The sequence below is a fragment of the Amylibacter sp. IMCC11727 genome (assembly GCF_029854195.1).
Lineage (GTDB): Bacteria > Pseudomonadota > Alphaproteobacteria > Rhodobacterales > Rhodobacteraceae > Amylibacter.
Genome location: NZ_CP122960.1, coordinates 1,314,490 through 1,370,960 on the forward strand (window position 1 = coordinate 1,314,490; position 56,471 = coordinate 1,370,960).

Annotated in this window: 59 protein-coding genes and 1 tRNA gene (1 of these 60 running past the window's edge); 35 read left to right on the top strand and 25 right to left on the bottom strand. The window is 54.3% G+C overall.

Annotated elements, in window-relative coordinates:
• Window positions 1-341, top strand: partial view of a PaaI family thioesterase gene (locus tag QBD29_RS06760; protein WP_280100534.1) — the 3' portion only. It extends 142 nt beyond the left edge of the window; only the last 341 of its 483 coding nucleotides appear in the window; its start codon lies beyond the left edge, outside the window; the stop codon is at window positions 339-341.
• A gap of 53 nt (window positions 342-394) precedes the next feature.
• Here QBD29_RS06760 and QBD29_RS06765 read toward each other — a convergent pair whose 3' ends face one another.
• From QBD29_RS06765 to QBD29_RS06795, 7 genes are all read right to left on the bottom strand, one after another.
• Entirely contained in the window at window positions 395-1,129 is a 735-nt protein-coding gene (locus QBD29_RS06765) for a PhnD/SsuA/transferrin family substrate-binding protein (protein ID WP_280100535.1), read from the bottom strand.
• On the bottom strand, window positions 1,126-2,037 hold the full coding sequence (locus tag QBD29_RS06770; protein ID WP_280100536.1) for a fatty acid desaturase: 912 nt from the start codon (window positions 2,035-2,037) through the stop codon (window positions 1,126-1,128). The genes QBD29_RS06765 and QBD29_RS06770 overlap by 4 nt, the downstream gene beginning before the upstream one ends.
• A 122-nt stretch (window positions 2,038-2,159) precedes the next feature.
• Complete coding sequence (locus tag QBD29_RS06775) at window positions 2,160-2,723, bottom strand: DUF3726 domain-containing protein (protein WP_280100537.1); 564 nt, start codon at window positions 2,721-2,723, stop codon at window positions 2,160-2,162.
• Window positions 2,720-4,402 carry a hypothetical protein gene (locus tag QBD29_RS06780; RefSeq protein WP_280100538.1) on the bottom strand — a complete coding sequence of 561 codons (1,683 nt, stop codon included), beginning with the start codon at window positions 4,400-4,402 and terminating at the stop codon, window positions 2,720-2,722. Before QBD29_RS06780 ends, QBD29_RS06775 begins: the two co-directional genes overlap by 4 nt.
• An 8-nt stretch (window positions 4,403-4,410) precedes the next feature.
• Complete coding sequence (locus tag QBD29_RS06785) at window positions 4,411-5,391, bottom strand: membrane dipeptidase (protein WP_280100539.1); 981 nt, start codon at window positions 5,389-5,391, stop codon at window positions 4,411-4,413.
• Window positions 5,392-5,450: 59 nt separating this feature from the next.
• A complete protein-coding gene (locus tag QBD29_RS06790) occupies window positions 5,451-6,041 on the bottom strand; it encodes an HD domain-containing protein (RefSeq protein WP_280100540.1) in 591 nt (196 codons plus the stop codon).
• Complete coding sequence (locus QBD29_RS06795) at window positions 6,038-7,180, bottom strand: gamma-butyrobetaine dioxygenase (RefSeq protein ID WP_280100541.1); 1,143 nt, start codon at window positions 7,178-7,180, stop codon at window positions 6,038-6,040. The genes QBD29_RS06790 and QBD29_RS06795 overlap by 4 nt, the downstream gene beginning before the upstream one ends.
• Before the next feature lie 283 nt (window positions 7,181-7,463).
• Here QBD29_RS06795 and QBD29_RS06800 point away from each other — a divergent pair, with 283 nt between their 5' ends.
• The 3 genes from QBD29_RS06800 to QBD29_RS06810 all read left to right on the top strand — a co-directional run bounded on the left by QBD29_RS06800 (window position 7,464) and on the right by QBD29_RS06810 (window position 11,352).
• Window positions 7,464-9,668 carry an NADP-dependent isocitrate dehydrogenase gene (locus QBD29_RS06800; protein ID WP_280100542.1) on the top strand — a complete coding sequence of 735 codons (2,205 nt, stop codon included), beginning with the start codon at window positions 7,464-7,466 and terminating at the stop codon, window positions 9,666-9,668.
• Window positions 9,669-9,812: 144 nt separating this feature from the next.
• Window positions 9,813-11,081, top strand: a complete 1,269-nt coding sequence (locus QBD29_RS06805; protein ID WP_280100543.1) for an alpha/beta hydrolase — start codon at window positions 9,813-9,815, stop codon at window positions 11,079-11,081.
• Between the two features lie 82 nt (window positions 11,082-11,163).
• A complete protein-coding gene (locus QBD29_RS06810) occupies window positions 11,164-11,352 on the top strand; it encodes a hypothetical protein (protein ID WP_280100544.1) in 189 nt (62 codons plus the stop codon).
• Between the two features lie 18 nt (window positions 11,353-11,370).
• Here the strand turns inward: QBD29_RS06810 and QBD29_RS06815 are convergent, their stop codons facing one another.
• Window positions 11,371-13,782, bottom strand: coding sequence for an FAD-dependent oxidoreductase (locus QBD29_RS06815; protein ID WP_280100545.1), 2,412 nt, complete (start codon window positions 13,780-13,782; stop codon window positions 11,371-11,373).
• A 160-nt stretch (window positions 13,783-13,942) separates the two neighbouring features.
• Here QBD29_RS06815 and upp point away from each other — a divergent pair, with 160 nt between their 5' ends.
• A complete protein-coding gene (gene upp, locus QBD29_RS06820) occupies window positions 13,943-14,572 on the top strand; it encodes a uracil phosphoribosyltransferase (protein ID WP_280100546.1) in 630 nt (209 codons plus the stop codon).
• Window positions 14,573-14,631: 59 nt separating this feature from the next.
• Window positions 14,632-15,486 (top strand): carbon-nitrogen hydrolase family protein, encoded by an 855-nt coding sequence (locus QBD29_RS06825; RefSeq protein WP_280100547.1) that lies wholly within the window; start codon window positions 14,632-14,634, stop codon window positions 15,484-15,486.
• An 89-nt stretch (window positions 15,487-15,575) separates the two neighbouring features.
• Here QBD29_RS06825 and mdh read toward each other — a convergent pair whose 3' ends face one another.
• Both mdh and QBD29_RS06835 read right to left on the bottom strand, forming a co-directional pair.
• Window positions 15,576-16,538, bottom strand: a complete 963-nt coding sequence (gene mdh, locus QBD29_RS06830) for a malate dehydrogenase (RefSeq protein ID WP_280100548.1) — start codon at window positions 16,536-16,538, stop codon at window positions 15,576-15,578.
• 328 nt (window positions 16,539-16,866) lie between these two features.
• Window positions 16,867-17,181: a hypothetical protein gene (locus QBD29_RS06835; protein WP_280100549.1), complete on the bottom strand. Its 315-nt coding sequence runs from the start codon at window positions 17,179-17,181 to the stop codon at window positions 16,867-16,869.
• A gap of 332 nt (window positions 17,182-17,513) precedes the next feature.
• Between QBD29_RS06835 and QBD29_RS06840 the strand changes: the two genes are divergently transcribed.
• The 14 genes from QBD29_RS06840 to QBD29_RS06905 all read left to right on the top strand — a co-directional run bounded on the left by QBD29_RS06840 (window position 17,514) and on the right by QBD29_RS06905 (window position 27,100).
• Window positions 17,514-18,389: a CoA ester lyase gene (locus tag QBD29_RS06840; RefSeq protein WP_280100550.1), complete on the top strand. Its 876-nt coding sequence runs from the start codon at window positions 17,514-17,516 to the stop codon at window positions 18,387-18,389.
• 9 nt (window positions 18,390-18,398) lie between these two features.
• Window positions 18,399-18,971: an NnrU family protein gene (locus tag QBD29_RS06845; protein WP_280100551.1), complete on the top strand. Its 573-nt coding sequence runs from the start codon at window positions 18,399-18,401 to the stop codon at window positions 18,969-18,971.
• Window positions 18,968-19,171 (top strand): DUF1737 domain-containing protein, encoded by a 204-nt coding sequence (locus tag QBD29_RS06850; protein ID WP_280100552.1) that lies wholly within the window; start codon window positions 18,968-18,970, stop codon window positions 19,169-19,171. Before QBD29_RS06845 ends, QBD29_RS06850 begins: the two co-directional genes overlap by 4 nt.
• Window positions 19,171-20,205: a MaoC family dehydratase gene (locus tag QBD29_RS06855; protein WP_280100553.1), complete on the top strand. Its 1,035-nt coding sequence runs from the start codon at window positions 19,171-19,173 to the stop codon at window positions 20,203-20,205. Before QBD29_RS06850 ends, QBD29_RS06855 begins: the two co-directional genes overlap by 1 nt.
• Before the next feature lie 131 nt (window positions 20,206-20,336).
• Window positions 20,337-21,446: a cupin domain-containing protein gene (locus QBD29_RS06860; protein ID WP_280100554.1), complete on the top strand. Its 1,110-nt coding sequence runs from the start codon at window positions 20,337-20,339 to the stop codon at window positions 21,444-21,446.
• Window positions 21,447-21,616: 170 nt separating this feature from the next.
• Window positions 21,617-22,003 carry a succinate dehydrogenase, cytochrome b556 subunit gene (gene sdhC, locus QBD29_RS06865; protein ID WP_280100555.1) on the top strand — a complete coding sequence of 129 codons (387 nt, stop codon included), beginning with the start codon at window positions 21,617-21,619 and terminating at the stop codon, window positions 22,001-22,003.
• A gap of 13 nt (window positions 22,004-22,016) precedes the next feature.
• Complete coding sequence (gene sdhD, locus QBD29_RS06870) at window positions 22,017-22,397, top strand: succinate dehydrogenase, hydrophobic membrane anchor protein (protein WP_280100556.1); 381 nt, start codon at window positions 22,017-22,019, stop codon at window positions 22,395-22,397.
• 15 nt (window positions 22,398-22,412) lie between these two features.
• Window positions 22,413-24,218 (top strand): succinate dehydrogenase flavoprotein subunit, encoded by a 1,806-nt coding sequence (gene sdhA, locus QBD29_RS06875; protein WP_280100557.1) that lies wholly within the window; start codon window positions 22,413-22,415, stop codon window positions 24,216-24,218.
• A gap of 62 nt (window positions 24,219-24,280) precedes the next feature.
• Window positions 24,281-24,577 (top strand): hypothetical protein, encoded by a 297-nt coding sequence (locus tag QBD29_RS06880; protein ID WP_280100558.1) that lies wholly within the window; start codon window positions 24,281-24,283, stop codon window positions 24,575-24,577.
• 11 nt (window positions 24,578-24,588) lie between these two features.
• Entirely contained in the window at window positions 24,589-24,882 is a 294-nt protein-coding gene (locus tag QBD29_RS06885; protein WP_280100559.1) for a hypothetical protein, read from the top strand.
• The gene (locus tag QBD29_RS06890) at window positions 24,882-25,175 is read left to right on the top strand and encodes a hypothetical protein (RefSeq protein WP_280100560.1); all 294 of its coding nucleotides are present in this window, start codon (window positions 24,882-24,884) and stop codon (window positions 25,173-25,175) included. Before QBD29_RS06885 ends, QBD29_RS06890 begins: the two co-directional genes overlap by 1 nt.
• 8 nt (window positions 25,176-25,183) lie before the next feature.
• Window positions 25,184-25,984: a hypothetical protein gene (locus tag QBD29_RS06895; RefSeq protein ID WP_280100561.1), complete on the top strand. Its 801-nt coding sequence runs from the start codon at window positions 25,184-25,186 to the stop codon at window positions 25,982-25,984.
• The gene (locus QBD29_RS06900) at window positions 25,981-26,307 is read left to right on the top strand and encodes a succinate dehydrogenase (RefSeq protein ID WP_280100562.1); all 327 of its coding nucleotides are present in this window, start codon (window positions 25,981-25,983) and stop codon (window positions 26,305-26,307) included. Before QBD29_RS06895 ends, QBD29_RS06900 begins: the two co-directional genes overlap by 4 nt.
• Window positions 26,308-26,320: 13 nt before the next feature.
• Complete coding sequence (locus QBD29_RS06905; protein ID WP_280100563.1) at window positions 26,321-27,100, top strand: succinate dehydrogenase iron-sulfur subunit; 780 nt, start codon at window positions 26,321-26,323, stop codon at window positions 27,098-27,100.
• A 51-nt stretch (window positions 27,101-27,151) separates the two neighbouring features.
• On the opposite strand, the gene QBD29_RS06910 is transcribed toward QBD29_RS06905, so the two are convergent.
• Together QBD29_RS06910 and QBD29_RS06915 are read right to left on the bottom strand one after the other, a co-directional pair.
• Window positions 27,152-27,928, bottom strand: a complete 777-nt coding sequence (locus QBD29_RS06910) for a hypothetical protein (protein WP_280100564.1) — start codon at window positions 27,926-27,928, stop codon at window positions 27,152-27,154.
• The gene (locus tag QBD29_RS06915; protein ID WP_280100565.1) at window positions 27,925-28,446 is read right to left on the bottom strand and encodes an RNA polymerase sigma factor; all 522 of its coding nucleotides are present in this window, start codon (window positions 28,444-28,446) and stop codon (window positions 27,925-27,927) included. Before QBD29_RS06915 ends, QBD29_RS06910 begins: the two co-directional genes overlap by 4 nt.
• Window positions 28,447-28,674: 228 nt before the next feature.
• On the opposite strand from QBD29_RS06915, the gene QBD29_RS06920 reads away from it, so the two are divergent.
• Window positions 28,675-30,318: an FAD-binding dehydrogenase gene (locus QBD29_RS06920; RefSeq protein WP_280100566.1), complete on the top strand. Its 1,644-nt coding sequence runs from the start codon at window positions 28,675-28,677 to the stop codon at window positions 30,316-30,318.
• A 61-nt stretch (window positions 30,319-30,379) separates the two neighbouring features.
• Here QBD29_RS06920 and QBD29_RS06925 read toward each other — a convergent pair whose 3' ends face one another.
• The gene (locus QBD29_RS06925; RefSeq protein WP_280100567.1) at window positions 30,380-30,832 is read right to left on the bottom strand and encodes an MmcB family DNA repair protein; all 453 of its coding nucleotides are present in this window, start codon (window positions 30,830-30,832) and stop codon (window positions 30,380-30,382) included.
• 346 nt (window positions 30,833-31,178) lie between these two features.
• On the opposite strand from QBD29_RS06925, the gene QBD29_RS06930 reads away from it, so the two are divergent.
• The 4 genes from QBD29_RS06930 to QBD29_RS06945 are packed head-to-tail and all read left to right on the top strand — an operon-like array spanning window position 31,179 to window position 35,349.
• A complete protein-coding gene (locus QBD29_RS06930) occupies window positions 31,179-31,742 on the top strand; it encodes a 5-formyltetrahydrofolate cyclo-ligase (protein WP_280100568.1) in 564 nt (187 codons plus the stop codon).
• 42 nt (window positions 31,743-31,784) lie between these two features.
• Window positions 31,785-32,603: a TIGR00282 family metallophosphoesterase gene (locus QBD29_RS06935; RefSeq protein ID WP_280100569.1), complete on the top strand. Its 819-nt coding sequence runs from the start codon at window positions 31,785-31,787 to the stop codon at window positions 32,601-32,603.
• Entirely contained in the window at window positions 32,603-33,520 is a 918-nt protein-coding gene (locus tag QBD29_RS06940; RefSeq protein WP_280100570.1) for a DMT family transporter, read from the top strand. Before QBD29_RS06935 ends, QBD29_RS06940 begins: the two co-directional genes overlap by 1 nt.
• 50 nt (window positions 33,521-33,570) lie before the next feature.
• Window positions 33,571-35,349 carry an SLC13 family permease gene (locus tag QBD29_RS06945; RefSeq protein ID WP_280100571.1) on the top strand — a complete coding sequence of 593 codons (1,779 nt, stop codon included), beginning with the start codon at window positions 33,571-33,573 and terminating at the stop codon, window positions 35,347-35,349.
• A 64-nt stretch (window positions 35,350-35,413) separates the two neighbouring features.
• Here QBD29_RS06945 and QBD29_RS06950 read toward each other — a convergent pair whose 3' ends face one another.
• Window positions 35,414-37,192 carry an SLC13 family permease gene (locus tag QBD29_RS06950; RefSeq protein ID WP_280100572.1) on the bottom strand — a complete coding sequence of 593 codons (1,779 nt, stop codon included), beginning with the start codon at window positions 37,190-37,192 and terminating at the stop codon, window positions 35,414-35,416.
• Window positions 37,193-37,306: 114 nt separating this feature from the next.
• Window positions 37,307-37,903: a LysE family translocator gene (locus tag QBD29_RS06955; protein WP_280100573.1), complete on the bottom strand. Its 597-nt coding sequence runs from the start codon at window positions 37,901-37,903 to the stop codon at window positions 37,307-37,309.
• 71 nt (window positions 37,904-37,974) lie between these two features.
• On the opposite strand from QBD29_RS06955, the gene QBD29_RS06960 reads away from it, so the two are divergent.
• Both QBD29_RS06960 and QBD29_RS06965 read left to right on the top strand, forming a co-directional pair.
• A complete protein-coding gene (locus QBD29_RS06960; protein WP_280100574.1) occupies window positions 37,975-38,427 on the top strand; it encodes an Lrp/AsnC family transcriptional regulator in 453 nt (150 codons plus the stop codon).
• A gap of 67 nt (window positions 38,428-38,494) precedes the next feature.
• Window positions 38,495-39,235 carry a YebC/PmpR family DNA-binding transcriptional regulator gene (locus QBD29_RS06965; RefSeq protein WP_280100575.1) on the top strand — a complete coding sequence of 247 codons (741 nt, stop codon included), beginning with the start codon at window positions 38,495-38,497 and terminating at the stop codon, window positions 39,233-39,235.
• Window positions 39,236-39,380: 145 nt separating this feature from the next.
• On the opposite strand, the gene QBD29_RS06970 is transcribed toward QBD29_RS06965, so the two are convergent.
• The 5 genes from QBD29_RS06970 to QBD29_RS06990 form a co-directional block, all read right to left on the bottom strand.
• On the bottom strand, window positions 39,381-39,653 hold the full coding sequence (locus tag QBD29_RS06970; protein WP_280100576.1) for a YiaA/YiaB family inner membrane protein: 273 nt from the start codon (window positions 39,651-39,653) through the stop codon (window positions 39,381-39,383).
• Between the two features lie 45 nt (window positions 39,654-39,698).
• Complete coding sequence (locus QBD29_RS06975; protein WP_280100577.1) at window positions 39,699-40,367, bottom strand: PspA/IM30 family protein; 669 nt, start codon at window positions 40,365-40,367, stop codon at window positions 39,699-39,701.
• A gap of 108 nt (window positions 40,368-40,475) precedes the next feature.
• A complete protein-coding gene (locus QBD29_RS06980) occupies window positions 40,476-41,072 on the bottom strand; it encodes a TetR/AcrR family transcriptional regulator (protein WP_280100578.1) in 597 nt (198 codons plus the stop codon).
• Window positions 41,073-41,141: 69 nt separating this feature from the next.
• Window positions 41,142-41,567 (bottom strand): DUF6691 family protein, encoded by a 426-nt coding sequence (locus QBD29_RS06985; protein WP_280100579.1) that lies wholly within the window; start codon window positions 41,565-41,567, stop codon window positions 41,142-41,144.
• On the bottom strand, window positions 41,567-41,989 hold the full coding sequence (locus QBD29_RS06990; protein WP_280100580.1) for a YeeE/YedE family protein: 423 nt from the start codon (window positions 41,987-41,989) through the stop codon (window positions 41,567-41,569). Before QBD29_RS06990 ends, QBD29_RS06985 begins: the two co-directional genes overlap by 1 nt.
• Before the next feature lie 276 nt (window positions 41,990-42,265).
• Here QBD29_RS06990 and QBD29_RS06995 point away from each other — a divergent pair, with 276 nt between their 5' ends.
• The 8 genes from QBD29_RS06995 (at window position 42,266) to QBD29_RS07030 (ending at window position 53,204) form a co-directional block, all read left to right on the top strand.
• Window positions 42,266-43,837: a Re/Si-specific NAD(P)(+) transhydrogenase subunit alpha gene (locus tag QBD29_RS06995; protein WP_280100581.1), complete on the top strand. Its 1,572-nt coding sequence runs from the start codon at window positions 42,266-42,268 to the stop codon at window positions 43,835-43,837.
• 13 nt (window positions 43,838-43,850) lie between these two features.
• Window positions 43,851-45,275 (top strand): NAD(P)(+) transhydrogenase (Re/Si-specific) subunit beta, encoded by a 1,425-nt coding sequence (locus tag QBD29_RS07000; RefSeq protein ID WP_280100582.1) that lies wholly within the window; start codon window positions 43,851-43,853, stop codon window positions 45,273-45,275.
• Between the two features lie 111 nt (window positions 45,276-45,386).
• The gene (locus QBD29_RS07005) at window positions 45,387-46,613 is read left to right on the top strand and encodes an FAD-binding oxidoreductase (protein WP_280100583.1); all 1,227 of its coding nucleotides are present in this window, start codon (window positions 45,387-45,389) and stop codon (window positions 46,611-46,613) included.
• A gap of 350 nt (window positions 46,614-46,963) precedes the next feature.
• Window positions 46,964-47,554, top strand: coding sequence for a transcriptional regulator BetI (gene betI / locus QBD29_RS07010; RefSeq protein WP_280100584.1), 591 nt, complete (start codon window positions 46,964-46,966; stop codon window positions 47,552-47,554).
• Entirely contained in the window at window positions 47,551-49,059 is a 1,509-nt protein-coding gene (gene betC / locus QBD29_RS07015; protein ID WP_280100585.1) for a choline-sulfatase, read from the top strand. Before betI ends, betC begins: the two co-directional genes overlap by 4 nt.
• Before the next feature lie 11 nt (window positions 49,060-49,070).
• A complete protein-coding gene (betA, locus tag QBD29_RS07020) occupies window positions 49,071-50,732 on the top strand; it encodes a choline dehydrogenase (RefSeq protein WP_280100586.1) in 1,662 nt (553 codons plus the stop codon).
• Between the two features lie 64 nt (window positions 50,733-50,796).
• Window positions 50,797-53,001 (top strand): hypothetical protein, encoded by a 2,205-nt coding sequence (locus QBD29_RS07025; RefSeq protein ID WP_280100587.1) that lies wholly within the window; start codon window positions 50,797-50,799, stop codon window positions 52,999-53,001.
• A gap of 113 nt (window positions 53,002-53,114) precedes the next feature.
• Window positions 53,115-53,204 (top strand) — tRNA-Ser (locus tag QBD29_RS07030).
• Between the two features lie 114 nt (window positions 53,205-53,318).
• Here QBD29_RS07030 and QBD29_RS07035 read toward each other — a convergent pair.
• The 5 genes from QBD29_RS07035 to QBD29_RS07055 all read right to left on the bottom strand — a co-directional run bounded on the left by QBD29_RS07035 (window position 53,319) and on the right by QBD29_RS07055 (window position 55,845).
• A complete protein-coding gene (locus tag QBD29_RS07035; RefSeq protein ID WP_280100588.1) occupies window positions 53,319-53,570 on the bottom strand; it encodes a hypothetical protein in 252 nt (83 codons plus the stop codon).
• 128 nt (window positions 53,571-53,698) lie between these two features.
• Window positions 53,699-53,938, bottom strand: coding sequence for a hypothetical protein (locus QBD29_RS07040; RefSeq protein ID WP_280100589.1), 240 nt, complete (start codon window positions 53,936-53,938; stop codon window positions 53,699-53,701).
• Window positions 53,939-54,202: 264 nt separating this feature from the next.
• Entirely contained in the window at window positions 54,203-54,661 is a 459-nt protein-coding gene (locus QBD29_RS07045; protein WP_280100590.1) for an H-type lectin domain-containing protein, read from the bottom strand.
• A 158-nt stretch (window positions 54,662-54,819) separates the two neighbouring features.
• On the bottom strand, window positions 54,820-55,524 hold the full coding sequence (locus tag QBD29_RS07050; RefSeq protein ID WP_280100591.1) for a Hint domain-containing protein: 705 nt from the start codon (window positions 55,522-55,524) through the stop codon (window positions 54,820-54,822).
• Window positions 55,525-55,674: 150 nt separating this feature from the next.
• Entirely contained in the window at window positions 55,675-55,845 is a 171-nt protein-coding gene (locus QBD29_RS07055) for a hypothetical protein (protein WP_280100592.1), read from the bottom strand.
• Window positions 55,846-56,471 lie beyond the last annotated feature (626 nt).

A 56,471-nucleotide genomic window follows, 5' to 3' on the forward strand; every position in this document is an offset into this window, starting at 1 on the left:
GACTGGAAAGCATCGAAGAGGGCCGCGCGGTGTTTCGCGGTATCCCAAAATTTGAATCCGCCAATCCGATGGGAACCACCCACGGCGGCTGGTACGGCGCGATCCTCGACAGTGTTATGGCTTGCGCCATCATGTCGAAAATCGGCAAGGGCCAAAGCTATACAACCTTGGAATACAAGGTAAATATCGTGCGCCCCGTGCCCGAAGGCATGGAGGTTGAAGCCGTGAGCGTGGCAGGGCATGTGGGGCGATCCACAGGTGTGGCAGATGCCGAAATGCGTGGTCTGAAAGATGGTAAATTATATGCCACGGCTTCGACAACCTGCATGCGCGTCGTGTGACGCGGTTTTTGGAATTTGGATATTTTTAGCCAAAAGAAGATACGGACAGTGCATCAATCCGCAGGAAACGCCCCTAGATCAATCAGCGTTTCTGTGAGCATGGATTTTAGCGTGTCGTCCAATGTTGGACTGCACACATAAGGCAGGCCTTTGCGCGCTTGGGTCCAGCCGATGACGCGTACATTTTTTGCAGCTTCATCAAACCGTTGCACCAAATCCCATGTGCGGCAATCAATGGCCGCGATGTCGGCTTCGCCATCTGCCACCATCTGTACGGAATGACGGTGGCTGCCAGAATGCAGCCCCTTGCCATAAAACGCTTTGCGCTCCCCGGTTTGTGCGGTCACATCAGCGGTGATGCTCAGATATCCAGACAAAGACACCCGATCGTTAAACGCCAGCCGCTTGCCGACCATCGCGTCAAGGGGCAGGGTTGGGGCTCCGTCACGCGGGGGAATCACATTTGTCCCGCGCCCCGTAGCAATAATGGCAGAGCGATAAAGCGGACCCATCCCCCCAGTATAGGCCGAAAAATCAGGTTGCGCCAAAATATGCAAGTCAGGGGCCACACCACAGGATATCGGCCCCCAGCAGGTTTGGGAAAACATCAGGCGTGGATGCCGCAACAGCGCATCTGTCTCTTCTTCTGTAGTGGGGCGGTGGAAATCCACCAACGGGTCTGCCCCGCGTTTGCGCAACCCATCAAGGATCGCATGCCACAGCGTATCTGTGTCCTCCCGTATTTCGGGCAGGTCATACATGGGCAATGCAGCGCGGTAGCGGGTCACTCGGTCTCCTTACTCCGATGCCAAGCCGGATGGGCGACAGGTTCTTTGGCAATTAGAGCATAGGATTGGAACAATTTCCAGTAATTGGGGAAAACATACCCGTGATTGAGCGCCAACCAGCGTTCGCGATCCTGCGCGTACAAACGTGGAAGATCATACCATGGGGCCGTTGGGTTTTGGTGGTGAACCAAGTGTAAGTTGTTGTTCAGAAAAAGAAAGCTTAGGGGCGAGCGTTCTACAATCAGGGTGCGCCCTTCGGGGGTTTCATGCCACTGGTGTTCGGCAAATGTGCGCAAGGAAATGATCGCCGCGCCACCGTAACAGGCGGTCACAAGATAAAGCCAAAGCGGAATTTCAAACACATACACGACGCAAAAGATCACGGGTACAAGCCCGATCAGGTGTAAAATCCATGCGCGAATGACAGCAAAGTCACCGCGCAACATGGCCCGGCTATCGCCCAATATCAGCGCCACCGTTGACATAATCGGCCCTAAGATCAGTCGTCCAACTAAGGTGTTTGACAAGCCCAGCAGTCCTTTGAACCAGCGCGGAAAGGACTCATAGACATAAAGCGCACGATAATAGCTTTCGGGATCGTCAAACGGATCCGTCAGGCGATCATCAGCGTGATGGTTAAGGTGCATTTTACGATAACGATGAAACGGCCAAATCAACCCGACATTCATAAACACCAGCGCAGCATTCAGGCGCGCGTTTCGGGTGGGGTGGCCGTGGATCACCTCATGCACCAATGAGGAATGCAGCGCGTTCAGCACCGCCATGCCAAAGAGGGCGAGCGTGGCAGACAAAGGGAACACAAACATACCAGTCGCAAACCACATGCCATAAGTTGCCACAATCAAGGCAAGCGTTGGCCATTCAATTCGCAAAGTGTTGGGTTTCATGGTGTCTTTCGATGATGCGGGCAGGTGAAATGTCGCCCTGCATGGGCTCAAAAAACGCGAATATGTCGATTGAAGCAACCGAATTTGCGACGTTTCTTGTCGAAACGCGGACGAAACGGGGATTAATCGTTGTCCGACAATCCCGCACCAGCCCCTGCCAGTCGGGATGCCTCGGTCGCGGGAGCATAGGTTTTATGCTCCCACGTACCCAGCCGCGCCCAAGCCTCTGCCGGGGCCGCACGTCGGTCAACTGGGGTCAGGCGATCTCCCATAGGGGCATCTTTGTGGCGCAGCATGGCAACAGGGCCATCCATGCACGGCGTGTCGCAGTACATGGCTTCTGCTGTGGCGAAATACGTGCCTGTACCGATGGTCAGTTGGATGGTGTTTTGTGTGATTTTGCCCAGTTCCGCCGCAAAAGACAGCAACAGGATCGGGCTTTGCACGGTTTCAAATGTGATGGCGCGGTTAAATGGCGCATCACACAGCCGCGTGCCAATATAGATCGGGCAGGTGTCTGGGTCGCCGTGATCGAGCAGATCAGCCAGCGCGGAGATGCTGTCTATGCCGTGGTCCCACAGCCACGCCGTGGCGCGGCCTGCTTCATCGGCCAAGCCCCAGCTGTAACCAGCACCTTTGGCCGCTTTGCGCCCCGTGGCGGTGATTTCGCTTAAGGACGGGATCATGATGGCAGCGCAGGATAGAACCAGTCATCGGCCGCATTGGCCAAATCTTGGGGGTAGGGGGCGCCAGCAAACATATTGATCCGAACCCAGCGATCAGAACGGGGATCAAAGTGTTTAGCCCCGAAAAACGACAGTTTGAACCGCAGCATATCAATGGGCAACATTTTCGCGCAAATCGTGTTGTCGCGAATCTCCGCATAGGGATATTTCGCCGCAATCTGCACACGCCGCGCCGCATGACGATGTTCAGGATAGGCCAGTAGGATTTCGGCGATTGTCACGTCTTTGTCTTTGCTTTCAAGGCATTGAGCAAAGCGGAATACATCGCGCAACGGGCTGAGCGGTTGCTCATAATCGGCGATGTCGTCTTCTTCGAACCGTTCGCCCAAACGGGGCTCCAGTTTTTCTTCAGACACGTACCAAACGCGGGCGTTGTGGCTGTTTTCGTCCCAATCGAGCGTGTCCGCCCAGCCGTAAATCTGTTCGATCTGTGCCAGCACATCGCCTGCTTTCACATCGCCTTTGATGCGGAAATCAAGGGATTCGTCGGCGGACATGCAATCAGACAATTCATCGACGAATTCGGGATGGCATTCGATCAGCAGCGACACCACCAATTCGCAGCCCTCTTCGGACAGGTTTTCTTCACCCCAACAATAAATTGCGTCCCAAGACACAATCGGACCTGCATTCAGAAATCCGTGCAGCGCATCCAAATCACTGCGCAACGCCGCGAGCTTTTCGATCTGTAGCGGGTGTTCAGAATGCCAGAGCTGCCAATTCAAATCCGCGCGTATCACCAAATCAGCAAAGCGGGCTTGATCATCTTGCGTGAACGACGTCAGTGTGCGCACACGAGACAGGGCTTCTTCTTTGCTGGCCACCCAATTGTTCAGCAAAATCGGGTGGTTTAAAATGAACGGAGCCATGCCAAGGCCCGTGGAGTTGCCGATGCCAAATTGTCTGCGCATATTAGGGTCAATCGGAACAGCTGTATCGCCGCCTTTGGCGCGAGCCATATGCTCTACAAGGTCCATCACGAAGGTTCGCGTCAAATACACCGACAACATTTCAGATTGAAACGGCGCGGTGAATTCGGGCCGATCCGCGATGTCTTGGCGATCCGCCGCGCCAAACTTACCAGACCCGTAAACGGCGGTGGTGCGCATCAAATAGCCCACATCATTAACCATCTGTGCATCAGGCTGTTCGCCGTTTGCAAGGCGATCCACCACATGGGCCCACAGGCGCACAGAACGGTTGGCGCGGCTCAGGGATAGCTCGCTTTGTGAAATACGGCCCGCTTCTTGCAAAGGTACGTTTTGTGATAGTCTTTGCACATCATCTGCCGTTGGAATGCCATCAAACAGCGTAAATGTGCAGTCCCATGCCTCCGCAATCACGCGATCCGAACGCAGTTCTGCGGGTAAATCATGGGCAAAGGCCACTAACGAGTAAGCCCGTGTCGGAGTGTGCGCTGTGTACACTGCATGGCCCACGCCGTTGCCATCAATGTTGAATTCTGTGGGCTCAACACGCCAATTTTCGCGCTGCATACGCCGCATCAAAATCCGCATGAACGACAGACGATGCGCATGGGCCGATCCCATACGCGACAGTTTCATCACTTGGGAGGCAGGGCGCAGCGGAATTTTATGGACGTGGGTTTCTTCCATCATAGGCCTCTCTAGTTTTTCGGGGCGAAGTTTTCACAGAAAAAGCGGTGCCAGTTGTCCCCCATGATTCCGTCAACTTCGGCGGTGTTCATGCCTGTGGCCTTTAACCCGTCACGAATGTTGCCAAAATCGCGGTTGTCGTTGAACCAGCTTGGCATTGGCGGAAAGCCTGCGTTGTCTTTGCTGCCTTCGCCATAGTCGATTTCCTTGGACCAGCGACCCACGCGCATCCATTCAACCACGCTGTCAGGCTGATCTTGACACAGGTCTGATCCCAGCCCCAGATGCTCCGCTCCGTATTTTTCCGCCGTGCGCGCGATCATTTCGCAAAACTCTTGCAAGCTGCAATCGCCTTTGCCCTTCAAATGATGCGGATACATGGAAAAGCCGAGCATCCCGCCGTTTTCTGTCACCGCGCGGATCACCTCTTCGCGTTTGTTACGCAGGGCGGGTTGCCATTCATGGGGATTGGCATGAGATACAACGATGGGTCGCTCTGAAATATCAGCCGCCTCAATGGTGGACCGATCTGCCGAATGGGACATATCCACAACCAGACCCACGCGGTTCATTTCCTTGATAACCTGTTTGCCCATACGAGTGATGCCCGGGTCTTCGGCTTCGTAACAGCCAGTGGCGAGCAGGGATTGGTTGTTATAGGTCAGCTGCATAAATCGCGCACCCAGCGTGTGCAGGATTTCCACCAGATCAATGTCGTCTTCAATCGGGGCAGGGTTTTGAAACCCAAAAAAGATCGCTGTGCGGCCTGTTTTGCGTGCCAGTTCAACATCCGATCCCCACAAACCCTTAAAGATCAGGTCAGGGTACTGCTGAAACCAGCGATTCCATTGTTCCATGTTCAACACGGTTTCACGGAAATTCTCGTGATAAGAAATGGTCACATGCACGGCATCGACACCGCCTTCGCGCATTTGGCGAAAAACTTTTTCAGACCAGTTGGCATATTGCAGACCGTCGATAAGAAAGGGCATGGCAGGCTCCAGAATATATTCATCCTGTTGTGCCGATTGCGCCTCGCTCTGTAAATAAGTTATGCGCGGGTATGCGCGTCCACGACCCGTTGCAATATCGGAGCATAGTGCCAGAAATCAGGCGTAGAAACCGCAGGATCTTTGCCCAAATCATCCCAGATACGCACCCGTAAGATATTGTCCAGATTGGGATTTTTAGCAAATTCCGCCACTTCGGCCTCGCTCATTGGCCCCCCTTGCAGGTTCAGTGTGTGAACGCTCGCATCGGACAGTTTGCTAAAATATTCAACATCGGTTGAGCAAAGATACCGTTTCGCCGCAACATGGTGGCGCACGCAATCCGTAACAATGCTTGGAAAGAACGGCGCAAGCACGGCCGCGCCCGCTTCGTCATGGTGATTGTCGATCCCCTGTTCCAGCGCGTCATCAGGAAACTCGTTGGTGTAATGGCCGATATCATGCAGCAAGGCCGCTGCGATAATCGCATCCCCTGCGCTGGCTTGCTCGGCCAGTTGTGCGCCCTGCAACATGTGTTGGGACATGGTCACGTCTTCGCCAAGGTAACTTTCTGCCCCGCGCCGTTCAAAAATATCGCCAAGGAAATCCACGATAGTGTCTGCGCTCAACTGGCTCACGTCAGGGCGGCTCATTGGGCGGCCTCCACCCGCCGCTCCATGGCAGCAAGCGTCGATAGCAGGCCATCTTTATCGGCATAACATCCCTGCAACCATCGGCTGCCTTCGCCCGAATACCCCAAACGCGCGTGCATCACACGGGTGTTGTCCACGATGAAGCTCTCCCCTGGTTCCAGCTTGAAACTCACCGCCATATCAGGATCGTCGATGATTTCCGCAAACTGGCGATAGGCGGCATAATACGCCTGCATCTGTTCAAACGGCACATCCACGATGGGCGCAGCGGATCGGTTGTTAAACCGCACGCCCACGATCTGCCCATCGGGGGACAATTCAATCATCGGGCGGCGCGATTGCAGGCACACACCATCTTCGCCCGCGTATTCAAACCGCGCGGGATAGCCTGACAACAGATCAAAGCCCGAAGGATTGGCCTCGCGCAGCCGTTCGGCGGCGCGAAATCCATCCACAACCATGGACTCTCCCCCCTCTGCAGAATTTTCAAGGCAATACAGGATTTGCAACGTGGGCACAGGATCACGATAGGGATTGTCCGTATGCGCTTGCAGGCCCAGCCCGGTAAAGGCCAGATTGGTTGGGTTCACTTCTGTGCGCACCTCAAACCATTTGCCGTAGTTCGTTTCGCGGATATAGCCAAACAGTTCTGCCACTTGCAGCAATGCGCCGCTTTCCGCCGCGCCCCCGGTCAGCTTGGCAAACCCGTATCGACGCACATGGGCCAACCATGACTGCAACGCCCCGCGATTGCTTTGCAGATCAGGCAAATGCCCGACAGGCACATCGGATTGCAAGGATTTATCCCATGTTTCAACATGCTGGGGCAGGGCAAAGTCATCGCCGCAATCGCGATCATACGCATTGTCGCGCAGCCACTCGGCTGGGAATTGCACGGTTTTGCCTTCGGGCGCGAAGGTCACTTCAATCCCGTCTTTGCTGGCCGAAGCCATGGTTATCTGCACATCCGCAGGAATATCGCTCAACGTGATCAACCTTTGCCCATTGCCCGCAGACCGCGTTTCTGGGTCCAGGGCATTGTCACGCAGCCAAATGGCGTGAAACCGATGCTGCGCGCCATCGCCAAACTGAACCGTTAGGTAATCGCCTTTTGCAGAAACTGTGACTGTATCGACCATGGTATCCTCTGTGCAGCTATACCAAAAGACTATGACACGCCAATGCGCTGGCCTGTCTGTTACCGACATCCTACTATGCCTGTTTGCGACATGGCCTGTGCCTTTGCGAGCTGTAACCGTTCATCACAATCGGTATACATTTGTATACAATGCTCTTTTCAAGCCTGAAAACATACGTTAGAGACAGGGCAAATTCGCGAATCTTCGCAGACTTGGCGCGGCGCGGTTGCCTCAAAGCACACAGCCGCCCCACGCCAGCGCATAACCCAGAGAAGGACACAGGATGGCAGACGCAAACACCCCCGATATCGTATACACAAAGGTGGACGAGGCCCCAGAATTGGCCAGCGCGTCGCTGTTGCCGATTATTCAACGTTTCGCCGCTGCGGCGGGCGTGTCTGTTGGGACCAAAGACATCTCGCTTGCGGGGCGCATCCTGTCAAAATTCCCCGATTTCCTGCAAGAGGATCAGCGCATTTCTGATGATTTGGCAGAACTGGGCGAATTGGTGAAAACACCAGATGCCAATGTGATCAAACTGCCAAACATCTCTGCATCCGTGCCCCAATTGGTGGCTGCAGTAGAAGAGCTGCAATCACAGGGCTTCGCGATTCCAGATTACCCAGAAACACCGTCCACAGACGCCGAAAAAGAAATCCGCGCACGCTATGACACGCTCAAAGGGTCTGCGGTGAACCCTGTGCTGCGCGAAGGCAACTCTGATCGTCGTGCCGCCACCGCGGTAAAGAAATTTGCGCAAAACAACCCTCACCGTATGGGTGATTGGTCCGCAAACAGCAAAACGCGTGTGGCGTCCATGGACGGCAATGATTTCTTTTCCAACGAAACATCTGCCACCTTGGCAAGCGAGGCCACGGCTAAAATCGTTTTGGAAACAGCCTCTGGTGAAACCGTCTTGAAAGACGCGGTATCCTATCCTGCTGGTACGGTCGTGGATGCCACATTCATGGGTGCTGCTGCGCTGGATGCCTTTCTGGCGTCCGAAATTGAAAAGACCAAGGCCGAAGGCGTGCTGTTTTCCCTGCACATGAAGGCCACGATGATGAAGGTGTCCGACCCAATTATCTTTGGTCACGCGGTCAAAGCATGGCTCGCCCCTGTGTTCGAAGCACATGGCGACAAATTGACAGAACTGGGCGTGAACCCGAACCAAGGGCTCGGCACATTGCTGGAACGTGTTGAAAGCGACGCAGACATCATGGCCGCGATTGACGCAGTCACGGCAACGCGCCCCCCGATGTATATGGTGAATTCCGACACAGGCATTACCAACTTGCATGTGCCCTCTGACGTTATCATCGACGCCTCCATGCCCGCATTGATCCGCAATGGCGGCAAGGGCTGGGGCCCATCTGGTGAAGAAGCAGACACCGTTTGTGTGATCCCAGATAACTCTTACGCACCCGTCTACGACGAAGCCATCGAGTTTTTCAAAGCCAACGGCAAACTGAACCCGGCCACCGCTGGCACAGTGCAAAACCTCGGCCTGATGGCACAAAAAGCGCAGGAATACGGCTCCCACCCAACCACCTTTGAAATTCCCGAAGATGGCACTGTGAAGATGATCCTGACCGATGGCACAGTCCTGCACGAACATAAGGTGCAAAAGGGGGATATCTGGCGTTCTGCCTCTGCGCGCAAAGCCCCGATTGAAGACTGGGTCAATCTGGCCATTGAACGGCAACGTTTGACAGGGTTCCGATCCATCTTCTGGCTCGATGAAAACCGCGCACACGATGCGCAATTGATCGCCTATGTGAAACCAATCTTAGAAGCCAAAGGCGTGGCAGATAAGTTCGAAATCATGGCCCCACGCGAGGCAACCCGCGCCTCCCTTGAAACCATCACCAAAGGCGAAAACACCATTGCCATCACTGGCAATGTGTTGCGCGACTACCTGACTGATCTGTTCCCAATCTTGGAATTGGCCACATCTGCCAAAATGCTGTCCATCGTAAAATTGATGCAAGGCGGCGGCCTGTTTGAAACAGGCGCGGGCGGGTCTGCACCAAAGCATGTGCAACAGCTGCAATCGGAAAACCACCTGCGCTGGGACAGCCTGGGCGAGTTCTGTGCGCTCGGCGAAAGCTTTAAGTTCTTGGGCGAAACCAAAGGCAACGCGCGGGCGAAAATCCTTGGCGATGCGGTCGAAGATGCAACACAAGGCATTCTTGACAATGATCGCTCCCCCAGCCGCAAAGTGGGCGAGCCTGACAACCGCGACAGCCATTATTGGTTTGCCCGGTATTGGGCAGACGCTTTGGCACAACAAACGCTGGATGCCGAATTGGCTGCGGAATTCGTTCCAATCGCACAGGCCCTTGCCGATAGCGAAGGGGCAATCTTGGCTGAACTGGCCGCTGTTCAAGGGGCTCCTGCCGACACGGGTGGCTACTACCACGCTGTTCCCGCCAAACGCGACGCGGTGATGCGCCCAAGCGCAACATTGAACGCGATTATCGGCTAACACACCGAAACTTCGAATTAATCGGGCGGTCCTTTTCAGGCCGCCCGTTTTTGTATGTATTGCCAAGAATGGGGAAAACGCTCAGGCTTGGTTTGCGATTCCTTTTTGAAAAGTCATCCCGTGCTGCATCGAATTTTAATGTTTATGACGTGTTTTGTTTTGGTCTCTTGTGGCCAAGACAATCGGTTGGCCGAAACACCAAACGTCTTGCTGCCTGTTGCACAATACCCCGACAAAAACCTACCAGACGCGCTTAAAACCACGCAGCCAACGATTTACTATATGACGGATCGTGAACCGTCCGAAAACATCAAAGCCAAGGTTCCTTATTCGCACGAGCGTTCCGCCTCAATGGCGCTGGGCCGCCAAAAACTGCAATTCGGCGAAGACTTGGACTGGGGCGAGTTGCGATTGCTTTCTGTTTTGCGTCATAAAACTGTTGTTCCTGTGCGGGCGATTGCATCAGATGAGCTGGTCCGCTTTCCCCCAACACCCATTCCGTTCGTTTCCAAGGGCGGGCGCACGATCCCCGATCCTGTCATTGCGCGCAGTTACGCCACCGCCGAAGATGCCTTTCGGCGCGAAATCCGCCAAGCATTGCGCATCACGCCAGATGGTGAGGTTTTGGTGTACATCCACGGTGTAAACAATGATTTCTCTCGTGGGGCAGGGACCATTGCAAACCTATGGCATTTTTCTGGGCGTCAGGCCGTTCCAATCGTTTACACTTGGCCTGCCGCAACTCCAGGGCTGGTGGGGTATTTCAGTGATCGCGAAAGCAGCATTTTTTCGATCTTTCACTTCAAACAGTTCCTCACACTGCTGGCAAAAATGCCCGAAGTGAAAAAGATCAACATCGTCGCCCACAGTCAGGGCACGGCGCTGACGACCTCGGCCTTACGTGAATTGATCATCGCGGAACGGGCCGCAGGGCGGAACCCGAAACGGTCTTTGAAAATCGAAACGCTGATCCTTGCCGCCCCTGATCTTAACTACGAAGTGTTTGGTCAAAGGTTTTTGGCAGAACGGTTCAACGATGCGTTCAAACAGGTCACGATTTACACGTCCTCTAACGACTATGCGCTTGGTATCGCACAGTTTTTGTTCCGCGGCGTGCGGGTTGGGCGTGTAACCTATGATGACCTCGACAGCATCGAACGGCGCGTGCTGGAAGGGGCTCCGAACATCCACATCATCAACGTAGAAGCCGTGGTCGGGCGCGACAGCCACAGTTACTTTCACAACAATCCCGATGTGCTCTCTGACATCGTGATTTCTTTGCGCACGGGGCTGCCTCCTGGTGGCGAGGAACGCCCGCTGGAGTTCCAGAAAGGCAATTTCTGGAACCTCCATGCTGGTTATCCATTTGATCGTCCAAAAACAGTTTTCGAGTTAGAGCGCCCCGACCCCTAGAACGGCAAACCTAAACCGTGCAAAGGGTTGACCATTCCTTGGGATTTGGGGTCTATGTTCCAAAAACACAGAGGTAAGCAGAATGATCAAACTCACACTCGAAAACGGCAAAACCATCATGGTTGGCGTGAAATCCCTACAGGCGGTTATCACAGGCGCAACAGGCTCTGGCGCGTTGATCGTTCTGGGCGGCGGCGTCATGTACGATGTGCGTGAAAGCCCGGCAACCATCGCAGAAATGTTCGAAGAATACGAACGCCGCGTGGGCTAACCCCACGCGACACGCGCTTTACGATCTGGGCAAAGCCATGTCTGGGTCATACAGACACGACCCATCAATGATCGTGGCCGCTTGTGGCACGCCTATCACCTCCACCGACAGTCCATCCGTCACGTCGGGGTTCACAAACGCCATAGCGATGTTTTTACCCACGCGATGTCCCCAATCGGCAGATGTAATCGTACCAACCACCTTGCCGTCTTTCACAACACTTGCCCCAGGATGGGCAGGGGCATCTGAACACTCAATGGTCATCGTTACAAATTTCTGCCGCGGCCCATCTGCCTGCATCTTCATCAACGCGTCTTTGCCGATGAACTCTTTGCCCATATCCACAAAACGATCCAGATCCGATTCAAACGGATTGAACTCCGTAATCAAATCCGCCTTCCAATGCCGAAACCCTTTTTCAAGCCGCATAGATTCGACCGCACGGGCCCCAAACAGGTGAATCCCATGCGGTGTCCCCGCCGCTTGCAACGCGAGGTAGGCCGCATAAAGCTGGTTGTTGGGCATATGAATTTCATAGGCCAATTCCCCTGAAAAACTCACTGCCATGACAATGGCAGGGGCGATGCCGATAAACGCTTCCCGCACAGACAACCACGGAAACGCCTCTTTCGACCAATCCCCACGGGATGCAGCAGCCAGCACATCGCGCGATTTTGGCCCCGCCAGCAATAGGATCGTGTGATCGTTCGTCAGACTTTGCACCTCAACATCTTCATCCGCACCGATGTTCTGCGTTAGCCAATCCATATCGTGATATTCTGATGCTGCCGCTGACCCGTACCAAATGCGCCCATCAGGCAGGTTCGCAATTGTCGCCTCCCCTTTGATATTGCCGTGGTGGTTCAACAAATACCCGAGTCCCACACGGCCCGCTTTCTGCGTCATTTTTGAACAGAACATCCGATCAATGAACCCGCGTACGTCATCCCCAGACAACGCAAAACGGTTGAAACCATTCACTTCTGTCAGGCCAACACCCGTCTGCACAGCTTTTACATCACGGGCCACCACATCAAAGGCTTCGTTGAAATAAAACCCGTGGGTCTCGTGAAAATCCGCACTTGGCTGAATGTAATCAAGCCGCTCCCACCCATTCACCACCGTAAATTCTGCGCCTTCAGCGGCCAAAATCGGCGTCAAAGGCGTGGTTTTCGCAGGCCGCCCAGCAGGACGATGTTCATGTGGGAAGTGGAAACGGAATTCGTTCTGATAATCCTCAATCGCCTTCAGCGCGGTCAGTTCCACATTGGCGTGGCCAGTGAAACGGCGCGGATCAATGCACCACGTGTCGTAACAGGCTTCACCATGCACAATCTGTTGGGCCAGCAGCCAACCATGGCCACCCCCTTCGCCCACACCGGCCCGCAAGCCAATGATGCAAAACGCATTCCGTTTGCCTGGGATCGGCCCCACCAGAGGCGCACCGTCAATGGTGTAGGTGATCGGCCCGTTCACAACCGTATGAATCCCCGCCTCCATCAGGGCAGGCATCCGCGCAAACGCGCCTTCCAACACATCCGTCACACGGTCCAAATCATCTGGACACAGCGCATTCACAAACTTTGGATCAATTCCATCCATGCCCCATGTTTTGCACTCCTGCTCATAAAACCCGAGCAACAGGCCGTTCTTTTCCTGACGACAGTAATAATCCGAAATCGGACAGCGCAGCAGGGGCATCCGATGGCCCGCATCGCGGATCGCAGGGATTTCTTCGGTCAGAAAATACTGATGTTCCATCGACGCCACGGGGTGATGCACACCCATCATCGCGCCCACTTCGTTCACACGATACCCACCTGCGTTCACAACCACTTCGCATGTGATATCGCCCTTTTCTGTGTGGACTGTCCAACTGTCATCCTTGTGCTGCGTCAGCCCAATCACCGGCGTATGGCGATACACTTCCGCCCCTGCTTTGCGCGCGCGCCGCGCCAGTGCTTGGCACAATTGCGCAGGATCAATGTCCCCATCGAGCGGATCCCACAATCCCCCCACCAGATTGTCCGTCGAAATCAACGGATGACGCCGCGCACATTCCTTTGCATCAATTACTTCGAAATTCACATCCATGCCCTTGGCCATGCTCGCAAATTGCGCATACCCATCCATCTGCGCCTGCGTATTGGCCAACCGAATACCCCCATCCCCGTGGTGATAATTGATCGGATACTCAGGATCATTCGCCAAGTCATTGTAAAGGTTGATCGAATGCGTTTTCAGCCCCACCATCGTCTGGTTCATGCCAAAGTTCGTCACCTGTGCTGCTGAATGCCACGTGGTCCCGGATGTCAGCTCATCCCGTTCGATCAAAACCACATCGGTCCAACCTTCTTGGGTCAGATGGTAAATCGTAGAACAGCCAGCAATGCCGCCGCCAATTACAACGGCGCGTGTGTGGGTTTTCATGGGGAACCTCGTTTCTAAAATCCTGCCGATATCTGCATCGAGCCGATCAAACCCGTCAAGGCAACGCCCTTGTTTTCGATTTTCTGTAGGGTTTGCGTTTTTGTTTGTGAAACTGCGCTAGGGATGGGAAAAGGGGGACAATAAATTGAAAGGCTGCCCTATGTCCCATCTGACCGTCGTCCATCATCCGCTTGTGCAACACAAACTGTCGCTCATGCGCCGCGTGGAAACGCCATCCAACCAGTTCCGCCAACTCCTTCGCGAAATCAGCCACCTTCTGGCCTATGAGGTGACACGGGATTTGCCCATGACAACCCGTGAAATCGAAACGCCTCTTCAAAAGATGGATGCGCCTGTGCTTGACGGCAAAAAACTCGCGCTTGTGTCCATCTTGCGGGCAGGCAACGGTTTGCTGGATGGCGTTCTGGAACTAATCCCCTCCGCGCGTGTTGGATTTGTCGGTCTGTATCGTGACGAGGAAACGCTCAAACCCGTGCAGTATTACTTTAAAGCGCCCGAAGGCATGAATGAACGCGTTGTCATCGCGGTTGACCCCATGCTCGCCACGGGCAATTCCTCTGTGGCGGCCATTGATTTGTTGAAAAAAGCAGGGGCAACAAACATCAAATTCCTCTGCCTGCTGGCCGCCCCTGAAGGGGTCGCACGCATGAAAGACGCCCATCCTGATGTGCAGATCGTCACCGCATCCTTGGATGAGAAACTGAACGATCTTGGCTATATCGTACCTGGCTTGGGCGATGCAGGGGATCGGATGTACGGCACGAAATAACCGCCAAATTTGCATTTGGACCCAATCCGCCGCTAAACTCGTGCCTAAAGGAGCCTTCCATGTCCCGCACTGTAACCATTGCCAATCTGCAAACGCGCCCAATGCCTGACTTCGATACGGCCTTGAACGAGGCTCTGACCCTTGCACAAAAAGCAGTCTCTGATGGTGCGGAACTGTTGTGCTTGCCCGAATATTGCGGCGGGCTCAAAACCGATGGCGCCGCCTTCGCACCGCCCCACGCTTCCGAAGCGGAACACCCTGTTATCAACGGCCTTCGCGACTTTGCAGCGAAAAAGGGCGTGGATATCCTGATCGGCTCCGTTGCGGTCTCAGGGCAGGGGGCCAAGTTCAACAACCGTGGACTTTATGTCGATAAATCAGGTGAAATCCTCAGCCGCTATGACAAAATTTTCCTCTTTGATGTGAACCTGTCCGAAACGCAAATCTACCGCGAAAGCGATCGTGTGGAACCGGGCGATCAAGCGGTCGTGGCCAACACCCGCTTTGGCCGTATAGGTCATTCCATCTGCTATGATTTACGCTTTGCGCAGCTCTACCGCGATCTGGCACAGGCCGGGGCCGAAATCCTGTTTTGCCCTGCGGCCTTTGCCGTCCCAACCGGGCAGGCCCACTGGCATGTGTTGAACCGATCTCGCGCCATTGAAAACGGCGCTTTCATGATTTCCCCTTGCGCCCATGGCGCGGTGGATGGGGGCGGGGCCAGCTATGGTCACTCGCTGATCGTAAACCCTTGGGGTGAAGTTTTAGCAGACGGAGGCGATGCCGCTGGCGTTTCCATGGCCACAATCGACCTTGATTTGGTGGCCGCCACGCGCAAACGCATCGCGAGCCTGCAACACGACCGCCCTTACACGCTCTCGCAAAATGAGCCTGTGAGCACCGCTGCAGAATAAAAACAGCCCCACACTTCTTCTGGCCAAAAATATCCAAAGAAAAAGCCCCGCCAAACAGCGGGGCTTTTCAATTCTAACGCAAACTGGGCTTAGGCCAGTGTGGAATCGATCTCTTTACAGGCTGCAACCAACCCTTTGACCGCATCCACAGATTTGTCGAACATGGCTTTTTCGTCTTTGTTCAACTCGATCTCTACAACTTTTTCGATACCGCCTGCGCCGATAACGGTTGGAACGCCCACATACATGCCGTCCAAACCATAGGCACCGTCCACATTTGCCGCACACGGCAGCACGCGCTTTTGGTCTTTCAGATAGGCTTCGGCCATTTCAATGGCGGATGCAGCTGGCGCATAGAACGCAGACCCAGTTTTCAACAAGCCAACGATTTCCGCGCCACCATCACGGGTGCGCTGTACGATCGCGTCGAGTTTTTCCTGTGTGGTCCAGCCCATCTTCACCATGTCAGGCAATGGGATACCAGCCACTGTGGAATAGCGTGTCAGCGGAACCATAGTGTCCCCATGACCGCCCAAAACAAAGGCCGTGACGTCTTTCACAGACACTTCAAATTCATCGGCAAGGAAGTGGCGGAACCGCGCGCTGTCCAAAATGCCCGCCATGCCGCAGATTTTGTTCTTTGGCATGCCAGAAAATTCACGCAACGCCCAAACCATCGCATCAAGCGGGTTTGTGATACAGATCACAAACGCATTTGGCGCGTGCTTGGCGATACCTTCGCCAACAGATTTCATAACTTTCAGGTTGATGCCGAGCAGATCATCACGGCTCATGCCTGGCTTACGCGCCACACCTGCGGTTACGATACACACATCCGCGTCTGCGATATCTGCGTAATCTGTTGTGCCTGACATAGCGGCGTCAAACCCGTCAACGGGTGCGCTTTCTGCGATGTCCAATGCTTTGCCCTGCGGCGTGCCGTCTGCGATATCGAACAAAACAACATCGCCCAGTTCTTTCAACGCTGCCAAATGGGCCAATGTGCCACCGATTTGGCCTGCACCGATCAAAGCAATTTTCGCTCTTGCCATGTCTTCAACTCCTGTCATGTGAAACTCGCCCGCTTGCTACCCCCAAAGCCGTAGCAGGGCAAGGCGCATTTCAGACAGTCGGCGTGGTTGTGCTGAACCCGAATTCAACAAGCCTTTGAACCCAAAGCCTTTTCCCCGCTGTACTGTGAAATTTGGCAGACAGGTTTGGCTGTAATATAGTATGCAATTGCATACAATTACGTCACAAAATGAGGAATCACCCAAAAACACCGCGAAAGTGTCCCGCGCGGTGTTTTCGGATTTTGCGTCTTGCTGGGGGTACTAGGACTCCCGTTCATCCCATGCGAAACAAAACAACCGCGTAGACCTAGGCTTTGTCGCCCTTGTGAACAACAGCCGCTTCAACAGGTTCATAGGCATTGCCTGCCGCCATCAGACAGGTCATGCCATTGGGCAATGTGATTACTATGGTCCATGTACCGCTCTCGGCATTGGCATATGTTTCCACCACCCCGTTGTTTGCCGACAATCCCACAGACTGGCGGGATTCACCGTATTTTGTTTCCAACCGCTCAATCACGCGGGCGCGCTCTGCGCAGCTGGCCTGTTGAGCTTGGGCTGCTTGCGTGGCCAGAATGACACCGCCAAAGCCCAAGGAAAGTGCAAAGAATAGATTTTGCATCGGTTTTCTCCGTCTAAAAGACGAGGTGGCGAGACCGGCCATCGGTCAAAAGATCTGCGCTCACATCGTGAACAGTTGCGCCAAAGGTCTGCTTCCGATTGTGTAAAGGCGGCCAACCAGCCGGCCTTCGTCACCCATGGCGATGTGTGACCAGCCTGTCACGAACTCCCCAAAAAATGGTTAACGCCACGACCGCTCTGCGCGTCAGGGCCGTATCCATCAGGCAATGTGCAAAATTTCCGCAACGATATCGCCCGCGCAACGTTGCGCTTTGGCGCCATCTGTGTTTGATCCTATGCGCAACCGATCAACACCAAAGATAAGGCCGCATCATGGATCCGACCAACCGCCCCTTCCGTTCGCTTTTGTACATTCCAGGGTCTAAAACCCGCGCATTGGAAAAAGCACAAACCCTGGCAACGGACGGCATCATCTTCGATCTAGAAGATGCGGTGGCCGTTGATATGAAAGCAGATGCCCGCACATACGTTGCAGATGCGTTGCGTGACCTTGATTACGGAAACCGCGCTTTGATGGTGCGGGTCAACGGATTTGAAACGGATTGGTGCATGGACGATCTGAACGTCATCATGGACGCCAGCCCAGAAGCCATCCTCTTGCCCAAAGTGAACTCTGGCGCAGATGTGAAAAAGCTCGAAGCCATTTTGGATGATCACCCAAAGTGCAAAAACACCGCCATTTGGGCCATGATGGAAAGTCCACTGTCCATCCTGAACGCCCAAGACATCGCCAGTGCCTCCAAACGCATGAAGGGTATGGTGCTGGGGTCTAACGACCTGATCAAAGACCTGTTCGCCAAACACACCCAAGACCGCGAAGCCTTAATCACGTCGATGGGCATGTGCCTGCTGGCCGCCCGCGCTTATGGTTTGGTCTGTGTGGACGGGGTCCATAACGCGTTCCGCGACCAAGACGGCTTACGTATTTCCTGTATGCAGGGCCGCAATATCGGATTTGACGGTAAATCGCTTATTCACCCAGATCAGCTTTATGTGGCGAACGACATTTATCGCCCCTCCAAGGGTGAAATTGATCTGGCCAAACGTCAAATGGCCGCCTTTGAAGAAGCAGAAGCCTCTGGCAAGGGTATTGCGGTGCTTGATGGTCAAATTGTTGAGAATTTGCACATCGTTTCCGCTCGTGCTTTGCTTGCCAAAGCCGAGGCAATCGCTGCCTCTGAAAACTAAGGGGACTCTATGACACTGCTGCTGATTGGTTTGGGCGTTTGGACGCTCGTTCATTTCTGGAAACGCCTGTCGCCGAATACGCGCGCGGCTTTGGATGCAACGATGGGGCAGGGCCCCGCAAAAGGCGTGATCGCGCTTTTGCTCGTAGCCTCCATTGTGATGATGGTGCTGGGCTACCGCGCTGCGGAAAACCTGCATGTCTACACACCTATTGCCGGCATAGGCCACTTAAATAACCTCCTGATGCTGTTCTCGGTTATGTTGCTCGGCATGGGCAGCTCCAAAGGCAAAATGCGCTCATGGTTTCGCCATCCCATGTTGATGGGCGTCATCGTTTGGGCGGGGGCGCATTTACTGGTGAACGGCGATCTGGCGTCTGTGGTTCTGTTTGGGGGCATGGCGCTTTGGGCGCTGGTGCAAATGGCTTTAATCAATCGCGCTGTCCCCGTTTGGGACCGCCCCACCGCTGGGCCAATTTCAGGCGACATTCGCCTTATCATTATTGGCCTCGTTCTCTTTACCATCATCGCTGCCATCCACATCTGGCTAGGCCGCAATCCATTCTTGGGGACATATCCATGATCGTTTACCGCCTGATTACCGAAGACGACACATCGCAATTTTGCCACCGCGTGACCGAAGCTCTGTCCAAAGGCTGGTCGCTGCACGGCTCACCCTCTTATGCCTTTGATGGAGCCAACGGCGTAATGCGCTGCGCTCAGGCTGTCACCAAAGAAGCTGATGTTGAATACTCTAAAGATATGAAGTTGGGACAAGTATAATGGTCAAAACCAATCCGGGCCGCTTTTTCGAAGACTACACCGTCGGCGAAACCATCCAACATGCCGTGCCTCGTACGGTTTCAGGCGGTGAACGGGCGCTGTATCACGCGCTTTATCCCGCACGCCATGCGCTCTATTCCTCTGATGAATTTGCCAAAGCCTCTGGATTGCCAACGGCCCCCCTTGATGATCTGGCAGGCTTTCACGTGGTGTTTGGTAAAACCGTCCCTGATGTATCGCTGAACGCGCTGGCCAATCTTGGCTATGCCGAAGGGAAGTTCCTCAAACCCATCTACGCAGGGGATACCCTGCGCACCACATCCAAAGTCATCGGCCTGAAACAAAACTCCAATGGCAAATCTGGCGTGGTTTGGGTGCATTCTAAAGGCTTCAATCAAAACGACGATGTGGTCATCGACTACAAACGCTGGGTCATGGTGCGCAAACAGGATATGGACGCGCCCGCCCCAGAAACCGTGATCCCAGAATTGGCGAGCGTGATTGATCCGCAAGATCTCACGATCCCAGCAGGGCTCGATTTCACCAAATACGATTTCGCACTGGCAGGGGAACCGCACCGCGCCGCCGACTACAACGTGGGTGAAAAGATCAACCACGTGGACGGCGTCACAATCGAAGAAGCCGAACATATGATCGCCACACGCCTGTGGCAGAACACCGCCAAAGTGCATTTTGACACCTCCGCACGCCCCGATGGCACACGCCTTATCTATGGCGGTCATGTTATTTCCATGGCGCGGACGTTGTCTTTTAACGGCCTTGCCAATGCGCAAATGATTGCAGGCATCAACGCAGGCGCACATGTAAACCCTTGCCTTTCAGGCGATACGGTTCGCGCGTGGTCCGAAGTTTTGGACAAAGCGGATACAGACGCCCCCGGCGTCACAGCCCTGCGCTTACGCCTTGTGGCCACCAAAGGGGACAGCGCAAACATGGAACTGCGTGGCGAAGATGGCCGCTATCTGCCAGAGGTGCTTCTGGACCTCGACTATTGGGTGTTGATGCCGAGTTAAGCGCTTTGGATATTTAAGAAACAAAAAGGTGTAAAAGCGCGCGCCTCCTTTGCATCTTTTTGTTTTCAAAATATCCGCGCCGCAGGCATCCATCCCTTGCCCTGTGCGCCGAATTGCGATCACATGCGCGTATGACTGACCCCATCGTTGATCCGACCCAAATTGTCACCGCCGAAATCCTCGTGCCGTGTGATGATATTCGTATTGAAATGCCCTATTTTCAAAAGGCGCTGGGCTTTCGTCTGGATAAGATATTCCCCGCAGATGATCCAGCGGTTGCCATTCTATCAGGGCACGGCGTGCGGCTGCGGCTGGATCGGGATGCAGATGCGGCCCCTGTGGCATTGCGCTTTGCCTGTACGGATCCGAGTCTTCTGGCCCAAGGTCAAACAGACTTCAAAACGCCTTCGGGCAACACAGTTATCGCATTTCAGCATAACCCGCCCGTGTTCCAACCAGAAACACAACATGCCTTTGCCGTGCGGCGCCTCGCGGACGAAGCCCCATGGGTGATCGGGCGGGCAGGGATGCTTTATCGTGATTTGGTGCCAGATCGTCTGGGCGGTTCCATCATCGCCAGCCATATTCGCATCCCCGATGGTGGCCCTGTACCCGACATGGTGCATTACCACACGATTGGGTTTCAGCTGATCTATTGCTATCGCGGTTGGGTGCGGCTGGTATACGAAGATCAGGGGCCAGAGTTCATCCTGAATGCGGGCGATTGTGTCATTCAACCCCCAGAAATCCGCCACCGCGTGTTAGAAGCTTCCGACAACGTGGAAGTAGTGGAAATCGGCGTGCCCGCAGATCACGAAACCACCATTGAACACGACATGCAGCTGCCCAATGACACGGTGAACCCTGATCGCGTATTCTCGGGTCAGAAATTCGTGCGCCACCAATTGAAAGACGCATCTTGGCACCCTTGGCGCATCGCGGGGTTCGATCACCGAGACACAGGCATTTGTGATGGAACACAAGGGGTCGCAAGCGTACAGGTGGCGCGGTTCAACGGCCAGATACCCAAACCCACACAGCACGACAGCGACATCCTGTTTACCTTCGTGCTCGAAGGGGAAATGACCCTTACGGGCCAAGGCGACCCCCCTCGCAAACTTGCCCCAGGTGACGCATTTGTTGTGCCGCCCCATTTCACCACCACCTACAGCGAATGCTCGCCAGATTTGGAACTGCTCGAAGTATCCCTCCCAGGGCGGTTTGAAACCGTCGAGGTGTAAAGCATGAGTTTTGTGATCACGTATTTTTTCGGCGTGATCACAAATGATGCAATTTCCAGAAAATCGCGACGATTTGCGCTTTTGTGATTGCAAAATATTACGCGTTTCTCTGGGCAGTGGCCCTATTTATTGGTACACAATCGCTGACAAGCTGACCAAAGAGGGACCGTATGGCAGATGTGAACCGCGGCAATCGCCCGCTCTCACCCCACCTATCGATCTATCGCATGGCGATAACGATGCTGGTGTCGATTATGAACAGGATCACAGGTGCTGGTATGGCGCTGGCAGCGATCCTGATTGTGTGGTGGCTTATGGCCGCGGCGTCTGGGGCTGATTACTACGCCACAGTGAACGGCTTTCTCACCTCTTGGTTTGGCCTTTTGATCCTTGTGGGCTCGCTCTGGGCGCTCTGGTTCCACTTCTTGGGTGGCTTGCGCCATTTGTTCATGGATTTCGGGCTCGGCTATGAAATCAAAACCGTAAACATGACCGGATGGATCGTGCTGATTGGCAGCTTCGTGCTGACCGCGCTCAGCCTGATCTGCATCGTTTAAGGGGACTTTAGATATGTCTTACAAAACTGACCTTGGTCGCGTTATGGGGCTCGGCTCCGCACGCGAAGGTGTACATGAGTGGTGGTCATCCCGCGTGTTGTCTGTGGCGCTTATCCCGCTAACCATCCTGTTCCTCTGCTTTGTGGCTCCACTGATTGGCGAAGATCACGCAACCGTAGTGGCTGCTTTTCAGAACCCATTCAAAGCCATCGTTGTGATCCTGTTCCTGTTGATCGCGTTCAAACATCTGGCTGACGGGTTGAAAGAAATCATCGTGGACTATGTGCATGGGAAGGCAACTTTGCCGATCCTGTTGGTGACAACACGTTTGACCTGTTATTTCTTCGGTGCCGCTGGTGCGTTTGCCGTTGCCAAAATCGCCTTTGCTGGCTGATCGGAGACTGAATAAATGTCCGCTTACGAATATGTAGATCACACTTATGATGTTGTTGTTGTCGGCGCTGGTGGCGCTGGGCTGCGTGCCACGCTTGGCATGGCCGAACAGGGTCTGAAAACCGCCTGTATCTCCAAGGTGTTCCCAACACGGTCTCACACTGTTGCGGCCCAAGGGGGCATCGCGGCGTCCCTGTCGAACATGGGTCCAGACAATTGGCAATGGCACCTATATGACACGGTCAAAGGTTCCGATTGGCTCGGCGACACAGATGCGATGGAATATCTGGCGCGTGAAGCCCCAAAGGCGGTTTACGAGCTTGATCACTACGGGGTGCCGTTTTCACGCACCGAAGAGGGCAAGATTTACCAACGCCCATTTGGCGGCCACACCACCGAATTTGGCGAAGGCCCGCCCGTACAACGCACCTGCGCCGCTGCAGACCGGACAGGTCACGCGATCCTGCACACGCTGTACGGCCAATCCCTGAAAAACAACGCGGAATTCTTTATCGAATACTTCGCGCTTGATCTGATCATGACCGACGATGGCGAATGCCAAGGTGTGATCTGCTGGAAACTCGACGACGGCACAATCCATCGGTTCAACGCAAAAATGGTTGTTCTGGCCACGGGTGGCTATGGCCGCGCCTATTTCAGCGCCACATCCGCGCACACCTGCACAGGTGACGGCGGAGGCATGGTGGCCCGTCAGGGCTTGCCGCTGCAAGACATGGAATTCGTGCAATTCCACCCCACAGGTATTTACGGCTCAGGCTGTTTGATTACCGAAGGGGCACGTGGGGAAGGGGGCTATCTCACCAACTCCGAAGGCGAACGTTTCATGGAACGCTATGCGCCAACGTACAAAGACCTCGCATCCCGTGATGTTGTATCCCGCTGTATGACCATGGAAATCCGCGAAGGGCGCGGAATTGGGGCTGAAGGGGATCACATCCACCTGCACCTCAACCACCTGCCACCCGAAGCCTTGGCCGAACGTCTGCCTGGTATTTCCGAATCCGCGCGTATCTTTGCGGGTGTGGACGTGACCAAAGAGCCGATCCCTGTGCTGCCAACTGTGCATTACAATATGGGCGGCATTCCAACAAACTATTGGGGCGAGGTGCTCGATCCAACGGCAAAAGACCACGACAAGATTTTCCCGGGCCTGATGGCTGTGGGCGAAGCAGGCTGTGCCTCCGTTCATGGGGCAAACCGTCTTGGCTCCAACTCGCTCATCGACCTTGTGGTGTTTGGCCGCGCAGCCGCGATCAAAGCGGGTGAAATCGTTGATCCAAAATCCGCAAACCGCGACCTGAACATGGCAAGCGTTGAGGCCGCGATGGATCGTTTTGATGCAACCCGCAACGCATCAGGCAGCACAACAACGGCTGACCTGCGCTTGGAAATGCAAAAAAACATGCAGGCAGATGCAGCAGTGTTCCGCACCGATAAAACGTTGGCAGAAGGCCTCGAAAAGATGAAAGGTGTTGCAGCCAAACTTGATGACATCTCTGTCACAGACCGCTCCATGGTTTGGAACACAGACCTAATGGAAACGCTGGAACTGCAAAACCTGATGCCAAATGCGTTGGCCACCATTGCAGGGGCGGAAGCCCGCAAAGAAAGTCGTGGCGCACACGCACACGAAGATTACCCAGATCGCGACGATAAAAAGTGGCGCAAACACACGCTCGCTCGTGTGGATGGAAACAAGGTAAAGCTGACGTACCGAGATGTTCACATCGATCCTCTGACCGCAGAAAAGGACGGCGGAATCGAGCTGAAAAAGATCGCACCAAAGGCACGTGTCTACTAATCGCGCTTGGTTCGCTAAGATAGGGTGAAACACACACGCTCAAGCGTGAGAAAGAAGGACAGATGATTAAAAAATCGCTTACTTTTCTTGCCCTTGGCTTGGGTGTGTCCTTTGCAACGGCACCGCTTGCTGCGCAGAAAATCCCCGTTTCAGCGGCCATTGCACAATGCAAGGACCAGGCCAGATGGGACCAAAACGAAGTGATGGATGGCGGAACAGACCCCATCCAACATGCGCGTGGCAAATCCCATTTCCGCAGCTGTGTGTTTGCCAAGTCTGGTAAATACCCGCCCACTGAACGCAAATCAGGCATTACCATATCTGGGTCCGCCCGCATCGGTATCGTTGTCAAAAAATAAGGAGCAGAAGAATGAAATCATCTCGAATCCTAAAAGGCGCAGCAACGCTAACTTTGGCACTCGGTTTATTGCCCGTCGCGGTTGAGGCCCGAAATCAACTCACGTTGGACCAAGCCGTTCAAAAATGCACAGATCGCGCCATTCAATATGGCCGCAAACCCTATGGGCCCTTCGCAGACAGCCCACCCGATTACAAAGTGCAAACACAGTACCGCGCCTGCGTGTATGCCAATTCTGGGCAATATCCCACGGCTAAGGTGAAATACCGCGATTCCATTCTGACTTTGCTGCGGGATGCGTTTTGATGCGTGTTGCACTGGCACTCATCCCCTTGTCCGTCGGTCTGATGGCCTGCGAACCGCAGCCAACAGGAACCCCACGCATGTCCGCGGCCGAAGCGGAGGTGCATTGCACCCAACAGGCTGAACGATATGCAAACAAACCCTTGTTGATTGCGGATGAAAACGGGGTTGTGCAAGTGGGCCTACAAGCCGAACTGCCAGACAGCTTCATGGTCACCGACTTTTACAAACGGTGTTTCTTTGCCAACGCGAAACGGCGTCCCACATCCATCCCTAAATTGCCAGCATTTGGATAAAACACAGAATGGCAAAGGCGGCGTACAAGAACATCAAAATCATTTGGCACATGGGGTTCCAGAAAACGGGAACCACCAGTTTCCAATCCATTCTGCGCCGCAATTACGACCAATTGAGCGAAGAAATTGCCGTGTTTCCCAAACGCAAATGGACCCGCGCGGTGCAAGAGGCAGGTTTGGCCTTTTGGGCTGACCCCAATGCCAAAACGAAAAAGGCGCTGGAACAGGCCGCACAAGACATTCGCGCGGTCATCCGTGATGCAGAACGCACCTGTGGTGTGGTGTCTGATGAAAACATCATCGGCCTTGAACTTTATGACGACAAAGGTGGCATGATCGACATGGCCGCCGCCATTCTGCCCATTCTGGAAAAGGCCTGCGCACCCGCCACTTGTGAATTTGTGTTTTATACACGCGACTTTGATGGCTGGTTTAAAAGCGCCTATAATCAAGTGGTTAAACAGCTGCGTTGCCGTGCGGACTTTGACACTTGGGTGGCCAACGCCCCGTTTTCAACGGATTGGCAGGACCATCACGAACGCCTTTCCAGCGTTGTTGAATCCGATGTGCATTTTCGCGATATGAAACAGGATGCAGCCGATGACTTGCCTATTGGCGGCTATATTCTCCAGCTCGCAGGATTTGACGATGAAACACTGCGCAACTTGAATAAACCCGTGGGCCGCAACGAAAGCCTGTCTCCGGGCGCGCTCGGTTTCATGCTCGAATTGAACCGCTCCCATATGCACGACAACGGTCTTGATATCGTGCGCCGCAAAATGCTCAAAAATCCGGACGCGTTCACATGATGGCCCCCAAAACACTCATCGCGGCGGCGCTTGTCCTCGTAACAGCCTCTTGTGACACCGCCCAAGAAGCCGTGACCAAAGGCACACGCGATACCGCCAAAACCGTGGTCAACCAAGTGGTTGAAACGCGGTTTCCGGGCGTGAACGCTGCGCCCATCACAGACTGCATCATCGACAACGCATCGGTGAGTGAAATTCTGACCATTGCCAAAGCCTCGGTTGTTGGCATTCAACAAGATACGGTCGATACTGTGGTCGGTATCAGCCAAAGACCTGAAACAGCGGCGTGCATCGCCAAAAACAGCCTGAAATTGCTGGGCTAAAGGGAATAAAACTATGGTAGAACTCGCACTTCCAAAGAACTCTCGCATGACTGTCGGGAAAACATGGCCCAAACCAGAAGGCGCGACAAACGTGCGCGTGTTCAAGATTTATCGCTTTAACCCTGATACGGGTGAAAACCCGCGCGTGGACACTTATCACGTGGATATGGACACCTGTGGCCCGATGGTTCTGGATGCGCTGATCAAGATCAAAAACGAAATTGATCCAACACTCACCTTCCGCCGCTCCTGTCGCGAAGGCATTTGCGGATCGTGCGCCATGAACATCGACGGCATCAATACGCTGGCCTGTATCTACGGCATGGACGAAGTAAAGGGTGAGGTGAAAATCTATCCCCTGCCACACATGCCTGTGGTTAAGGACCTGATCCCAGACTTAACGCATTTCTATGCCCAGCACGCCTCCATCATGCCGTGGCTTGAAACCAAAACCAACCGCCCGCAAAAAGAATGGCGTCAGTCGATTGAGGATCGCAAGAAGCTCGACGGTCTGTATGAATGCGTGATGTGTGCGTCCTGCTCCGCATCTTGCCCATCTTACTGGTGGAATGGTGACAAATACCTCGGCCCAGCGGCGCTCTTGCACGCTTACCGTTGGATCATCGATTCACGGGATGAAGCCACGGGCGAGCGTTTGGATGATCTGCACGATCCGTTCAAACTATACCGCTGTCACACCATCATGAACTGCGCACAGACCTGCCCCAAGGGATTGAATCCTGCCAAAGCGATTGCAGAAATCAAGAAGATGATGGTCGAACGCACCATGTAAGACGTTCAAACGCAACGATAAAAGGCGTCGCATCTGCGGCGCCTTTTTTGTTTAAATACTGGTTTTTGCTGCCTCGGCCCATGACTGAACGGCGGCCTGATCGCTGCCACCGATCAGCAGATAAGCATATCCATCCGCTTTCCAACTCGCCGCAGCCAAACCGTTCATGGTTCGGGTTTCGACTGCTTCCTCTGTGGCGGAGTCCAATTTAATCACACACAGCGCCATTGGTTCCCCTGCGCCATTCACATAGGCGATTTGGATCAGCGGTTTGCCGTTGTAACCCAAAACCTGCGCACGTTTAAAATCAAGCCCGTCAATGGCTTGTACGCCCGTCAGGTCTTGTCCCACAACATCTGACACATTGGCCAATTGGGCCTGCCCGCTGGCCGCATCTGGAGAGGCAATCGCCAAAGTCGTCGGCACATAAAGCGCCTGATAACTGGCCGCCGCTTGCATCCAACTCAATGGTTTTTCTTGTTTATCAATGGAATACCCGCCAAACGCACCAAGCCCAAAGGCAAAAACCACCGCAGCCGCAGCCGCCAAGCCACCCCAGCGCCGCGCAGGGGCCATGGCCACAATATTCGGTTCCACGGCAGGGTTGATCGTTGGAACATCGATTAACGGCATCGCAGGGGCTTGGTCCATAAATGCGTCGAGCCCAGACTTCAAAGCACCCATTGGGACATCAAGAGCCGCCAAACGATCGTTCAGCGCAGGGTCAGACCCGAGCGCCGTTTCAATCGCTTTGACCAGCGCATCATCCGCTTCGCCGTCTAAAAACGCCGTAAGGTCTTCGTCTGTGAAATGCGGTGCATCTGTCATGTTTTCTCTCCCTCGATGTCCGAGGTTCGCGCTGCGATTGTCTTTCGGGCCGCGGCAAGACGGCTCATGATTGTGCCGATCGGAATCTCTAACATCTCCGCGGCTTCCTTGTAACTATACCCTTCAACATAAACCAACACCACGGTAACGCGCTGTGCTTCGGGAAGGGCCATCACAAAACGTAACACCTCAGCAGCCAAAATATTCGTTTCTGTGGACGGTTTTTCATCAATCAGGTCAAAATCTTCAACGGGAACCAAACCCCCACCGCGCCGCACGGCGTTTGCCCGTAAGTCGTTCAGCCATGTGCGCTGCGCAATCCGAAAAACCCAGCGGTCTAAATGGGTGCCCGCCTGAAATTGATCTGCCTTTTCAATGGCTTTGACCATAGCCGCTTGTGCCAAATCTCCCCCAGTATCGCGATTGCCGGCCAATGAAACGCAATAGCGCCAAAGGCGGGGATAAATTGCAGGCAGCCCATCGCGCACAGTTTTTTCATGGTCTGAAAGTCGAAGCATCGAATAAAATTGTCCTTTGCAGTGTTAAAGGGTCGATGGTGCTTTGATGTAAAGCCGCGAAAAAGTGTATCAGAGGTTCAACTGTGCAGTTTTCGGGGTCTTTCCCCAAAAGTCAAAGCATCATCACCCGAATGTTATGGAAATTCATGCCGTTGCGTCCAAAACCTCTGCAATGGCTGGTTTTTCCGTGCCCCTCGCGATAGCGTTTTGCAAATGTCGGAGGCACAGATGATCCAAACTTACAAAACAGATGTCTTGATCATTGGCGGCGGGCTCGCTGGGCTTGTGGCGGCCCACAAAGCGGCAGAGCGGGGCCGTAAAGTTATGATCCTTGATCAAGAAGGCGAACAATCTTTGGGTGGGCAGGCGTTTTGGTCACTGGGTGGTCTGTGCATGATCGACACGCCTGAACAGCGGCGCATGAAAATCCAAGACAGCCACGCGCTTGCAAAACAAGACTGGTACGGATCAGCACAATTTGACCGCGCAGAGGATGCTAATCCCAAAGCCTTTGCCGATGCTTATCTCGATTTTGCAGCAGGGGAAATGCGCCCTTGGTTACATAGCATCGGCATGCGCTGGTTCCCCGTTGTGGGCTGGGCGGAACGGGGCGGGGGCATGGCTCACGGGCACGGCAATTCGGTCCCACGCTTCCATCTGACATGGGGCACTGGCCCGGGTGTTGTGGCCCCATTTGAACGCTTGGTGCGCGAAGCGGCCAGCAAGGGGCAAGTTGAATTTGGTTTCCGCCACCGCGTCACGGGCATTGATTTAAAAGAAAAAACCGTCACGGGTGAAATACTGGAACCCACCAATGCAGAACGGGGTCAATCTACATCGCGTACCGTTGTCGGCGATTTCACCGCCAGCGCAGAAAGCATTGTCATCACTTCAGGCGGCATTGGCGGCGATCATGACGAGGTGCGCAAGCTGTGGCCCACAGATCGTCTTGGCCCCGCGCCCAAACGTATGGTGGCGGGTGTGCCTGACTATGTGGATGGTCAAATGCAACGCCTGACCAAAGCCGCGGGCGGAGGCACGATCAACGAAGACCGCATGTGGCATTACTGCGAAGGGGTGCAAAACTGGGATCCGATCTGGCCCAACCACGGCATTCGCATCCTGCCTGGTCCGTCATCTTTGTGGTTTGATGCGCTCGGCAATCGGATGGAAGCTCCTTACCTGCCCGGGTTTGACACGCTTGGCACGCTCAAACGCATCCTGTCTACTGGCCATGAACACAGCTGGTTTATTCTTACCCAAAAGATCATCGAAAAAGAATTCGCCCTGTCAGGATCTGAACAAAACCCCGATTTCACCTCTGGCAAATGGATTGAGGTGCTGAAATCCCGTCTTGGCAAAGGGGCCACGGCACCCGTCGAAGCCTTCAAAAAACATGGCGAAGATTTCGTGGTGCGCGACACGTTGGAACAATTGGTCGAGGGCATGAACCAAATCACCCCTGATACGCCGCTCAATCTGGATCATATCCGTGATCAGATTGTTGCGCGGGATCGGGAAATGACCAATACTTTCACCAAAGATGCGCAAGTCACGGCCATCCACGGCGCACGGAATTATCGCGGAGATAAGTTGATCCGCACCGCCAAACCGCATGAGATTTTGGACCCGACAGCGGGGCCATTGATCGCGGTGCGCCTGAACGTGCTGACCCGAAAATCTCTTGGTGGATTGCATACCAACCTCAAATCCCAACTGCTCGATGATAAGGGCGAAGTGATCGAAGGCATCTATGCTGCGGGGGAAGTTTGCGGCTTTGGCGGCGGCGGCTATCACGGCTATAACGCGCTCGAAGGGACGTTTTTGGGCGGTTGTATCTTCTCGGGCAAAATCGCGGGCGAAAACGCCTAAACCATGAACAAACCTTTAACGCCGACACGTCCAAATGGACGTGTCGGCGTTCAGAATTCATTTACCGATAAATCTTGCTTGGCCGCGGGTCCACATACCCGCGCAGCCGATCCGCAGCATTGCGGGCAAACTTCAACAGCATCTTTTTGCGCCGCGCAGCTGCCAATTTATGTTCTGGGGCAGGGCGGATAATCTCTGCGTCATAGGCATCCGCGATGATCAGACCCGTATCCTGAGGGAGTAATTCCGTCGGAAAATCAGGAGGCACAGCCCAGAAAAATCGATCACACCAGTCCAGATACCCCTGCCATTTATTGTCTGACATGAAATCGGCGCGGCTGGATTTGCATTCTACCACCCAGATTTCCGATTTCGGCCCCAGTGCCATCAAGTCCACACGCAAGCCAGACGTGGGCACAAATTCCTCTAGGCAGATAAAATTGTGCTGACGCAAATGTCGTGCAGTGCCACGGGCGATCAATTGACCAGCTTGCAAAGGGGGTAAAGAATCCATAACCAAAGTATGAACAAAAAGTGAACATATCGTCAAGCCCAGCTGCCCTTGTTCTTTGCCCCCCAACGCCCTAAGTGTGGGGCAGGCGGGTTCTGCCCTTCTCGTGCCGAAGTTCTATTCCATTGGCCAATAAGTTCCTTGAGGGAGCTGGCTCTGCGACTGACCCTGGTCTATCGTATCCGGCGCCCACCTGTTAAATCAGGCTCTTGGGGATACACACACTTCGACGGCTGTGCTGCGAATGCGGTTTAGTGGTCCCGCCGCTTTTCACCTTTGATTTATCGTTTTTGACTGGCGATTTCGCCTTCGGCGAGGATATTTAAGCTCAAAAGAAAAAGGGGGCGGTATGTCTATTGCAAAGAAAAAAACCGAGGCACGGACCAAAGCGTTCGCGGCGCGCAAGGCCGTGTTTGACACAGGGTTGGATCAGGATGCCAACCGCAACTTGATCGGGCAATTGGCGCTGTACCGTGATGCGCAGATCATTTCCGCCTATATGCCGATCCGCACCGAAGTCTCCCCCATTGCAACAATGACAATCCTACATGGACAAGACAAACGCATTTGCGTGCCTGTGATCCAAGGAAACGGCCAACCGCTGTTGTTCCAAGAATGGACCCCTGATGTAGAAATGATCGACGGGCCCTTCGGTGCCTCTGTGCCTGCCAGTGGTGAATTTCTGGAACCCGATGTGCTGATCACGCCGTTGCTGGCGTTTGATCGCAAAGGATATCGTTTGGGATATGGTGGTGGGTTTTATGATCGCAGTTTTGCGGAACTCTCTGCCAAAAAACCGGTGATCGGCGTCGGCTTTGCCTATTCCGCGCAAGAGGTAAAACGCGTGCCGACCGAAAAAACGGATCATCGTCTAAACGCGATTGTCACCGAAGCGGATGTGATCCGTCTTTAATCACCGCTTGATCGTTTTGGCGGGGCGGCGTATCGCTGGCCTATGAAGATATTGTTTCTAGGCGATGTGATGGGCCGCGCTGGACGCCGTGCCATTACCGAACGACTCCCCAAACTGCGGGCCGAGTGGAAGCTCGATTTCGTTGTGGTGAATGCAGAAAATTCCACCAGCGGCATGGGGCTCAATCGGGCCCATGCGAAACTGCTGCTTGATGCGGGGGCGGATTGCCTCACGCTCGGGGATCATGCGTTTGATCAAAAGGAAATGCTGACCTTTATCGAACAGGAACCGCGCATCATTCGCCCGCTGAACTATGCCAACACACCCGCACCCGGCAAAGGCGCACGTATGTTCACCGCGCAAAATGGGCGCAAAGTGTTTGTGGCACAGGCCCTTGGCCAAGTGTTCATGAAGAAACCCTTCGCCGATCCGTTTTCCGCCCTTGATGCGGCGCTCAAATCTGCCCCGCGTGGCGGTATGGCCGATGCGGTGATTGTAGATTTCCACGCTGAGGTGACATCCGAAAAGATGGGCATGGGCCACTGGCTCGATGGGCGCGCATCCCTTGTGGTTGGCACGCACACGCATGTGCCCACATCCGATACAATGATCCTGCCAAAAGGCACGGCGTTTCAATCCGATGCAGGCATGTGTGGAGATTATCATTCCGTCATTGGCATGGAAAAAACCGAACCCCTGCGCCGCTTTGTAACGGGCATGGTCAAGGAACGTTTCACCCCCGCCAATGGCGAGGCAACCCTGTCAGGTGTTTATGTGGAAACCGATGATCGCACAGGGGCCGCCACCAAGGTTATTCCTGTGCGCAATGGCGGCCAATTGGCCCAAAGCGGCCCCACCTAATGACCCGCCTGTTACCCGTTCTGTGCCTGATTGGCATGGGTATTGCTTGGGGGCTGTCGATGCCAATGACCAAACTGGCGGTCAGCACAGGGCATGGCCATTTTGGCATTATCGTCTGGCAACTGGTTCTTGTGGCACTGTTGATGCTCGTACCGCTCGTGATGCGGCGTGGCCGCCCCAAAGTTGGATTGCGTCACCTGCGCTTGCTGATTTTCGTCGCGTTCTTTGGCACAATGATCCCCAATTCCATGTCCTATATCGCCGCCGCGGAACTGCCCTCAGGGGTTATGGCGATCATTATGTCCCTTATTCCTATGTCTTCTTTGCCCATAGCCCTGATCTGGGGGCTGGAACGGTTTGATTGGGTGCGCTTGTGCGGATTGATCTTTGGCGCCGTGGCCATGGTGGTTCTGATCGGCCCAAGCACCAGCCTACCAAATCCGGCCGCTGCGCCGTTCGTTCTGGTCGCTGCCCTGTCCACAATTTGCTACGGGATCGAAGGAAACTACGTGGCGAAATTTGGTCTAGGTGGCTTAGATGTGGTGCAGGTTCTGTTTTACTCCTCTCTTGTGGGGCTCATCATTATCACACCTGTGGCCCTGATGACGGGGCAGTATTACAATCCAATCCCAATTTTCGGCCTGCCTGAAAAGGCGCTGATTGTTTCTTCTGTTGGTCACGGTATCGCCTATGCCTGTTACATCTGGCTTGTGGGCCGCACGGGCCCCGTGTTTGCGGCGCAAGTGTCTTATATCGTGACAATTGCTGGGGTCGTTTTGTCGATGATCCTGCTCGGAGAGCGGTATTCTGGCTATATTTGGCTGGCACTGGCTTTGGTCCTGATTGGCTTGTTTTTGGTCCAACCCAAAACACAAGAGCAAGATCAGGCCAAAGAACGGGCCAAAGAACAGGGTTGAGGCCGCGACCCACCTGCGGCACAGTTAATCGAATTCAGTAGGGGACCCGAATGCTGGCAGATGTAATCCCACAGGCAACCCACGCGTGGCTGTCCCTTGGCGTTGTGGCCGTGATGTTCACGCTGTTTATCCGCGAAAGCTATCCCACCGAGGTGGTCGCCATTGGCGGTGTGGCGTTTCTGCTGTTTTCGGGGGTTCTGCCCTATGACACGGCGCTAACAGTGTTCTCAAACCCCGCACCTTGGACCATTGCCGCCATGTTTATTCTGTCAGGGGCTTTGGTGCGCACGGGCGCGCTTTACTCCCTGTCCACTTGGGTCACAACGGCGGGGGAAAAGAACCCTAAAACCGTCATGGCGGGGCTTGCGGTGTTTACCGTTGTGGCCAGTGCTTTTATGAACAACACACCAGTGGTGGTTGTCCTGATCCCCGTGGCGCTGCAATTGGCCCGAATGATGGGACTCAAGGCGTCTAAACTCCTGATCCCGCTCAGCTATATGGCGATTTTTGGCGGCATGCTGACCCTGATTGGCACCTCCACCAATCTGCTGGTGGATGGTGTTGCCCGCGCCAACGGGCTTCAGGCGTTTACCCTGTTCGAAGTCACTCCCATGGCCGCAATCCTAGCGGTTTACGGCGCGATTTACCTCATTATCTTTGCCCCGCGCTTGTTGCCAGATCGCGAAACCATGGCCGAAATGCTGCGCGATAAATCCTCCATGAAATTCATCACCGAAGTGGTGATCCCAGAAGACAGCGCGCTCATCGGCGAAACCCCCTTCGCGGTCGAAGCGTTCAAACGGGATGGGGGCCGTGTGATGGATGTGCTACGCAACGACAACACAATGCGCTTTCAATTCCCCAATGTAGTTTTGGAAGCAGGGGACCGCGTGGTCCTGCGCACCCGCATCACCGAACTGCTCGGTCTAAAGGAAAACAAAGAAGTCATCCTCGCTGACAAAGTTTCCCACCGCGAAACCACCACGGTCGAGGCGCTGATCACGCCCGGCTGTCGCATGATCGGACGGCGCATTTCCGCATTAAACCTGCGCCGCCGTTTCGGCGTTTACCCAATGGCGGTGCATCGCAGAAACCAAAACTTAGGCCGCGAAGTGGGCGAAATTGTCCTGCAAGTGGGCGATACGCTGCTGCTCGAAGGAGCACCAAAAGACATCCAAACACTGGCCACAGAAATGGAACTGATCGACCTCGCCATGCCAGAGGCCCGCCCATTCCGTCGTGCTTTTGCCCCTATTGTAATCCTGTCCCTAGCAGGTGTTGTGATCCTATCGGCCCTTGGCGTTGCGCCCATTTTTGCCCTTGGCCTCGTTGGTGTGGCCATTGTGCTGTTCACCAAATGTATCGACGCGGACGAAGCCTTCGCCTCCGTCGACGGACGCCTGCTTGCGCTCATCTTCTCCATGCTTGGCATCGGCGCGGCTTTGCAACAATCAGGGGCGGTTGCCCTCATAGCAAACGCCGTTGCGCCCATGTTGCATGGCCTGCCACCGTTCTTTGTAATCTGGGCGATTTACCTGCTCACTTCGGTCCTCACAGAACTGGTCAGTAACAACGCCGTCGCCGTGGTTGTCACTCCCATCGCCATCGCGCTCGGTGCACAGCTTGGCATGGACCCACGCCCCCTCGTCATTGCCGTCATGGTCGCCGCCTCTGCCAGCTTCGCCACGCCCATCGGCTATCAAACTAACACATTGGTCTATTCCCCAGGCGGCTACGCGTTCACGGATTTCATGAAGATCGGCATCCCCCTGAACATCACAGTTGGGATATTGGCGAGTGCGCTTATTCCGCTGTTCTGGGAGTTGTGACCGCCAAAAGGGCGCAAGCTACGTAGCGATCCGTAGGGTGCGCATTCATTGCGCACCAACCCCATCACAGCGGCCAAAACACCAAAATCGCAGGAATGCTCACCGCCACAATCAACACCTCAAGCGGCAACCCCGTGCGCCAGTAATCCCCGAACTTGTATCCCCCAGGCCCAAGGATCAGCGTGTTGTTCTTATGACCAATCGGTGTGAGGAACGCACAACTCGCCGCCACGGCCACAGCCATCAAAAACGGATCCGCGTTCACGCCCAAACTCTCCGCCATCTTGATCCCCACAGGGGCGGCCACAATGGTCGTTGCCGTGTTGTTCAGCACATCAGACAGCGTCATCGTCACAACCATCAGCACCGTCAGAATGGCCCAAGCCGGCATCCCTTCGGTCAGCCCAATAAGCGATCCCGCGATCAACTCTGTCCCGCCCGATTTTTCCAGCGCCACACCCAGCGGGATCATAGAGCCCAAAAGCACCACAACGGGCCACTCAATATGCGTATACACCTCGGCCAGCGGCACAATCCGTGTCAACGTAAACAGCGCCACAACCACACCCAGCGCCACAGGCAAATAAACCAGCCCAAAACTCGCCGCGACAACAGCAGCCGCAAAAATCCCAATGGCCAGCCACGTCTTTTCGTCCTGTGTTACGGTCAAACCCCGCTCTACCAACGGCAAACATCCGAGCCAATCCACCACCTGATTTTGCGTTTCACTTGGTGTCAGCAACAACAAAATATCGCCCGCCAGAATTTTCGTGCGCCGCACCTGCGACTTAATCGGCTTACCGCCGCGTGAAATCCCCATCAGGATCGTATTCTGTCGCCAATTCAGCCCAATCGTCACCGCATCTTTGCCCACGATACGGCTGGTTTCTGTCACAACCACTTCTGTCAGGCCGACCCCTTCGCCCGCTGCTTTCAGGTTCTCTTCGCGCTTTTCATCTGCGAAATCCAACTTGAACGTGGTGCGAAACTCATCAAGCGCCTCAGGGGTTGCTTCCAACACCAAAGCATCATGAGCAATCAATTTGCGATTGCGCGCATTGCCATACAGTCGCCGCCCATCACGGATCACACCTACGATGGCCACATCGGCTTTCTCGGCTTCTTCGGCCAAATCCGACGGTTTTTTGCCAATCAATTTGCTCTCGCTTGGCACCGTCAACTCAGCCACGTAATTCGCATTGTCCAGCAACTTATCCACGGGAGAATCTGCTTCTCCTTGTGGGATCAACCGCCACCCGATGGTCGATACAAACAACAAACCAGCAAGCGCTGCGACCAACCCCACTGGGGCGAAATCAAACATTTTAAACGCTTCGCCCATGGAATCTTCGCGAATGGTTGCAATGATAATGTTGGGCGGCGTGCCAATCATCGTCACCATCCCGCCTAAAATCGTCGCAAAACTCAGCGGCATCAGCGACAGCCCCGCCGCCCGCTTTGCCTTTTTTGCTGTTTGCAAATCCACAGGCATCAATAATGCCAGCGCGGCCACATTGTTCATAAAGGCGGACAGGATCGCACCCACACCGCCCATGATTGCAATATGCGCACCAAGCCCACGTGAACTGTCCACCAAAGCCCGCGTGATCAGCCCAACCGCGCCTGAATTCACCAATCCTGCGGACACAATCAGCACCAGCGCCACCACCAATGTGGCAGGATGCCCAAACCCCGAAAACGCGTCTTTGCTTTCAACCACACCCGCCAGAACGCCAATCAACAGCGCCCCAAATGCGACAAGGTCATAGCGATACCGCCCCCACAAAAGAAGGGCAAACACGCCCCCGAAAATCACGAATAGGATAATTTGATCTGTTGTCATGTCTTTGGTCTAGCGAACCCTGCGCAAAACGTCACCCCAAACTTCTTTTGGCTAAAAATATCCGCGCCGCAGGCAATCCGCCGCGCAGCGGCTCATTTCGTCCCGCGCAGCGGGTCAAGTGATAAACAAAACGGGCAGGGCAGACAGCACCAGCAACACCGCCATACAGATATTGAACGCCCGCAACCACTTCGGTCTGTTCAGAATACGGCGAATTTGCTGTCCCATCACGGTCCACACGCTGACACTTGGCAGGTTGATCGCGCCAAACACCGCCGCCACGACCAAAATCGATGGCACGGTTTGCCCCGGCGCATAAGCGGTAATCGCGGTCAACGCCATAGACCAGGCCTTAGGATTCACCCACTGAAACAGCGCCGCTTGAATAAACGTCATGGGCGTGCCCGATGCCTCGCCTTGTTTGGGCGGTGCAGCATTGGCAATCTTCCATGCCAACCACAAAAGGTAGACCACAGAAAACACTTTCAGAATGGTGTAGGATATCGGAAACGCATCAAACAGCCCGATCAACCCCAGCCCAACCAGCACAATCATCACCGTAAACCCGATCCCAATGCCCAGCATATGCGGAATTGTGCGCCAAAACCCGAAATTCGCACCCGATGCCATAAGCATCAGGTTATTCGGGCCGGGGGTGATAGAGGATACGAGCGCAAAGCCCATAAGTGCGGTAAGAAGTTCATAAGGCATAAGGTATCTTTGCGCGGATTGCGCGAAATGGAATTGCGTTATTGCAGGATTTACGGTTATTTTCACAACATATGGCGAAAACAGATCAAATAAACGATCAAATATTGCGTGAACTTGGGCGTGATGGGCGGATCAGCAATATCGAACTGGCCGACCGCGTTGGCCTGTCACCCTCTGCCTGTCTGCGCCGTGTGCAGGATTTGGAACGCTCTGGCGTTATCACAGGGTATCGCGCGGTGGTGGATCCTGTGGCGCGCGGCGCAGGGTTTATTGCCTATATGACCGTCGGTCTCTCGGATCACACAAAAGAAGCGCAAGAAGCCTTTGAACGGGCCATTGCGCGCTTTGATGAGGTTCGCGAATGCCACAACATCACGGGCGCGGTTGAATATCTGTTGCGCATCGAAGCCGCAGATTTGGCCAACTTCAAACTGTTTCACACAGAAAAGCTCGGCATGCTCCCCCAAGTGCGCCAAATTGTGACCCATGTGGTCATGGGCTCGCCCAAGGATGAACGGGGATAGCTGTCTTGCCCCGCTGACCGCTTGCAACTATAGACAACGCGACGAAACTATTACGACGGAGGCTCCCATGGCAGGCCATTCCAAATGGGCAAACATTCAGCATCGCAAAGGGCGCCAGGACGCCGCCCGCTCCAAGCTGTTTTCAAAGCTGGCAAAAGAAATTACCGTTGCTGCGAAAATGGGCGATCCTGATCCAGAAAAGAACCCGCGCCTGCGTTTGGCCGTGAAAGAGGCCAAGGGCAAATCCGTGCCCAAAGACGTAATCGAACGGGCCATCAACAAAGCCTCCGCTGGCGAAGGCGACGACTATGAAGAAATCCGCTACGAAGGTTACGGCCCGAACGGTGTGGCCGTGATTGTCGAAGCGATGACCGACAACAAAAACCGCACTGCCTCCACCGTGCGCTCCACCTTCACAAAATCTGGCGGCAACCTCGCTGAGACGGGTGCCGTGTCCTTTATGTTCGAACGCAAAGGTTTTGTCGCGTACCCCGCCGAAGTTGGCGATGCAGACACTGTTTTTGAAGCGGCGATCGAAGCAGGTGCCGAAGACGTGGAAAGCACAGAAGAAGGCCACGAGATTTACTGCGAATTTACCGATCTAAACGATGTGTCCAACGCCCTTGAGGCAACGCTTGGTGAATCTGAATCCTCCAAACTGATCTGGAAACCGACCACCACAACCGAGTTGGATTTGGAAGGCGCAGAAAAACTCATGCGCCTGATCAACGCGCTCGAAGATGACGATGATGTACAGACCGTGACAGCCAACTTTGAAATCTCAGACGAGGTTATGGCGCAGCTGTAATTTTGAGTATTTGAAGACCAAAGAAAAGAGCCGTTGGGATGATCCAGCGGCTCTTTTTTGTTATTTAAAAGAGAGTTTCCTCAATTTCTGCCAAAACGTTGTGCGTCGTTTGGGCGGTTTTGGGATACGAACTTTCATACGCATCTTATTCACCACTCACGTAATCAGACAGCAACTTTTCGTTCTTGGCTTCTTCGATGCGGTTGATTTTGTCTTGGCGGTTCATGTCGTCAAAACGGTATTTCACCACGTTAATCAGGGAAATCGACAGCATCAGGATGCCCATGCCCCAATAGCCTTTGGTGGAGAAATCCACAGGCGCGTACCACAGCGAGCCACACATCATGGCATAGGCGATGATCACCGCTGCAAGGTTCAGGTAAACATAAAGCTGTGTTGAAGACATTTGGTTGTTCATTTTTCCGGTTCTTTCTTTTGATATTTGATAGGTTGGAGGAGGGGGTTAAGATTTCAGTTTCGCCAGCACATCGGCCGCCGTTGTTTTGGTTGGATCACCACAGCCAGATGCGCCAAGGCGGTCTTCCAGCGTGCGATTGTTAAGGTCATCGTCCAGCTCTTCATAAATATCGGCGAGCGGCTCTTCGTGTTCCGTGCCTAAGATGCTGTCGATCAAATCCTGCGCTTCTTTTGCAGGGGCATTGGGAAGGGCGCTGGCCACTCGGCGGGTGGCGTTTTGTTCAGCGCGGATCGCTTTGGCCGAAATCGCCCCTTGGCGCAGGTCCACAAGACGGCGTTGCGCCTTTTCCACGCGCAACCGCAGCGTTGTGATTTTTTGGTCGAGCCGTGCCACAGTTTCGCGCCGCCGCACCAATTCGTTTTCCATATCTGCTACGGCACCCGCGGTTTCAGTGGCCAAATCCGTCAGCTTTTTGTCCAGCGCCGCTTTGGCCCGTTCCATCAGATCGGCAATACGTTTTTCCAGCGCCTTGGTTTGCTTTTCCTCGGCACGGTGCCGTTGGATCAAAGCGGCCAGCGACCCCTTGGCGGCATTCAGGCCTGCTTCGGTTTCTGCAATTTTCTGATCAATCAGGTCGAGCGCATAGATATCGCGAACCCGTTTTTCTTCTTGCACAGAAACACCTGCGAAAAGTGTTTTAAACGTCTGAAACATGTTTTTCTCCATTTCATGAACGATGTTCACAAATTGAATACGAAAACACATCGTGGCGATCAAGTAAAAACTTGAACAATGTTCATATTTTTGCTTAAGACGCTGTTTTTAAACGGAAGAAAATGCAGAAATCACAATTTCAATTGCATCTGCCACTTCGGTTTCCCCTACGCCAGACGGGCGATTTTGCACCGAAAGCAGAATCACACCGTGGATGGCCGAAAAAATTGTGCGCGTGCGCAGGCTCAGCTCTGTCTCGCTCAGATGGGGTTGTAACTGGGCCAAAGGTTTCGAAATATGTCCCATCAAACGGCGTAGGGCCGCGCGATACCAATCAGGGATGTCATCAGGGTCCGCGAGATCGGATGCAAACAGCGCCGTCCACGTGTGATGGTTCTTGGTGGCAAAGTGGTGATACGCATGGCTCAGCTTTAACATCTGGTCTTTGGGGGGCAGGGCATCCGCACCTGACATCACCTCGTCCAGTTGCGCATCCATGCTGCGAAACACTTCGGCTTTGGCGTAAAACACCAATTCATCCAAATCCGCAAAGATGTTGTAAATCGCCCCAAGCGCACAGCCCGCATCCGTGGCCAAATCGCGCGCGCGCAGCGACGCTATGCCACCCGCTTTAATTCGGGTCAGCGCAGAGTTCAGCAGCTTTTCTCGCAACGCTGCCCGTTTCTGTTCTCGAATACCTGCCATAACGGCCCTTACATCACATCTGTTGAACTGCGTTCATTATGCGGCAAGCAGGGCCAGTCTGGCAAGCGTTCAGGCGTTTCTAAAGAATACCCCGATAATGGGTCGCGCTGCGAACATCGACGCCAGCATCGCCACCATAAAGATCAGGCCTCCTGTGCCGCCAAACGACAACGATGCAAACGCAGGGCCAGGGCAAAACCCAGACAGCCCCCAACCCATGCCAAACAGAACACCTCCAAGGGCCAAACGCGTATCAATGGTGGTGGACGGTGGGGCAGGCAGTGGCCCACCCAAAATCGCGGCTTCACGGTTTGCCGCGACGCGCCACGCGAAAAACATCGGCACAATCGCGCCACCCATCACAAACATCAGGGTCGGATCCCATGCGCCAAACAGATCCAGAAACCCCTGAACCCGCGCGGTATCTGTCATGCCAGACACCACCAGACCCGCGCCAAACAGACCGCCACACAGCAAAGAAGTCAAAATACGCATCACAACACCCCCATGCTGCGTGCAGCGATAATCACCAAAACGCCCGCGCCGATATAGATGCAGGTGGCAACGATACTGCGCACCGAAAGGCGTGACATGCCACAGACTCCGTGACCTGATGTACAGCCAGATCCGAGCCGCGTCCCCAACCCCACCAAAACACCTGCCACGATCAACAATGGAATGTTGGATGTGACGTTGGTCGCGGGCATGTCCATAAACAGACTGGCCAGCGCAGGCACACCAATCACGCCCCCAACAAACGCCGCACGTTCCCAAAACGCCGAACCTGCGGTTCCGTCCATAAGGCTGCCCGCAATACCAGAAGCGCCCATAATGCGCCCGTTCACCAACAAATAAATCGCCGCCGCAGCCCCGATCATCAGGCCGCCGATCAGCCCGTGTATCCAAGAAATTTCCATGACTAACTCCTGTCTTTCGCGCCTGTTTTACCCTGTTTACACCCAAAGGCCAGCCACCTACCCGACGTGGCGTCAGTTTGGCGCGGTATACCACGGAGTCCCCAAAAGCCCGTTTTTCCCTTGAAAAAAAGGGTATTACCCTACGATCTGGGCGCATTGACGCATGTACACGGTCGCGAATCCTGATACCAATTCGTCCTAGATGTATAAATCTGTGGCGATTCCACCTATTCGGGGTGGTCCTCGCGCACAACGCTTGAACAAAGGAGGTTTGTCATGCGCATCGGGACTCCCAAAGAGCTCTTTGAAGGCGAAGCACGGGTCGCAATGACCCCAGACTCAGCCGTACAACTACAAAAACTAGGTTACGAATGTGTAATCGAAACAGGGGCAGGCGCGGCTGCGCGGTTCTCTGATGCGGATTACAAAGCGGTGGGCGTAGAGGTCGTGAAAACGGGCGCTGCCCTTTATAAATCGGCCGACATCATCGCCAAGGTGCGCCCGCCAGAGGATGTTGAAATCCGTCGCCTGCAAAAAGGCCAAACGCTGATTTCGTTCTTTTATCCGGGACAGAACGAAAAACTGATGAACGCGGCCAACAAAAAGGGCGCGCATGTAATTGCGATGGACATGGTTCCGCGCATTTCCCGTGCCCAAAAAATGGACGCGCTTAGCTCCATGGCCAACATCGCAGGCTATCGCTCGGTGATCGAAGCAGGCAACAACTTTGGCCGCTTCTTTACGGGTCAGGTGACCGCTGCGGGTAAAGTACCCCCTGCCAAAGTGCTGGTTGTCGGCGCGGGCGTTGCAGGTCTTGCGGCAATCGGCGCCGCCACATCCCTAGGCGCACAGGTCTATGCCTTTGACGTGCGACCCGAAGTGGCCGAGCAAATCGAATCCATGGGCGCAGAATTTGTGTACCTTGAATTTGACGAAGACCAAACAGACGGCGCGGAAACAGGCGGCTATGCGGCCCCGTCTTCCCCAGAATTCCGCGAAGCCCAGCTTGCGAAATTCCGTGAATTGGCACCAGACATGGATATCGTCATCACAACTGCCCTGATCCCGGGCCGCGATGCCCCTGTTCTCTGGACCGCTGACATGGTGGAACTGCAAAAGGCAGGCTCTGTTATCGTCGATCTTGCGGCCGAACGAGGCGGCAACTGCGAACTCACTGTGATGGACGAAAAAATCGTGTCTGATAACGGCGTGACTGTCATCGGCTACACCGATTTCCCATCTCGCATGGCGGCGCAATCCTCTTCGCTTTATGCCACCAACATTCGCCACATGATGACGGATCTGACACCTGAAAAAGACGGTGTTGTGAACCACAATATGGAAGACGACGTCATTCGCGGGGCCACGGCCACCTTTGAAGGCGCCATCACCTTCCCACCGCCTCCGCCCAAAGTGGCGGCCATTGCGGCCAAACCCAAAGAGGTCGTGCCAGAGTTGACCCCCGAAGAAGTACGCGCAAACGAAGTGGCGGCCTTTAAAAAGGAAACCACCACGCAGGTTGGCCTGTTGGTCGTCGGCGCGGCGCTGCTTTTGGGCGTTGGCCTCGTAGCCCCAGCCAGCTTTATGCAGCACTTCATCGTGTTTGTTTTGTCGGTGTTTGTCGGCTTCCAAGTCATCTGGAACGTCAGCCATTCGCTGCACACACCGCTCATGGCGGTCACGAATGCGATTTCATCCATCATCATCTTGGGTGCATTGATGCAAATTGGATCGGGGTCCTTCCTCGTCATCCTGCTCGCTGCGTTGTCTGTCTTTATGGCGGGGATCAACATCTTTGGCGGCTTCCTCGTAACACGGCGTATGCTCGCCATGTTCCAGAAATCTTAAGGGGGCCTGCACAATGGAATTTGGTTTTACAACAGCGGCCTACGTCGTTTCAGCAATCCTCTTCATCCTGTCCTTGGGCGGGCTGTCTGGCCAAGAAAGCGCAAAACGCGCGGTGTGGTATGGGATCTTTGGCATGGGCCTTGCGATCTTTGCCACGATCATTGGGCCTGGCTCGGGTCTGTGGCTTTTGTCCCTGATCCTCATCGCAGGGGGCGGGGCCATCGGCTATGTGGTCGCCACCCGTGTCCAGATGACAGAAATGCCCCAGCTTGTGGCCGCGATGCACTCGCTCGTTGGTCTGGCTGCGGTGTTCGTGGGATTCATTGCCCATATAGAAATGGGCAATGTGGCCGCTGGTGGCGACAATGCCTCTGGTATCTTTGCGGGCCTCATCGCCAAAAAATCTGCTGTCGAGCTGGCAATCCTGCGTGTTGAGCTGTTCTTGGGCATCTTTATCGGCGCGGTCACTTTCACAGGCTCTGTGATTGCTTATGGCAAATTGGCAGGCAAAGTTTCCTCCGCCGCCGAAAAGCTGCCGGGGGGTCACTTGCTCAATATCGCAGCCGCTGCAATCTCTGTGCTGACGCTGGTTTGGTACTTTAACACAGGCGGTTTCTTCCCGCTGTTCATCATGACGTTGGCCGCCCTGTTTATCGGCTACCACCTCATCATGGGCATCGGTGGCGCGGATATGCCCGTGGTTGTCTCTATGCTCAACAGCTACTCAGGCTGGGCGGCAGCGGCCATTGGTTTCTCGCTCGGCAACGACCTTCTGATCGTCGTGGGTGCGCTGGTCGGCTCTTCTGGTGCGATCCTGTCCTACATCATGTGTAAGGCGATGAACCGTTCCTTTGTATCCGTGATTTTGGGCGGCTTTGGTGGCCCAGCAGGGGAACAAATGGCCGTCGAAGGCGAACAAGTGGCCACCGATGTGGCAACTGTCGCCGCACAGCTGAACGACGCGAAATCCGTTGTGATCGTGCCAGGCTATGGCATGGCAGTGGCCCAAGCCCAACAAGCCGTGAGCGAGCTGACACAGCGTCTGCGCGCACGCGGCTGTAATGTGCGCTTTGCCATTCACCCCGTTGCAGGGCGTTTGCCGGGCCACATGAACGTTTTGCTGGCAGAGGCCAAAGTGCCCTACGACATCGTACTGGAAATGGACGAAATCAACGATGATTTCCCAGATACAGACGTGGTGATCGTGATTGGCTCCAACGACATCGTGAACCCAGCGGCCCAAGACGACCCGAACAGCCCCATCGCAGGGATGCCTGTTTTGGAAGTTTGGAACGCGGAAACGGTTATCGTGTCCAAACGCGGGCAGGGGACAGGGTATTCGGGCATCGAAAACCCGCTGTTCTTTAAGGAAAACACCCGCATGCTTTACGGTGACGCCAAAGACAGTGTGAACGCGCTGCTGGCACAAGTTAAGTAAAGCTCTGCTTCAAAACACCAAACGCCCGCCGCGCACGCAGCGGGCGTTTTTGTTTGTGTTGACAGACAAGTCCCTCTTGCGCCCCAATGGGCCTTTAAGCAGCGAGGCCAAATGCAAACAGATGTAGAAACAGCGGTAATCGGCGGCGGCATCGTCGGGGCATCCGTTTTGTACTGGCTTGCCAAATTGGGCATGACGGACACCGTGCTGATTGAACGGCGCGAATTGACCTCTGGCTCGACATGGCACGCAGCAGGGAACACCACATATTTTGGCCCTTATCCGGCCATGACACGGCTGTTCGCAGGCTCCATCCGAACCTATCAAATGGCCGAAGCCGAAAGCGATCATTCTATCGGCTTCCACCAAACAGGCAGCCTCCGCTTAGCCGCTACAGAAAAAGAACTGGCCCAGTTTCACCGCTTCAAAAACACGTATGCTGATCTTGGCATTCCCTATCACATTCGCACCCCGTCCGAGGTGGCAGCACTCCACCCGTATCTCGATACCTCTGCAATCTATGGCGCGGCCCACACGCCTACAGATGGGCACGTAGACCCTACAGGGGCAACCTATGCCTGCGCCAATGCAGCCCGCGCGATGGGGGCCGCCATTGAACGCCATCGCCCTGTAACAGGGCTAAAGCCTACCGCAGATCACTGGGTGGTCGAAACCGAAAAAGGCGCAATCACTGCCAAAAATGTTGTCATCGCCGCATCGTTTTGGGCCCGCGAATTGCTTGCGCCCCTTGGCATAAATGTTCCGCTATATGCAACGCAACATCACGAATTGATCACAGAACCCCTTGCAGGATTGGATACGCGCGACACCGAACTCCCCGCAGTGCGCGACAGCTACGCCTCGTGCAATGTGCGTCAAGAAGGGCAGGGCCTGCTCGTTGGAATTTATGAATCAGATCCGAAATTCTGGGGCCTCGATGGCATCCCCAAAGACTTCGCCGAGGACCTGTTCCCCCCAGAAGTCGACAGGCTGATGCCGCACCTTGAACGGGTCATCGAACGAATGCCTGCCTTTGGCGAGCTTGGCATTAAAACCGTCAACAACGGCCCATTTTGTTTCACACCTGATGGCCTGCCGATGCTTGGCCCTCTACCAGACCACTCGGGTTTGTGGATGGCATCAGGGTTTAATGTCGGAATCGGTACAGGCGGCGGCAGCGGTGAATATCTCGCCCATTGGATGGTCAATGGCCAGCCGCATATTGACCTGCCAGCCGTTCACGCAGATCGGTTTGGCAATGATATCTCGCAAGCACAGGCCATAACCGCCATCCAATCGGTTTACGCCCGCGGCTATACACTGCCAGATGCCATTTAAGGTAGGTGGGGTCTGCTGACCCTACTGCTCGGGAAAGATATCATCCCAAGAGGTTTCCAAACACGCGATTACGACCCATGCGACCAGCGCACCCATCGTCATTCCAATCATTAAGCTCATACTGCTAACCTTTATCTCACGCGCTCTGCGGCGCGGTTTGTCAGAAAATCCGACAATAATGTGTCAGGATTAAGGCTACGGCCCAAATAGTTAAGATTTTAAGAACAGGGCAGGGACTTCAAAGAACAACAGATGCGATTTACAGGTCTCGAATGCCCGGGATTTTTATTGATTGACCAGTCAATTAAAATAACGAATAGTCCACCCTCAAAACCAAAATGAGTCTCCCAATGCCTAAAATCGGAATGGAACCCATCCGCCGCAAAGCCCTAATCGACGCCACGATTGCCGAAATCGGGCAGGCGGGATCATTGGATGTGACAGTGGGACAAATCGCCAAACGGGCTGGCATGTCCTCTGGCCTTGCGCATCATTACTTTGGGGGCAAGGAACAAATCCTGCTCGCGGCCATGCGCCAAATCCTTACCAATCTGCAGCTGCGCGTGCGCACCAGCCTGCAAAACGCCGAAACACCCTTGCAACGCATCCATGCCATCATCGCCGCCAACTTGGATGCTGGCAATTTCGAACCCGATGTGGTGGCCTCTTGGCTGACGTTTTATGTGCAATCGCAAAACTCTGCAGAGGCACAACGCCTTCTGCAGGTATACGCACGCCGCTTGCATTCCAATCTGGTGGTGAACCTTTCGGCTCTGATGGACAAATCTCACGCTGAACACACGGCCCGTGGGCTGGGTGCCATGATCGACGGCATTTATATCCGCCACGCGCTCGAACACTCCGCCCCAAATCACGACCAAGCGGTCGCCATGGTGCGCGATTACCTCGACCTTCAACTTGCTAAGGGAACAGCAAAATGACCAAGCCAAACATCCTCATCATCATGGTCGATCAGTTGAACGGAACGCTGTTTCCCGATGGCCCCGCCGATTGGCTGCACGCGCCAAATCTGAAAAAGCTCGCGGCGAAATCTACTCGCTTTGGCCTCACATACACCGCATCCCCGCTCTGCGCCCCTGGCCGCGCGTCGTTTATGTCGGGTCAATTGCCCTCGCGGACACGGGTTTACGACAACGCCGCCGAATTTGCCTCTGATATCCCCACCTACGCGCATCATTTGCGCCGCGCAGGCTATCAAACCTGCCTCTCTGGCAAAATGCACTTCGTTGGTCCCGATCAAATGCACGGGTTCGAAGAACGCCTCACCACCGATATTTACCCTGCCGATTTCGGCTGGACACCTGACTACCGCAAACCGGGTGAACGCATCGACTGGTGGTATCACAACATGGGCTCCGTCACGGGCGCAGGGGTGGCGGAGATTTCCAACCAAATGGAATATGATGACGAAGTGGCCTATCACGCCACGCGCAAAATCTATGACCTGTCGCGGGGCAAAGATGACCGCCCGTGGTGCCTGACTGTGTCCTTCACACACCCCCACGACCCCTATGTGGCGCGCAAAAAATACTGGGACTTGTACGAGGATTGCGACCACCTGCTGCCCACCGTGCCAGCGATGGACTACGACGACCATGACAGCCATTCCAAACGCATATTTGACGCCAACGACTGGCGCAACTTCGACATTACGGAAGAGGACATCAAACGCTCCCGACGCGCCTATTTTGCCAACATTTCCTACCTCGATGACAAAGTTGGCGAACTGCTCGAAGCCTTGGAGGGCACGCGCCAAGAGGCCACAATCCTCTTCGTTTCAGACCATGGCGATATGCTCGGTGAACGCGGCCTTTGGTTCAAAATGACCTTCTTTGAAGGCTCCGCCCGCGTCCCGCTTATGATCTCTGATCCCAACATGGAACCGGGCCTCGTCACCGCCCCAGTCAGCACCATCGACGTCACCCCAACTCTCGCTGAATTGGCAGGCGTCAGCCTTGACGAAGTGGCCCCATGGACCGAAGGCGAAAGCCTTGTTCACTTGGGTCAAGGCGGTGAACGCACATCCCCAGTCGCGATGGAATACGCTGCCGAAGCGTCTTATTCCCCGCTTGTTTCCCTGCGCTACGGCAAATGGAAATACACCCGCTGTAATCTGGATGCGGACCAACTTTTCGACTTGGATGCGGACCCACACGAGTTGACAAACCTCGCTGCGGAACCCGCCCACGCGGGCACGCTGCAAACCCTCAAGGCAAAATCCGAAGCCCGCTGGGACCTCGATACGTTCGATGCCCAAGTCCGCGAAAGCCAAGCCCGCCGCTGGGTGGTGTATGAGGCGCTGCGCAACGGCGACTACTACCCGTGGGATTACCAACCCTTGCAAAAAGCCTCCGAACGCTACATGCGCAACAACATGGATTTGAACACAGTCGAGGAAGTGGCACGCTTCCCACGCGGCGAATAGGAATACCTAAAATGACTGCCGATTACATCATAATCGGCGCAGGCTCTGCGGGCTGCGCCATGGCTTACCGTCTGTCCGAAGACGGCAAAAATAAAGTTCTCGTCGTGGAATACGGGGGCACCGACTGGGGTCCACTCATCCAGATGCCAGGGGCGCTCAGTTACCCCATGAACATGAAACGCTACGATTGGGGCTATGCCTCTGAACCAGAACCCCACCTTGATGGTCGTCGCTTGGCCGCCCCACGGGGCAAGGTGATCGGCGGGTCCTCTTCGATCAACGGCATGGTCTATGTGCGCGGTCACGCCCGCGATTACGATCATTGGGCCGAAAGCGGCGCAACTGGCTGGTCAGGCGCTGATGTGCTGCCCTATTTCAAACGCCAAGAAAACTGGCATCCCTCGGGTCACGGTGGAGACAGGTCGGTGCGGGGCAAAGATGGCCCTTTGCACGTGAAACGCGGCACCCGTGAAAACCCGCTGAACAAAGCCTTCGTCAAAGCAGGCAAACAGGCAGGGTATCAAGTCACCAAAGACTACAACGGCATCCAGCAAGAAGGTTTTGGTCCCATGGATCAAACCGTCCACAAAGGCGTGCGCTGGTCTGCCGCTAATGCCTATTTGAAACCCGCATTGAAACGGGACAACGTCGAACTCGTGTCAGGCCACGCCAATCGTGTAATCATCGAAAATGGCCGTGCTACAGGTGTTGAAATCACCCAAGGCTCTAAAACCAAAGTCCTCAACGCCAAACGCGAGGTGATCATCGCCGCCTCCGCCTTCAACTCCCCCGCAATCCTCATGCGCTCTGGCATCGGCCCCGCTGCCCACCTGCGCGAACACGGTATCGATGTGGTCGCAGACCGCGCAGGGGTGGGGCAAAACTTGATGGATCATTTGGAGCTGTACATCCAAGTGAAATCCACCAAACCCATCACGCTCTATCGCTATTGGAACCTGCTTGGCAAAGCTTATGTGGGTGCGAAATGGCTGTTCACAGGGCAGGGACCAGGCGCGTCAAACCAGTTCGAAAGCGCCGCGTTCATCCGATCCCGCGCAGGTGTGGACTACCCCGATATCCAATACCATTTCCTACCCATCGCCGTGCGCTATGACGGCCAAGCTGCCGCCGAAGGCCACGGGTTCCAAGCCCACGTTGGCCCCATGCGATCTGAGTCCCGCGGTTCCGTCACGCTCAACTCCGCTGATCCAATGGACGCGCCAAAAATCCTGTTCAACTACATGTCAAAAGACCAAGATTGGCAAGATTTCCGCACCTGCATCCGCCTCACACGCGAGATTTTCGGCCAAGACGCGTTCAAACCGTTCTATGGCGGCGAAATCCAACCGGGTGAGGCCGTGCAATCTGACGAAGACCTCAACGCATTCATCAAAGAACACGTGGAAAGCGCCTATCACCCCTGCGGCACCTGCAAAATGGGCGCAGCCGATGATCCAATGGCGGTTGTTGACCCAGAATGCCGCGTGATCGGCGTCGAAGGCCTGCGCGTTGCCGACAGCTCCATCTTCCCGCGCATCACCAACGGCAACCTGAACGGCCCGTCGATCATGGTGGGCGAAAAAGCTTCTGATCACATCCTCGGCAAAGACCCATTGCCCGCATCAAACATGGAACCGTGGGTGCATCCAAACTGGGAAACAGAACAGCGGTAACTTGACTTAACGTCAGTTCTCTCGCACGATCTTCAAATTATTTAAAGTATTTTGGAGGCGTGTGATGGCGAACACCAAGAAAACTGCGCTTGAAGTTCATGGGATTAAAGAACCGCGAGACAAGAAACTCGCTTTAGTTGTTCACGGTATCGGCGAACAGAACCCAGGTGAAACAATCGAAGCCCTTGTTGGCGGCCTCGTCGGGGCCACCAATCAGCCCGTCACCACAGACATGCGGCTGATGCGTGAAACCGATGTCGACCATTTGTTGGACACCGAGAAAGCTAAAGCAGAGCACGAAAAAGCCATAGCGGCACAAGGAGATGTTCCTTCGGCACCACCGCCTGCGCCTGAACCAAAGGCACAGCGTAACTTCGTTCAATATCCCTGTCACATCCATCGAATTGAAGGCACCACGAAGGACTATGTTTTCGCAGAGGTTTTTTGGGGTGACATTTCACGCGGGGCCGACGGCACTGTGCGTGGTGTTCTGGATCTCTTTGAACTGGTTATGGGGCTGGGTCATATTGTGCGTGCCAATGCCGCTGAAATCTACGACAGCCCAAAGTTTCCACCCAGATTTCTGGCAAATGGGTTCGTGTATCTGTTACATGGTCCGCTGCCCGCGTTGAACTTCGTTTTTGCTATCGGCATCGTGTTATTGTTTGGCCTGCAATACCTGCAAACCATTGTCCCGATCTACTTTGATCCCGCGCATATTACAGTGTTTTGCACAATTGTGCTGTTGCTGTTGATTCACAAATTCAGCGCCGATGAAAAACGCAGTTACCTATATCAGACGTTTCACAGTTGGCTTTTTTACATGGCCATCATCATGTGTGCTGTGTTCAGTGTCACTGTGATATCCATTCTCGTGTCGCCCGCGTTTTTCGAAAGCTATGCCCGCATTCCAACGCAATATTTGATCACAGACGGTGGCTTTGTCATCGACAATCTGGATGTCTGGTACTCCGCTATCTTTGTAAACATGCTCGCGGTCTTTGGCGGCTTGTGCCTTTCGCTAGTAGTCGTGAACGCAACGTGGGAGGTTGTCCGCCGCGCTTACAAGTCGTTCCGAAAATGGCTCATGACACGTCAAGGCAAAGAAACACCGTCGGAACCCGAGAAAGCTCTGTATCCGCAGGCCAGCGTTTTAATGATCACAGTTTGGATGCTCATGGTCTCAATCCTCTGGGTCATTGGCTCGCGCACATTGATCGAAATTGTAAATCGCAGTGGAGTTTCCGATGAGGCAATTAATAAAGAATTGCTGGAAACCTATATGTCGCTCGCCATGCAGTTGGGTGTAGCAGCCATGTGCGCGCTGCTCGTTATCATACTCTCGGCCATCATGGTTCACCTTCGGAGATCGAATTGGGTCAAAGCCGAAAACAAAGGCCCAGAGCAAGAACACAGTGTGCCGCGTTTGATCGTGAACCCCACAATTCTGCTCGGATTAACTCTTGCTCTCGTGGTGCTGACCTACGGGGCAACTCTTGCCGCAATAGAGCAGTTCAGCTGGCTCTTAGGCGAAAGTGAAAGTGATTCTCGCACGTACTTCGGCGGAGTATTTATTGTCAGCGCTCTCGGAATTGCGGCTGTTTACAGCAAATTTGGCGGCACAATTTCAATGGGGATCGGCGTGGCAAAAGACATTGTTGTCTACTTTGTGCGACGCCCCAACGACAAAACCAAGGTTGAGCGGAACCCTGACGACAAAACCGACCCCAACAATTATGTAAACGAATACCCGCTGCGTCAACGTATTCAAAACCGTTTTGTGGATACACTGATCCGCCTGATCGAGATTGAAAAACCAACCGAGATTCTCATCATTTCCCACAGTCAGGGGACAGTTATCGCGCTCGAAGCATTGCGGGGTGGACGATTGAACAAAATCCTCACAGATCATGGCTTACCTGAAATCTCACCAGAACTGGTTACCATGGGCTCTCCGACAGACCATCTCTACGGCTTTTATTTCAGCAAAACATTTTCGGTGCAAAGTGCTGATGAAAACATGGACGTAGAAACTGGTATCAGCAAGTGGACCAATATTTACCGATCAGATGATTTTGTCGGCACCACTGTCGCAGGTCGGCAAAACACATTCCCGCACAATGAAAAGGTGCTGCCAAACGGTCATACAAACTATTGGACAGATGAATTGGTCCTGAAAAAGCTCGTAAAACACGCCCTACCAGAACTCAATTCGCCTGCGGAAATCCAACAAATGTCGCAGGCAAACCAAATTGAAAATCTTTACTAGGGCTTGTGGGCTTTCAACAGACCGACAGGTGATTTGCGCCAAACGCGAAAGGCTAAATTGGGTCTGCATTTGCACTTGCAAGACCGTGCCGAGATCGCTAAACCCGCCCCCACGGACAGGTGGCCGAGTGGTCGAAGGCGCACGCCTGGAAAGTGTGTAGGCGGGGAACCGTCTCCAGGGTTCGAATCCCTGTCTGTCCGCCATCACCCCTAAATCCAGTTCTAAAACGGCTTTTAGCCCGCGAAAGCCCGTTGTTTTTCAGGGGCTTTGCGGGCCTGAATCAAGTCACTTTGTGTGACACTCGGCGGACGTGAAACTCAATCTTCATCTTCAACGAACACCGCGGAATAAATCGCATATCCGCCCCCGCATAAACCCAATCCGATCAACAGCACGCCAGAAGGCGTCATGCCGATGGTTTCGATAAGCCAGTTTTGAATGCTCATGAACAATCGGCCTTTGCGGCCTCCCACAACCATCGGGTCATTGATCCACAGAAAATAGCCAATCAAAACAAAGGCCGCACCAAACGCAAATCCTGCAAGGGTGCTCAAAAGTCTATGTAGCATTGTTAATCCAGTTCTTCTTTGTGTTAAATGTTTGCCGCACCGAAAGGCTGCGGCGGTGGTTAATCCATTTCGTGCTTACCAATGCGGGGCAGGGGGGCAGCACAAACCAAACCCGCACCCTCTGCCCGTTAATTGCGTCTTTCACCTTCTTGACGGCAAATTTCATCGCCCCGCTCGATTGTCATACCTGCAGGCACATGTGTTGCGCGGTCCCAAAGCACATGGCGCTGCGTATAAAGCTGACAGGTGACAACACCCTGCTCAGTGGTCACCGCAACCGGAGCCGTTTCATAGGCGGATTGGTCGACACAAGCTGCTGTTCCCAAAAGGGCAGCCACAGCGGTCAAACGGGTCAATGGTGCAATCATAAAAGGGTCCTTTGAAATTGCGCGCTTCACCACATCGCATCAAAACAAGCGTAAAGAGCGGCGCCGATGGCGGTTCCAATAAAAAAGCCGACGGTGAATGTGATCATGGATTTGCGTCCTTTGAGCGGTGAATTTGTTTGCCTGTGTGATCCGTCGACGTCTTGTCACTTGGGCGCATCTCGCCCCACGATCTGTAATGGTCCAACAGGGCGAGCCCGACAGCACCCGCCACCCCGCCCGAAGCGCATCCCAAGGCAAAATCGATCATGATGGCACATGCTGATCACGCGATGCAGCCACCCATGCTGGCGGTGCGCTATTGCTTTGCTCAAACGCAGACCAGCTGATATCGACACCGGCAAGTTTCGTGTCTTGCCAGGTGTGGGCGGTCACAACAAATCCCGTTACCGCGGCATCGCTCACACGAAGTTTCAAGCGCAGGTTTTGCGCGTGGGATGCGTCCACCCCCATCAGGTTAACCTGTACCAACGGCACACGACGCAGCGGTTTGGTAAAGGCGATGAACACATTCAAATGCCGGTCTCCATCCCCATTCCACATGAAATCATCTGGGTTTACATGGCGGAACAATTCCCCTTGTCCCAAAACCAATGTGGTTTGCGCAGACAAAGAAATTCGGTGCTGAACATGCAATTGGCGGTGCGTCACAGCACGCAACGATTTGGGGGTAAACGGGTGTATATCTGAAATCGGCTCTGACATCGTTTCCTCTTAATTTCTGTGGGCCCGCGACGAAGCTAGGTTTGGGGGTAAGCGATCGTCGCGGGCGCACTGTCGGAAGTTCGCCTAAAGCGATGGAGGGGTCGCCAAGAAACGCGCAAAGCGAGTAAGCCCACCAATGAACTCCCGACACCCCACCCCTAAACGGCGTGAAGAAGGGCCTGCACTTCATAGTTCCGCAGAACCTGACGCGCAGTTTGTGGTAATTGGGTTCCAGCCCGATCAAGCTCTGGAAACAGCATCTTGATCTCCTGTCGGCTGGCATAAGACAGCGCATCAAAGCTCTGCTTACCCAGATGCAAACTCTCGGCCATGGCCCCTTCGGCATAGATGATCTCGTGATTGTCAAAAAGGATGTGGAAATACTCCACCGCGCCGCCTTCGATGATGCGCACCGAGCAATCATTGACCAAGGATTTTGCGGGCACGAACACCTCGTGCTCGCCAAACATCAGCTCGGCCTTGGCCCCGCGCAACACCATACGATGCTGCTGAGAAACCCAAAGATCACGGTCATTCTCCAGCGCACCCGCACGGATGCGAACCGGCGCACAAGCCCCTCTTGCAGACCGTTTAGCAGACCCAATCCACCGCACTGTCTGGGGCCCGTGATCCAAGGTCTCAACCCGCGATCCAACCCGCAAATTTTCAACCAGAACATCCCCGCCAGGCGTAAGAATATGCGTCCCACGGGCAAAGCAGGGGACAATGTCTGAATAAGAAACTTCCCCCCAAGAGAAATCTTCATTGTGCGGCGGGTTCCGACTGTTAACCGTCGGTAGCCAGTCAATTGTATCTCCAGGGCTAACTGGCGTGGTGAAAACCCAGCCAAGCGCATCTGACACGCTTTGAGGTGATGCAGATCCCGTCGTCAGCAGAAAGGCTCTTCCAAATTCACCTGTGGTGTCATTGTAGATTTCGATGCTGAAAAACCCCTGAATAGGAGTCGATGTACCGTCGATAACTTGTTGTGAGTTATCAACGAACGAGCCATTCTAAGCGCCAGGGTCAGTGTCGTTTATGAAGGCATCGTCGTCCAAAATATCGACAACGTTAAATGAGCCAACCGTCGATGTGCCTGACACATTGTACATCGCGGATTCGCCCGTATAGCTCCAAAATGGATTGACTGTCGGGGCATACACATGGACCGAATAAACTGGCATTATAATCCCCCTCCGCATGCGCTGAGTGGGCTTAGATGACAGTGCGCACCCCAAGGTGCCGAATTGACAGATTTATTGAGGATAATTTTCGAAAGAAAATTCGTCTCCCCACCGCAGAAAAAGACCCTGGGCATACATTTACTCCATTATACGCAGCGAGACCCCGTTCAGAGTCCCCGCTGTCTGCACCGAATTTCGGCACATTGTTCCACCTTGCCCGTGCAAAGCATCTGTCTGTCGCTCCAACAGACGGCTCAGCCCCTCACCCCCGATTTCGAAACAGTCGCAATCACGCGGCTGCAAAAGTCGGACTAGAACTGTGATAGGATGCGGATTTACTGTGGTCTTTGATAATGTCGTGCAATTTCAGATAATTACGCGGAATTGTCGTCAAACTGATTAAAATTGCCTGAAATAAATTTCCGCACGATTTGCGCAAAAATAACCTTTCCAAGGCTCATTCTTATTCGCGAATTGCACTGCGCAAATTTGAGGAAACTCTGACCTTCTTCGCGCAAATTTGGTGTAAAATTTCAGGTTTTCACGACAAATCGCCCTGCTTTGAAACGATTTTTATTAATTTTGCGCAGGAGTTGAATAGATGTAAGCTGAGTGGGATCGATATA

Bases quoted from the DNA above. Each gene is read 5' to 3' on its own strand.
- QBD29_RS06780 (WP_280100538.1), bottom strand. From the start codon at position 4,402: ATGATGGAAGAAACCCACGTCCATAAAATTCCGCTGCGCCCTGCCTCC.
- mdh (WP_280100548.1), bottom strand. From the start codon at position 16,538: ATGGCAAGAGCGAAAATTGCTTTGATCGGTGCAGGCCAAATCGGTGGC.
- QBD29_RS06960 (WP_280100574.1), top strand. From the start codon at position 37,975: ATGGCGAAAACAGATCAAATAAACGATCAAATATTGCGTGAACTTGGG.
- QBD29_RS06785 (WP_280100539.1), bottom strand. From the start codon at position 5,391: ATGCCCTTTCTTATCGACGGTCTGCAATATGCCAACTGGTCTGAAAAA.
- QBD29_RS06850 (WP_280100552.1), top strand. From the start codon at position 18,968: ATGATCGTTTACCGCCTGATTACCGAAGACGACACATCGCAATTTTGC.
- QBD29_RS06810 (WP_280100544.1), top strand. From the start codon at position 11,164: ATGATCAAACTCACACTCGAAAACGGCAAAACCATCATGGTTGGCGTG.
- QBD29_RS06935 (WP_280100569.1), top strand. From the start codon at position 31,785: ATGAAGATATTGTTTCTAGGCGATGTGATGGGCCGCGCTGGACGCCGT.
- QBD29_RS06985 (WP_280100579.1), bottom strand. From the start codon at position 41,567: ATGCGTATTTTGACTTCTTTGCTGTGTGGCGGTCTGTTTGGCGCGGGT.
- QBD29_RS07000 (WP_280100582.1), top strand. From the start codon at position 43,851: ATGGAATTTGGTTTTACAACAGCGGCCTACGTCGTTTCAGCAATCCTC.
- QBD29_RS06995 (WP_280100581.1), top strand. From the start codon at position 42,266: ATGCGCATCGGGACTCCCAAAGAGCTCTTTGAAGGCGAAGCACGGGTC.
- QBD29_RS06815 (WP_280100545.1), bottom strand. From the start codon at position 13,782: ATGAAAACCCACACACGCGCCGTTGTAATTGGCGGCGGCATTGCTGGC.
- QBD29_RS06900 (WP_280100562.1), top strand. From the start codon at position 25,981: ATGATGGCCCCCAAAACACTCATCGCGGCGGCGCTTGTCCTCGTAACA.
- QBD29_RS06880 (WP_280100558.1), top strand. From the start codon at position 24,281: ATGATTAAAAAATCGCTTACTTTTCTTGCCCTTGGCTTGGGTGTGTCC.
- upp (WP_280100546.1), top strand. From the start codon at position 13,943: ATGTCCCATCTGACCGTCGTCCATCATCCGCTTGTGCAACACAAACTG.
- sdhC (WP_280100555.1), top strand. From the start codon at position 21,617: ATGGCAGATGTGAACCGCGGCAATCGCCCGCTCTCACCCCACCTATCG.
- QBD29_RS07025 (WP_280100587.1), top strand. From the start codon at position 50,797: ATGGCGAACACCAAGAAAACTGCGCTTGAAGTTCATGGGATTAAAGAA.
- QBD29_RS07055 (WP_280100592.1), bottom strand. From the start codon at position 55,845: ATGCCAGTTTATTCGGTCCATGTGTATGCCCCGACAGTCAATCCATTT.
- QBD29_RS07045 (WP_280100590.1), bottom strand. From the start codon at position 54,661: ATGTCAGAGCCGATTTCAGATATACACCCGTTTACCCCCAAATCGTTG.
- QBD29_RS06945 (WP_280100571.1), top strand. From the start codon at position 33,571: ATGCTGGCAGATGTAATCCCACAGGCAACCCACGCGTGGCTGTCCCTT.
- QBD29_RS06795 (WP_280100541.1), bottom strand. From the start codon at position 7,180: ATGGTCGATACAGTCACAGTTTCTGCAAAAGGCGATTACCTAACGGTT.
- QBD29_RS06890 (WP_280100560.1), top strand. From the start codon at position 24,882: ATGCGTGTTGCACTGGCACTCATCCCCTTGTCCGTCGGTCTGATGGCC.
- QBD29_RS06775 (WP_280100537.1), bottom strand. From the start codon at position 2,723: ATGATCCCGTCCTTAAGCGAAATCACCGCCACGGGGCGCAAAGCGGCC.
- QBD29_RS06825 (WP_280100547.1), top strand. From the start codon at position 14,632: ATGTCCCGCACTGTAACCATTGCCAATCTGCAAACGCGCCCAATGCCT.
- QBD29_RS06950 (WP_280100572.1), bottom strand. From the start codon at position 37,192: ATGACAACAGATCAAATTATCCTATTCGTGATTTTCGGGGGCGTGTTT.
- QBD29_RS06835 (WP_280100549.1), bottom strand. From the start codon at position 17,181: ATGCAAAATCTATTCTTTGCACTTTCCTTGGGCTTTGGCGGTGTCATT.
- QBD29_RS07005 (WP_280100583.1), top strand. From the start codon at position 45,387: ATGCAAACAGATGTAGAAACAGCGGTAATCGGCGGCGGCATCGTCGGG.
- sdhD (WP_280100556.1), top strand. From the start codon at position 22,017: ATGTCTTACAAAACTGACCTTGGTCGCGTTATGGGGCTCGGCTCCGCA.
- QBD29_RS07040 (WP_280100589.1), bottom strand. From the start codon at position 53,938: ATGATTGCACCATTGACCCGTTTGACCGCTGTGGCTGCCCTTTTGGGA.
- sdhA (WP_280100557.1), top strand. From the start codon at position 22,413: ATGTCCGCTTACGAATATGTAGATCACACTTATGATGTTGTTGTTGTC.
- QBD29_RS06805 (WP_280100543.1), top strand. From the start codon at position 9,813: ATGACGTGTTTTGTTTTGGTCTCTTGTGGCCAAGACAATCGGTTGGCC.
- betI (WP_280100584.1), top strand. From the start codon at position 46,964: ATGCCTAAAATCGGAATGGAACCCATCCGCCGCAAAGCCCTAATCGAC.
- QBD29_RS06930 (WP_280100568.1), top strand. From the start codon at position 31,179: ATGTCTATTGCAAAGAAAAAAACCGAGGCACGGACCAAAGCGTTCGCG.
- betA (WP_280100586.1), top strand. From the start codon at position 49,071: ATGACTGCCGATTACATCATAATCGGCGCAGGCTCTGCGGGCTGCGCC.
- QBD29_RS06840 (WP_280100550.1), top strand. From the start codon at position 17,514: ATGGATCCGACCAACCGCCCCTTCCGTTCGCTTTTGTACATTCCAGGG.
- QBD29_RS06845 (WP_280100551.1), top strand. From the start codon at position 18,399: ATGACACTGCTGCTGATTGGTTTGGGCGTTTGGACGCTCGTTCATTTC.
- QBD29_RS06905 (WP_280100563.1), top strand. From the start codon at position 26,321: ATGGTAGAACTCGCACTTCCAAAGAACTCTCGCATGACTGTCGGGAAA.
- QBD29_RS06980 (WP_280100578.1), bottom strand. From the start codon at position 41,072: ATGGCAGGTATTCGAGAACAGAAACGGGCAGCGTTGCGAGAAAAGCTG.
- QBD29_RS06770 (WP_280100536.1), bottom strand. From the start codon at position 2,037: ATGAAACCCAACACTTTGCGAATTGAATGGCCAACGCTTGCCTTGATT.
- QBD29_RS06920 (WP_280100566.1), top strand. From the start codon at position 28,675: ATGATCCAAACTTACAAAACAGATGTCTTGATCATTGGCGGCGGGCTC.
- QBD29_RS06885 (WP_280100559.1), top strand. From the start codon at position 24,589: ATGAAATCATCTCGAATCCTAAAAGGCGCAGCAACGCTAACTTTGGCA.
- QBD29_RS06990 (WP_280100580.1), bottom strand. From the start codon at position 41,989: ATGGAAATTTCTTGGATACACGGGCTGATCGGCGGCCTGATGATCGGG.
- QBD29_RS06915 (WP_280100565.1), bottom strand. From the start codon at position 28,446: ATGCTTCGACTTTCAGACCATGAAAAAACTGTGCGCGATGGGCTGCCT.
- QBD29_RS06955 (WP_280100573.1), bottom strand. From the start codon at position 37,903: ATGCCTTATGAACTTCTTACCGCACTTATGGGCTTTGCGCTCGTATCC.
- QBD29_RS06855 (WP_280100553.1), top strand. From the start codon at position 19,171: ATGGTCAAAACCAATCCGGGCCGCTTTTTCGAAGACTACACCGTCGGC.
- QBD29_RS06965 (WP_280100575.1), top strand. From the start codon at position 38,495: ATGGCAGGCCATTCCAAATGGGCAAACATTCAGCATCGCAAAGGGCGC.
- QBD29_RS06800 (WP_280100542.1), top strand. From the start codon at position 7,464: ATGGCAGACGCAAACACCCCCGATATCGTATACACAAAGGTGGACGAG.
- QBD29_RS06860 (WP_280100554.1), top strand. From the start codon at position 20,337: ATGACTGACCCCATCGTTGATCCGACCCAAATTGTCACCGCCGAAATC.
- betC (WP_280100585.1), top strand. From the start codon at position 47,551: ATGACCAAGCCAAACATCCTCATCATCATGGTCGATCAGTTGAACGGA.
- QBD29_RS06975 (WP_280100577.1), bottom strand. From the start codon at position 40,367: ATGTTTCAGACGTTTAAAACACTTTTCGCAGGTGTTTCTGTGCAAGAA.
- QBD29_RS06970 (WP_280100576.1), bottom strand. From the start codon at position 39,653: ATGAACAACCAAATGTCTTCAACACAGCTTTATGTTTACCTGAACCTT.
- QBD29_RS06895 (WP_280100561.1), top strand. From the start codon at position 25,184: ATGGCAAAGGCGGCGTACAAGAACATCAAAATCATTTGGCACATGGGG.
- QBD29_RS07035 (WP_280100588.1), bottom strand. From the start codon at position 53,570: ATGCTACATAGACTTTTGAGCACCCTTGCAGGATTTGCGTTTGGTGCG.
- QBD29_RS06910 (WP_280100564.1), bottom strand. From the start codon at position 27,928: ATGACAGATGCACCGCATTTCACAGACGAAGACCTTACGGCGTTTTTA.
- QBD29_RS06940 (WP_280100570.1), top strand. From the start codon at position 32,603: ATGACCCGCCTGTTACCCGTTCTGTGCCTGATTGGCATGGGTATTGCT.
- QBD29_RS06925 (WP_280100567.1), bottom strand. From the start codon at position 30,832: ATGGATTCTTTACCCCCTTTGCAAGCTGGTCAATTGATCGCCCGTGGC.
- QBD29_RS06790 (WP_280100540.1), bottom strand. From the start codon at position 6,041: ATGAGCCGCCCTGACGTGAGCCAGTTGAGCGCAGACACTATCGTGGAT.